This window comes from Aeromonas sp. R5-1, assembly GCF_040908265.1.
GTDB lineage: Bacteria > Pseudomonadota > Gammaproteobacteria > Enterobacterales > Aeromonadaceae > Aeromonas > Aeromonas caviae.
Genome location: NZ_JBFODJ010000048.1, coordinates 54,754 through 102,227, shown reverse-complemented (window position 1 = coordinate 102,227; position 47,474 = coordinate 54,754). Strand labels below are relative to the sequence as shown.

General features: G+C 62.0%; 52 protein-coding genes (1 of these 52 running past the window's edge). 33 read left to right on the top strand and 19 right to left on the bottom strand.

From position 1 onward, the window contains the following. Positions 1-13 precede the first annotated feature (13 nt). Positions 14-1,342: an IS4 family transposase gene (locus AB5Y64_RS06895; RefSeq protein WP_053288733.1), complete on the bottom strand. Its 1,329-nt coding sequence runs from the start codon at positions 1,340-1,342 to the stop codon at positions 14-16. Positions 1,343-1,491: 149 nt separating this feature from the next. On the opposite strand from AB5Y64_RS06895, the gene AB5Y64_RS06890 reads away from it, so the two are divergent. Both AB5Y64_RS06890 and AB5Y64_RS06885 read left to right on the top strand, forming a co-directional pair. Continuing rightward, positions 1,492-2,001 carry an N-acetyltransferase family protein gene (locus tag AB5Y64_RS06890; RefSeq protein ID WP_368203546.1) on the top strand — a complete coding sequence of 170 codons (510 nt, stop codon included), beginning with the start codon at positions 1,492-1,494 and terminating at the stop codon, positions 1,999-2,001. Between the two features lie 81 nt (positions 2,002-2,082). Beyond that, a complete protein-coding gene (locus AB5Y64_RS06885) occupies positions 2,083-2,253 on the top strand; it encodes a DUF5363 family protein (RefSeq protein WP_171864938.1) in 171 nt (56 codons plus the stop codon). Here the strand turns inward: AB5Y64_RS06885 and tppF are convergent. Then, positions 2,222-2,836 carry a type IVa pilus pseudopilin TppF gene (tppF, locus tag AB5Y64_RS06880; RefSeq protein ID WP_029313748.1) on the bottom strand — a complete coding sequence of 205 codons (615 nt, stop codon included), beginning with the start codon at positions 2,834-2,836 and terminating at the stop codon, positions 2,222-2,224. The genes AB5Y64_RS06885 and tppF overlap by 32 nt on opposite strands. 40 nt (positions 2,837-2,876) lie before the next feature. Here tppF and AB5Y64_RS06875 point away from each other — a divergent pair, with 40 nt between their 5' ends. The 7 genes from AB5Y64_RS06875 to deoD all read left to right on the top strand — a co-directional run bounded on the left by AB5Y64_RS06875 (position 2,877) and on the right by deoD (position 10,095). Continuing rightward, the gene (locus AB5Y64_RS06875) at positions 2,877-3,665 is read left to right on the top strand and encodes a TatD family hydrolase (protein ID WP_052816277.1); all 789 of its coding nucleotides are present in this window, start codon (positions 2,877-2,879) and stop codon (positions 3,663-3,665) included. A gap of 213 nt (positions 3,666-3,878) precedes the next feature. Next, positions 3,879-5,153, top strand: coding sequence for a NupC/NupG family nucleoside CNT transporter (locus AB5Y64_RS06870; RefSeq protein ID WP_010673026.1), 1,275 nt, complete (start codon positions 3,879-3,881; stop codon positions 5,151-5,153). 123 nt (positions 5,154-5,276) lie between these two features. Beyond that, on the top strand, positions 5,277-5,447 hold the full coding sequence (locus AB5Y64_RS06865) for a XapX domain-containing protein (protein WP_010673027.1): 171 nt from the start codon (positions 5,277-5,279) through the stop codon (positions 5,445-5,447). A gap of 387 nt (positions 5,448-5,834) precedes the next feature. Continuing rightward, positions 5,835-6,608 carry a deoxyribose-phosphate aldolase gene (gene deoC / locus AB5Y64_RS06860; RefSeq protein ID WP_039039946.1) on the top strand — a complete coding sequence of 258 codons (774 nt, stop codon included), beginning with the start codon at positions 5,835-5,837 and terminating at the stop codon, positions 6,606-6,608. Positions 6,609-6,690: 82 nt separating this feature from the next. Beyond that, a complete protein-coding gene (gene deoA, locus AB5Y64_RS06855) occupies positions 6,691-8,022 on the top strand; it encodes a thymidine phosphorylase (RefSeq protein ID WP_043153005.1) in 1,332 nt (443 codons plus the stop codon). A 14-nt stretch (positions 8,023-8,036) separates the two neighbouring features. Next, complete coding sequence (locus tag AB5Y64_RS06850; RefSeq protein WP_039039948.1) at positions 8,037-9,245, top strand: phosphopentomutase; 1,209 nt, start codon at positions 8,037-8,039, stop codon at positions 9,243-9,245. 133 nt (positions 9,246-9,378) lie between these two features. Beyond that, positions 9,379-10,095 (top strand): purine-nucleoside phosphorylase, encoded by a 717-nt coding sequence (deoD, locus tag AB5Y64_RS06845; RefSeq protein WP_005341325.1) that lies wholly within the window; start codon positions 9,379-9,381, stop codon positions 10,093-10,095. Positions 10,096-10,156: 61 nt separating this feature from the next. Here the strand turns inward: deoD and AB5Y64_RS06840 are convergent, their stop codons facing one another. Next, positions 10,157-12,382 carry a PAS domain S-box protein gene (locus AB5Y64_RS06840; RefSeq protein WP_368203544.1) on the bottom strand — a complete coding sequence of 742 codons (2,226 nt, stop codon included), beginning with the start codon at positions 12,380-12,382 and terminating at the stop codon, positions 10,157-10,159. An 85-nt stretch (positions 12,383-12,467) separates the two neighbouring features. After that, positions 12,468-13,076 (bottom strand): AhpA/YtjB family protein, encoded by a 609-nt coding sequence (locus AB5Y64_RS06835; protein ID WP_010673032.1) that lies wholly within the window; start codon positions 13,074-13,076, stop codon positions 12,468-12,470. A gap of 193 nt (positions 13,077-13,269) precedes the next feature. On the opposite strand from AB5Y64_RS06835, the gene serB reads away from it, so the two are divergent. Together serB and AB5Y64_RS06825 are read left to right on the top strand one after the other, a co-directional pair. Beyond that, positions 13,270-14,274 (top strand): phosphoserine phosphatase SerB, encoded by a 1,005-nt coding sequence (gene serB / locus AB5Y64_RS06830; protein ID WP_202043095.1) that lies wholly within the window; start codon positions 13,270-13,272, stop codon positions 14,272-14,274. A 28-nt stretch (positions 14,275-14,302) separates the two neighbouring features. After that, positions 14,303-15,208 carry an alpha/beta fold hydrolase gene (locus tag AB5Y64_RS06825; RefSeq protein WP_042864464.1) on the top strand — a complete coding sequence of 302 codons (906 nt, stop codon included), beginning with the start codon at positions 14,303-14,305 and terminating at the stop codon, positions 15,206-15,208. Positions 15,209-15,264: 56 nt separating this feature from the next. Here the strand turns inward: AB5Y64_RS06825 and AB5Y64_RS06820 are convergent, their stop codons facing one another. Further along, complete coding sequence (locus tag AB5Y64_RS06820; protein WP_368203537.1) at positions 15,265-17,640, bottom strand: PilZ domain-containing protein; 2,376 nt, start codon at positions 17,638-17,640, stop codon at positions 15,265-15,267. 100 nt (positions 17,641-17,740) lie between these two features. On the opposite strand from AB5Y64_RS06820, the gene radA reads away from it, so the two are divergent. Continuing rightward, positions 17,741-19,105, top strand: a complete 1,365-nt coding sequence (gene radA, locus AB5Y64_RS06815; RefSeq protein WP_010673036.1) for a DNA repair protein RadA — start codon at positions 17,741-17,743, stop codon at positions 19,103-19,105. Between the two features lie 53 nt (positions 19,106-19,158). Here radA and AB5Y64_RS06810 read toward each other — a convergent pair whose 3' ends face one another. Together AB5Y64_RS06810 and AB5Y64_RS06805 are read right to left on the bottom strand one after the other, a co-directional pair. Continuing rightward, positions 19,159-19,545 carry a PilZ domain-containing protein gene (locus AB5Y64_RS06810; protein ID WP_029313755.1) on the bottom strand — a complete coding sequence of 129 codons (387 nt, stop codon included), beginning with the start codon at positions 19,543-19,545 and terminating at the stop codon, positions 19,159-19,161. A 102-nt stretch (positions 19,546-19,647) separates the two neighbouring features. Beyond that, complete coding sequence (locus AB5Y64_RS06805) at positions 19,648-20,130, bottom strand: Rsd/AlgQ family anti-sigma factor (protein WP_029313757.1); 483 nt, start codon at positions 20,128-20,130, stop codon at positions 19,648-19,650. A gap of 338 nt (positions 20,131-20,468) precedes the next feature. Between AB5Y64_RS06805 and hupA the strand changes: the two genes are divergently transcribed. Both hupA and AB5Y64_RS06795 read left to right on the top strand, forming a co-directional pair. Then, the gene (gene hupA, locus AB5Y64_RS06800; protein ID WP_005305063.1) at positions 20,469-20,741 is read left to right on the top strand and encodes a nucleoid-associated protein HU-alpha; all 273 of its coding nucleotides are present in this window, start codon (positions 20,469-20,471) and stop codon (positions 20,739-20,741) included. A 113-nt stretch (positions 20,742-20,854) separates the two neighbouring features. After that, positions 20,855-21,280, top strand: a complete 426-nt coding sequence (locus AB5Y64_RS06795; protein ID WP_029313758.1) for a hypothetical protein — start codon at positions 20,855-20,857, stop codon at positions 21,278-21,280. Between the two features lie 83 nt (positions 21,281-21,363). On the opposite strand, the gene AB5Y64_RS06790 is transcribed toward AB5Y64_RS06795, so the two are convergent. Together AB5Y64_RS06790 and dusA are read right to left on the bottom strand one after the other, a co-directional pair. Beyond that, on the bottom strand, positions 21,364-21,513 hold the full coding sequence (locus AB5Y64_RS06790; RefSeq protein WP_080944170.1) for a hypothetical protein: 150 nt from the start codon (positions 21,511-21,513) through the stop codon (positions 21,364-21,366). A gap of 2 nt (positions 21,514-21,515) precedes the next feature. After that, on the bottom strand, positions 21,516-22,502 hold the full coding sequence (gene dusA, locus AB5Y64_RS06785) for a tRNA dihydrouridine(20/20a) synthase DusA (RefSeq protein WP_368203536.1): 987 nt from the start codon (positions 22,500-22,502) through the stop codon (positions 21,516-21,518). Between the two features lie 136 nt (positions 22,503-22,638). On the opposite strand from dusA, the gene zur reads away from it, so the two are divergent. From zur to AB5Y64_RS06770, 3 genes are read left to right on the top strand one after another with little or no spacing between them, the layout of a single operon-like run. Further along, positions 22,639-23,097, top strand: a complete 459-nt coding sequence (gene zur, locus AB5Y64_RS06780; RefSeq protein ID WP_042882157.1) for a zinc uptake transcriptional repressor Zur — start codon at positions 22,639-22,641, stop codon at positions 23,095-23,097. Next, entirely contained in the window at positions 23,087-23,548 is a 462-nt protein-coding gene (locus AB5Y64_RS06775) for a chemotaxis protein CheX (RefSeq protein WP_010673043.1), read from the top strand. Before zur ends, AB5Y64_RS06775 begins: the two co-directional genes overlap by 11 nt. Positions 23,549-23,553: 5 nt before the next feature. Beyond that, positions 23,554-23,781 carry a hypothetical protein gene (locus tag AB5Y64_RS06770; RefSeq protein WP_049636474.1) on the top strand — a complete coding sequence of 76 codons (228 nt, stop codon included), beginning with the start codon at positions 23,554-23,556 and terminating at the stop codon, positions 23,779-23,781. A gap of 90 nt (positions 23,782-23,871) precedes the next feature. Here AB5Y64_RS06770 and brnQ read toward each other — a convergent pair whose 3' ends face one another. Both brnQ and AB5Y64_RS06760 read right to left on the bottom strand, forming a co-directional pair. Beyond that, complete coding sequence (gene brnQ / locus AB5Y64_RS06765; protein WP_045523295.1) at positions 23,872-25,134, bottom strand: branched-chain amino acid transport system II carrier protein; 1,263 nt, start codon at positions 25,132-25,134, stop codon at positions 23,872-23,874. Positions 25,135-25,369: 235 nt separating this feature from the next. Then, positions 25,370-26,080 carry a tRNA1(Val) (adenine(37)-N6)-methyltransferase gene (locus AB5Y64_RS06760; RefSeq protein WP_210537974.1) on the bottom strand — a complete coding sequence of 237 codons (711 nt, stop codon included), beginning with the start codon at positions 26,078-26,080 and terminating at the stop codon, positions 25,370-25,372. 127 nt (positions 26,081-26,207) lie between these two features. On the opposite strand from AB5Y64_RS06760, the gene srmB reads away from it, so the two are divergent. After that, positions 26,208-27,428: an ATP-dependent RNA helicase SrmB gene (gene srmB, locus AB5Y64_RS06755; protein WP_041210934.1), complete on the top strand. Its 1,221-nt coding sequence runs from the start codon at positions 26,208-26,210 to the stop codon at positions 27,426-27,428. A gap of 187 nt (positions 27,429-27,615) precedes the next feature. On the opposite strand, the gene yaaA is transcribed toward srmB, so the two are convergent. From yaaA to tapT, 3 genes are read right to left on the bottom strand one after another with little or no spacing between them, the layout of a single operon-like run. Then, positions 27,616-28,389, bottom strand: coding sequence for a peroxide stress protein YaaA (gene yaaA / locus AB5Y64_RS06750; protein WP_041214460.1), 774 nt, complete (start codon positions 28,387-28,389; stop codon positions 27,616-27,618). A 32-nt stretch (positions 28,390-28,421) separates the two neighbouring features. Further along, complete coding sequence (locus AB5Y64_RS06745; RefSeq protein ID WP_319858192.1) at positions 28,422-29,531, bottom strand: PilT/PilU family type 4a pilus ATPase; 1,110 nt, start codon at positions 29,529-29,531, stop codon at positions 28,422-28,424. Positions 29,532-29,554: 23 nt separating this feature from the next. Further along, positions 29,555-30,589, bottom strand: a complete 1,035-nt coding sequence (gene tapT, locus AB5Y64_RS06740) for a type IVa pilus ATPase TapT (protein WP_010673050.1) — start codon at positions 30,587-30,589, stop codon at positions 29,555-29,557. Between the two features lie 39 nt (positions 30,590-30,628). Between tapT and AB5Y64_RS06735 the strand changes: the two genes are divergently transcribed. The 5 genes from AB5Y64_RS06735 (at position 30,629) to AB5Y64_RS06715 (ending at position 33,590) form a co-directional block, all read left to right on the top strand. Next, positions 30,629-31,330, top strand: a complete 702-nt coding sequence (locus tag AB5Y64_RS06735; protein WP_042864460.1) for a YggS family pyridoxal phosphate-dependent enzyme — start codon at positions 30,629-30,631, stop codon at positions 31,328-31,330. Between the two features lie 123 nt (positions 31,331-31,453). Further along, positions 31,454-32,278 carry a pyrroline-5-carboxylate reductase gene (proC, locus tag AB5Y64_RS06730; RefSeq protein WP_368203533.1) on the top strand — a complete coding sequence of 275 codons (825 nt, stop codon included), beginning with the start codon at positions 31,454-31,456 and terminating at the stop codon, positions 32,276-32,278. A gap of 23 nt (positions 32,279-32,301) precedes the next feature. Then, positions 32,302-32,853 carry a YggT family protein gene (locus AB5Y64_RS06725; protein ID WP_010673053.1) on the top strand — a complete coding sequence of 184 codons (552 nt, stop codon included), beginning with the start codon at positions 32,302-32,304 and terminating at the stop codon, positions 32,851-32,853. Further along, entirely contained in the window at positions 32,853-33,152 is a 300-nt protein-coding gene (gene yggU / locus AB5Y64_RS06720) for a DUF167 family protein YggU (RefSeq protein ID WP_041210939.1), read from the top strand. The genes AB5Y64_RS06725 and yggU overlap by 1 nt, the downstream gene beginning before the upstream one ends. A gap of 18 nt (positions 33,153-33,170) precedes the next feature. Next, on the top strand, positions 33,171-33,590 hold the full coding sequence (locus AB5Y64_RS06715) for a DUF4426 domain-containing protein (RefSeq protein ID WP_049636470.1): 420 nt from the start codon (positions 33,171-33,173) through the stop codon (positions 33,588-33,590). 75 nt (positions 33,591-33,665) lie between these two features. Here AB5Y64_RS06715 and AB5Y64_RS06710 read toward each other — a convergent pair whose 3' ends face one another. From AB5Y64_RS06710 to AB5Y64_RS06700, 3 genes are all read right to left on the bottom strand, one after another. After that, positions 33,666-34,496: a CPBP family intramembrane glutamic endopeptidase gene (locus tag AB5Y64_RS06710; RefSeq protein ID WP_161470416.1), complete on the bottom strand. Its 831-nt coding sequence runs from the start codon at positions 34,494-34,496 to the stop codon at positions 33,666-33,668. A 161-nt stretch (positions 34,497-34,657) separates the two neighbouring features. Continuing rightward, on the bottom strand, positions 34,658-34,948 hold the full coding sequence (locus AB5Y64_RS06705; protein ID WP_039039963.1) for a hypothetical protein: 291 nt from the start codon (positions 34,946-34,948) through the stop codon (positions 34,658-34,660). A 49-nt stretch (positions 34,949-34,997) separates the two neighbouring features. Further along, positions 34,998-35,372 carry a YacL family protein gene (locus tag AB5Y64_RS06700; RefSeq protein WP_039039964.1) on the bottom strand — a complete coding sequence of 125 codons (375 nt, stop codon included), beginning with the start codon at positions 35,370-35,372 and terminating at the stop codon, positions 34,998-35,000. 206 nt (positions 35,373-35,578) lie between these two features. On the opposite strand from AB5Y64_RS06700, the gene AB5Y64_RS06695 reads away from it, so the two are divergent. The 7 genes from AB5Y64_RS06695 to AB5Y64_RS06665 all read left to right on the top strand — a co-directional run bounded on the left by AB5Y64_RS06695 (position 35,579) and on the right by AB5Y64_RS06665 (position 43,037). Then, on the top strand, positions 35,579-36,694 hold the full coding sequence (locus AB5Y64_RS06695; protein ID WP_161470415.1) for a sugar diacid recognition domain-containing protein: 1,116 nt from the start codon (positions 35,579-35,581) through the stop codon (positions 36,692-36,694). Positions 36,695-36,813: 119 nt separating this feature from the next. Further along, a complete protein-coding gene (locus tag AB5Y64_RS06690) occupies positions 36,814-38,076 on the top strand; it encodes a GntP family permease (protein ID WP_161470414.1) in 1,263 nt (420 codons plus the stop codon). Between the two features lie 9 nt (positions 38,077-38,085). After that, complete coding sequence (locus AB5Y64_RS06685) at positions 38,086-39,219, top strand: glycerate kinase (protein ID WP_041210943.1); 1,134 nt, start codon at positions 38,086-38,088, stop codon at positions 39,217-39,219. A 261-nt stretch (positions 39,220-39,480) separates the two neighbouring features. Further along, a complete protein-coding gene (locus AB5Y64_RS06680) occupies positions 39,481-40,044 on the top strand; it encodes an NnrU family protein (RefSeq protein ID WP_254231758.1) in 564 nt (187 codons plus the stop codon). 59 nt (positions 40,045-40,103) lie between these two features. Beyond that, positions 40,104-40,640 (top strand): glutathione peroxidase, encoded by a 537-nt coding sequence (locus AB5Y64_RS06675; protein WP_103857976.1) that lies wholly within the window; start codon positions 40,104-40,106, stop codon positions 40,638-40,640. An 82-nt stretch (positions 40,641-40,722) separates the two neighbouring features. Further along, positions 40,723-41,658 carry a LysR family transcriptional regulator gene (locus AB5Y64_RS06670; RefSeq protein ID WP_010673064.1) on the top strand — a complete coding sequence of 312 codons (936 nt, stop codon included), beginning with the start codon at positions 40,723-40,725 and terminating at the stop codon, positions 41,656-41,658. Positions 41,659-41,840: 182 nt separating this feature from the next. After that, positions 41,841-43,037 (top strand): NupC/NupG family nucleoside CNT transporter, encoded by a 1,197-nt coding sequence (locus AB5Y64_RS06665; RefSeq protein WP_041214468.1) that lies wholly within the window; start codon positions 41,841-41,843, stop codon positions 43,035-43,037. A gap of 607 nt (positions 43,038-43,644) precedes the next feature. Here AB5Y64_RS06665 and AB5Y64_RS06660 read toward each other — a convergent pair. Both AB5Y64_RS06660 and arfB read right to left on the bottom strand, forming a co-directional pair. Continuing rightward, positions 43,645-44,139 carry a methylated-DNA--[protein]-cysteine S-methyltransferase gene (locus AB5Y64_RS06660; protein WP_368203529.1) on the bottom strand — a complete coding sequence of 165 codons (495 nt, stop codon included), beginning with the start codon at positions 44,137-44,139 and terminating at the stop codon, positions 43,645-43,647. A gap of 26 nt (positions 44,140-44,165) precedes the next feature. Further along, entirely contained in the window at positions 44,166-44,582 is a 417-nt protein-coding gene (gene arfB, locus AB5Y64_RS06655) for an alternative ribosome rescue aminoacyl-tRNA hydrolase ArfB (protein WP_010673067.1), read from the bottom strand. 201 nt (positions 44,583-44,783) lie between these two features. Here arfB and glnK point away from each other — a divergent pair, with 201 nt between their 5' ends. The 3 genes from glnK to AB5Y64_RS06640 form a co-directional block, all read left to right on the top strand. After that, positions 44,784-45,122: a P-II family nitrogen regulator gene (glnK, locus tag AB5Y64_RS06650; protein ID WP_005332325.1), complete on the top strand. Its 339-nt coding sequence runs from the start codon at positions 44,784-44,786 to the stop codon at positions 45,120-45,122. Between the two features lie 228 nt (positions 45,123-45,350). Beyond that, entirely contained in the window at positions 45,351-46,358 is a 1,008-nt protein-coding gene (locus AB5Y64_RS06645) for a Fe(3+) ABC transporter substrate-binding protein (protein ID WP_039039971.1), read from the top strand. 39 nt (positions 46,359-46,397) lie between these two features. Beyond that, positions 46,398-47,474, top strand: partial view of an iron ABC transporter permease gene (locus AB5Y64_RS06640; RefSeq protein WP_103857974.1) — the 5' portion only. It continues 549 nt past the right edge of the window; 1,077 of the gene's 1,626 nt are visible here — the first part of the coding sequence; its start codon is at positions 46,398-46,400; its stop codon lies beyond the right edge, outside the window.

Genomic DNA, 47,474 nt, shown 5'->3' with positions numbered 1-47,474 from the left:
TAATGCCAGTCAGTTAAGCCTGACTGGCATTGTTTTTACTAGGTTTTCTCGTCGCATACTTCTGTGGTTTGGCTTTGATGCACCTTGGGTAACTTCGTTCTCGGCGGGCGGGTAACTTGAACTGCTCTGCCTGTTTGTCCAACTCAGCGACACGCCCTGGAACCATGCCCGGTGACACAAACGGCAGGCAACTGAGTTCATGCAGCAGATACACCGATGCCATGTGAAAGCTCAACTGGCTGGCCGTATAGCCCTTTAAGCTCGCCGCCATCCTAACCATCTGATATCTCAGTAGGTTATAGGCCAATACCAAGCCCCATAGCTCCTGCCTTACTCCATCGGGTTTCTTGCTGCGCAGCGTCAGCCGGTGCTGTTGCAGGCTATGTTTCATCTCCCGATAGCCCAGCTCGATTTCCCAGCGATTCTGGTATAGCTCCATCAACTCGCTGGCCGGGAAGCGCAGCGGGTCGGTGAGCGAGGTCAGCACCTGCCGCTCCTTGCCGTTTACCGTCCGGGTCAGCAGCCGGGCTTCGAACTGCTCCGGCAACTCGCTCCACTTCTTCTTGGCCTGCGGACTGGCACTGAGGCGTACCAGCACATCCTGCCGCCCCAGCTTGCGGATGACCTCGTATTGAGCCCCCTTTTTCAGCGGAATAAGCCAGTGACGCGCTACGCCCTGGCGTTGCCAGGCATGGAGTAACCCCAGTGAGTAGAAGCCCTTATCGAACAGGGTCAGGCTATTATCGGGTGTTTTTTCAATCAGTTGCTCTGCCAACACCATCTCGTTTACCGCACAGGAGTCCATCACTGTCTGGGTCAGCAGATGACTGGTCAGCTCCATCTGACACAACATGCGGACCTGGGGATATTGCGTCTCCCCCTGGACGGTTTTCGACTTGGCAAAGGCGCCGGCATTGTCCGGAGTATCGGGCGTGCGCCAGACCACCCCGTCCACGGCCAGCAGCTGCAAGCCGGCCCAGGTGGGGTGCTGACACTGCTGATGCCAGAGTGTGGCGGTCTGCTGGAACACCTGTCGAACGGCTTGGTCAGCCAGTTTTTGGCGCGCCTGGATGAAGGCGCTGGGGACGACAAACGGCCGGTCGCCGGGTAACAGGATATCGAGCTGGTTGGCCAGCTGGGCCATAGGGACATGACGAAACAAGGACATCCCGATAATGGCCCATAGCACCCGCTCCATGGGCATGCGCCGTCGGCGCAAGGAGACGGAGCCCGTCTCGGCCAAGCAAGCCTGCACCAGTTCAGGTGACAGCAGGTCAGACAGGGACTCAAACTTTCCGGGAGGACAGGCGTGAATGAAGTCGAGAGCTTGGTCGATACGCATAAAAAAATCCGAAACCCAACAAGGAGTTTCGGATTCTTACACAGCCTGAGGATCGGTCAATGGATCCTTAACTGATCGGCATTACTCCTGAGGGAGTCGTTTTTTTATGGTCGTGGTCGGCAGGACCACCAGGCAGGGAGGTCGGCGTGATGATTCGTATGGCAGGGGTGGAGGATGCGGCGGCGCTGGACCGCTTCTTCGGGCAACTGGACAGGGAGACCCGCTTCATGCTGTATGAAGCGGGAGAGCGCCCCTCGGACATCGAGGGGCAGCGCAGGCGGCTCGAGGCCATGGCCGCAGCCCCCAATCAGGCCATGTGGCTGCTGGAGCTGGCGGGGGAGGTGCAAGGGTTTGCCGCGCTCCTTGGTGGCGGCCTGGCACGCAACCGCCACTGTGCCCTGGTGGTGATGGGGCTGTGTTCGAGGGCGCGCGGGCAGGGATGGGGGGAACGGTTGCTGCGTACCCTGATCGCGACCGCGAGGGATCTCGGTATCCACCGGCTGGAGCTGGGAGTGATGGCCCACAACGAGGTGGCCCACGCCTTGTATCGCAAGTGCGGGTTCGTGGAGGAAGGGGTGAGACGGCAGGCCTATCGGCTGGACGAGGGCTATGTGGACGAGATTTCCATGGGGCTGCTGCTGCCGCTGGACAGGCCATGACGCCGCTGGCCCCGAGATGCTGGTCTGGGGAGTTGGATTGGGGCAAGCTTGTGGGGAAACCATCGAGACAAGGAGGCGCCCATGAAGGGGATATTGCTGCGTTGGCTGGCTCGCTACGATGCCTGGTGCCAGGAGTGGGGACTCACACCGGAGAACCGGCGCTGCTGCGCGCCGGTACGCCATGATGAAGAGGAGAAGCGCCCGGACAAGGGCGACGACCTCACTGGAACTGGCGGGTCACGGCGCCAGTGACGCTGTTGTAGTCGAACGAGAGCCCGTCGGGGTATGCCGGGAAGCGGCCCACGGAGCTGCGCAGGGTATAGCGGCAGTTGTCGTGACGAAGGGCGCCGTCAGCCTGAGCGTCTGCCGGGATGAGCCGGGAGATGTAGTCACTGTCTGAATCCTGGTGCAACTCATCGGCCACCGTCAGATCGGTATCGAGCAGGGCGCCAAACAGGCTCTCGCAGTCGTCCCGGCTGCTGACGGAGATCTGATCGCTGTCGCCACCGGGGAAGACGGTATCGGGCCCCTGACCTCCCTGGTCCTCCTTGGTGCCCACCGGCCAGCCATGGCTGTTGATGTCGAGATCCTGCCTGCCCATGCCGCTAAAGTTGTAGAGTGCCAGGGGCTCCCCCTTAACCTTGACCGCCCAGCCGGCGTGGGCGAGCCGGGCGGCACTGGCAAAGCTGCCCGCCGTGGCCGAGACGCTGCTCTTGAGCCCGTCGTCCTGGATGTTGATGAAGCGGGGCAGGGCGGTCACGGCCAGGATCCCCAGCACGATGATGACCAGCACCAGTTCTATCAGGGTAAAGCCTCGGGAAACGTGTGTTGGCATGGAATGAACCCATTGAGTACGACAGACAGGTAAGCGCGACATGGAATTGATAGACACCCACTGCCACCTCGATTTTCCGGTCTTTGACGCCGATCGGGAGGCGCTGCTGACCCGGTGGCGCCAGCTGGGGGTGGGCGAGTATATCATCCCCGCCGTGGGAGAGGAAAACTGGGGGCGGGTGATGGCGCTGGCCGAGCGCCACGACGACATCCGTTATGGCCTGGGGATCCATCCCTGGTATGTGGGCAAGCAGCCCCGGGATGTACTGACCCGGCTGGAGACCCTGCTGGCGAGTCGGCCCCGTGGGCTGGTGGCCGTGGGGGAGTGCGGGCTGGATCTGCGCTCCCATGTGCCGCAGGAGGGGCAGGTCGAGATGTTCGAGGCGCAGGTGCGGCTGGCCATGGCGCATGCGCTGCCCCTCATCGTCCACTCGGTGCGTGCCAACGACACGGTCGCCAAGATCCTGCGGCGCTTCACTCCGCCACAAGGGGGCGTCATTCACGCCTTCAGCGGCTCCCTGCATCAGGCGGAGGTGTTCTGGCAACTGGGTTTCAGGCTGGGGATCGGGGGGGTCATCAGCTATGAGCGGGCCAACAAGACCCGGGAGGCGATACGCCAGATGCCGCTGGAGGCCTTGCTGCTGGAAACCGACGCTCCCGACATGCCGCTGCAAGGCCAGCAGGGGGAGGTGAACACGCCGGCCAGCCTGCCGACCATAGCCCGCTTGTTGGCACAATTGCGGCAGCAACCGCTGGAGGATGTTATTTCGGTGTTACATGACTCCACCCGGCGGCTGTTCCCCCCGGGAAATCATGAAATTAACATTTGATTATCAAATGATGACCGAGTGATAAAAAACAGGGCCCATAAAAATCGTTTGCGGTCTAATTAAACGATGTTCAGGCCGTTTGTGGCTTATAAAATGTGACCAGTATTCTATTTTGTCGCACCGTAATTAGTATAATGCGCACCCTTGATTAGCGGCTTCAATACACAAATCGTTAACAAGCTGGCAGGTGCTACTAAAGAGGAAGTGTTAATAATGAATCTGATAATGGGTCTGGTAGGGATGGCGACGCTCATCCTGATTGCGGTGCTGTTCTCCAGCAACCGCAAGGCAATCAAAATTCGTACCGTAGGTGGCGCCTTTGCCATCCAGGCCGGTCTGGGGGCCTTCGTGCTCTACGTGCCGGTCGGTCGTGACATCCTGGTGGGCGTGTCCGACGCCGTCTCCAGCGTCATCGGTTATGGCCAGAACGGCATCGAATTCCTGTTCGGTGGTCTGGTTGGCAACAAGATGTTCGAAGTGTTCGGTGGCGGTGGCTTCGTCTTCGCCTTCCGCGTCCTGCCCGTCATCATCTTCTTCTCTTCCCTGATCGCGGTACTCTACTACCTCGGCATCATGCAGTGGGTGATCAAGCTGCTGGGCGGCGGTCTGCAGAAGGTGCTGGGCACCTCCCGTACCGAATCCCTCTCCGCCACTGCCAACATCTTCGTCGGTCAGACCGAAGCCCCGCTGGTGGTACGTCCCTTCATCTCCAAGATGACTGACTCCGAGCTGTTCGCCGTCATGTGTGGTGGTCTGGCTTCCGTTGCCGGCTCCGTGCTGGCCGGTTACGCCTCCATGGGCGTCAAGATGGAATACCTGATCGCCGCCTCCTTCATGGCTGCCCCGGGTGGTCTGCTGTTCGCCAAGCTGCTGGTACCGGAAACCGAGACCCCGAGCTACGACGAGAACACCGCAGAAGGTGAGCTGGACGACAAGCCGGCCAACGTGATCGACGCTGCCGCCGCCGGTGCCTCCGCCGGTCTGCAACTGGCCCTGAACGTGGGTGCCATGCTGCTGGCCTTCATCGGCCTCATCGCCATGATCAACGGCATCTTCTCCGGTGTGGGCGGCTGGTTCGGTTACCCGCAACTCTCCCTGGAGCTGCTGCTGGGCTGGCTGTTCTCCCCGCTGGCCTTCCTGATCGGCGTGCCCTGGAGCGAAGCGGTCGTGGCCGGTTCCTTCATCGGTCAGAAGCTGGTGGTCAACGAGTTCGTGGCTTACCTGAACTTTGCCCCCTACCTGAAGGATGAAGTGCTGATCAACGGTGTGGCCATGTCCGAGCACACCAAGGCGATCATCTCCTTCGCCCTGTGCGGCTTCGCCAACCTGTCCTCCGTCGCCATCCTGCTGGGTGGTCTGGGCTCCATGGCACCGAACCGTCGCGGCACCATCGCCAAGTTCGGTCTGAAGGCCGTGCTGGCAGGTTCCCTGTCCAACCTGATGTCTGCGACCATCGCAGGCTTCTTCCTGGCGCTGTCCGGCATGTAACATCGCCTGACTGACAGGATAAAGACGAACGCCACAGCGATTTGCTGTGGCGTTCTCGTTTGGGGTGGTGACAACCGTTTTCCTGTCAAGACTAATAATAAAGTGAGTCAAATCGGAGGTTCTATGAATGAAGTGCTACTGGCTATGGCGGCCGGCTTTATCGTTGGGGTGTTGTTTTCTTTCCTCAAGTTGCCGATACCGGCGCCGCCCGTCCTCTCCGGCGTCATGGGGATCGTGGGGGTCTATCTGGGGGGCATTGCCTACTCCTGGATCCTGACCCGCTTCTTCTCTTAAGCGCCTTCCAGCGCTGGATTTGCCGGGTGTGAGGTACCTCTGAAATTGGCAAATCCGGCTTGCAAACACGGGGTATCTCGGCTGAAATAGGCGATGCCAGCAGGGTGCTGGCATTGACTAATGCCCGGTGAATCCGGGTGTTGGCGGTCAAATGGAATTGATTGGGAAGTCGGGTCTGCGTAGTCGGCCTTTCTCAAGTCTTCATGGAACCAAGTCCGCACTTTTGTAAGAAAGTGACAGGGCTCTTGCCTTATTTGCAGCCGTATTGCCTGTGCATTTGCGCTGCAATTCCATATCCCGTTGCTCCGGGAACGTCTCTGCCGACCCTTGGTGTTCGGTGAAGCCGATCGCGGGTGATGGGGCTTAACAAGACTTTGGAGACATAGCATGACTGATCTGAAAGTGGCCGCCCAACGTGCCCTGAACCTGATGGACCTGACCACCCTGAACGATGACGACACCGATCAGAAGGTGATCGACCTGTGCCACAAGGCCAAGTCTCCGGCCGGCCTGACCGCCGCCGTCTGCATCTACCCCCGTTTCATCCCCATCGCACGCAAGACCCTGCGTGACATCGGCGCCGCCGACGTGCGCATCGCGACCGTGACCAACTTCCCCCACGGCAACGACGACATCGAGATCGCCGTGGCCGAGACCCGCGCCGCCGTGGCCTACGGTGCCGACGAGGTGGACGTGGTCTTCCCGTACCGCGCCTTCATGGCCGGCAATGAACAGGTCGGCTTCGATCTGGTCAAAGCATGTAAGGAAGCCTGCGGCGCCAAGGTACTGCTGAAAGTGATCATCGAGACCGGCGAGTTGAAGGAAGAGGCGCTGATCCGTCGCGCCTCCGAGATCTCCATCGACGCCGGTGCCGATTTCATCAAGACCTCCACCGGCAAGGTGCCGGTCAATGCGACCCCGGAAGCTGCCCGCATCATGATGGAAGTGATCAAGGCCAAGAACCCGAAAGTGGGCTTCAAGCCGGCCGGTGGCGTGAAAGACGCCGCCGTGGCGGGTCAGTACCTGGCCATGGCCGAAGAGATCCTGGGCAAGGACTGGGTATCCGCCCGCACCTTCCGCTTCGGCGCCTCCAGCCTGCTGGCCAGCCTGCTGGCGACCCTGGGGCATGGCGACAAGCCTGCCAATACCAGCGGTTACTAAGCGGTGGCAGGGGGCGGTGCGCCGCCCCCTTCCGGATCTGGTTCGGTCTGTGTTCGTGCGTGATGCACGGAGGGAATGAAAGATGTTTTTGCCTCAAGAAATTATTCGCAAGAAGCGCAACGGTGAAGCGCTCAGTACCCAAGAGATTCAATTCTTCGTCCAAGGCATAACCAACAACACCATCGGTGAGGGGCAGATCGCGGCCCTGGCGATGGCGGTCTACTTCAAGGACATGACCATGGATGAGCGGGTTGCCCTGACCTGCGCCATGCGCGACTCCGGCATGGTATTGACCTGGGATCACCTCAACCTGGGCGGCCCCATCGTCGACAAGCACTCCACCGGCGGTGTGGGTGACGTCGTGTCCCTGATGCTGGGCCCCATGGTCGCTGCGTGCGGCGGTTTCGTGCCCATGATCTCCGGCCGTGGTCTCGGCCACACCGGCGGTACCCTGGACAAGCTGGATGCCATCCCCGGCTACCAGACCTCGGTCGACAACGACCGCTTCCTGAAAGTGGTGAAAGAGGCGGGTGTCGCCATCATCGGCCAGACCGGCGATCTCGCCCCGGCGGACAAGCGTATCTATGCGGTACGGGATATCACCGCCACCGTCGAGTCCATTGCCATGATCACCGGCTCCATCCTCTCCAAGAAGCTTGCCTCCGGGCTCGAAGCGCTGGTGATGGACGTGAAGGTGGGCTCCGGCGCCTTCATGCCGACCTTTGAAGCCTCCGAGGAACTGGCCAAGAGCATCGTCGCCGTGGCCAACGGGGCCGGCTGCCGCACCTCTGCACTCCTGACCGACATGAACCAGGTGCTGGCCTCCAGCGCCGGCAACGCCGTGGAAGTGCGCGAAGCGGTGCGCTACCTGACCGGTGAGTATCGCAACCCGCGCATCCACGAAGTGACCATGGCCCTGTGCGCCGAGATGCTGATCTCCGCCGGTCTTGCCAGCGATGACGGCGATGCCCGCACCAAGCTGCAGGCGGTGCTGGACAATGGCAAGGCAGCCGAGATCTTCGGGCGCATGGTGACCGGCCTCGGTGGTCCCGCCGACTTCATGGAGCGCTACGACGCCTACCTGCCCAAAGCCGCCATCGTGCGCCCCGTCTACGCGGCCCACAGCGGATTCGTCACCGCCATGGACACCCGTGAACTGGGCCTGGCGGTGGTCGCCATGGGCGGTGGTCGCCGCGCCGCCGCCGACAAACTCGATTATGCGGTCGGTCTGACCGACTTTATCCGCCTGGGTCAGAGCGTCGATGCTGACAAGCCGCTCGCCCTGATCCACGCTCAGACAGAAGCTCAATTTGCCGAGGCTGCCCGCATGGTGCAGGCTGCCGTGAAGATCGGCGACACCCGACCAGAGGCGCTGCCCGAGGTTTACCGTCGCATCGGTCTGGCTGATTTGTAACAAGGGGAAGTCCCATGAAACGTACCTTTATTCTGATGATGGACTCTTTCGGTATTGGTGCTGCCGCCGATGCCGACAAGTTCGGCGACGTGGGTGCCAATACCCTTGGCCATATCGCCAAGGCGTGCGCCGCCGGTGAGATCGAGGGCCGTGGCGCTCTCAACCTGCCAAACCTCAGCAAGCTGGGTCTGGGCCACGCGGGCGAACTCGCCAGCGGCACCTTCCCGGCCGGACTGAACAAGGATGTCGAGGTGATCGGTGCCTACGGCTTTGCCCAGGAGCTCTCCTCCGGCAAGGACACCCCGTCCGGTCACTGGGAGATTGCCGGCGTGCCCGTCTTGTTCGAGTGGGGTTATTTCCACGACCATCACAACAGCTTCCCGCAGGAGCTGCTGGATGCCATCGTCGAGAAGGCCGGTCTGCCCGGGTATCTGGGCAACTGCCACGCCTCCGGCACCCAGGTGCTGGACGATCTGGGCGAAGAGCACATGCGCACCGGCAAGCCGATCCTCTACACCTCCGCCGACTCCGTGTTCCAGATCGCCTGCCACGAAGAGACCTATGGCCTCGAGAAGCTCTATGAGCTGTGCCACATCGTGCGCGAGCTGCTGGAGCCCTACAACATCGGCCGCGTCATCGCGCGTCCGTTCGTGGGCAGCGGCAAGGGCAACTTCAAGCGCACCGGCAACCGCCACGACTACTCCGTGCTGCCGCCGGCGCCGACCGTGCTGGACTACATGAAGGAAGCGGGTGGCCAGGTGGTCTCCATCGGCAAGATCGCCGACATCTATGCCCAGCAGGGCATCACCAAGCAGGTGAAGGGGACCGGTCTGACCGAGCTGTGGGACAGGACTCTGGAAGAGGTGAAAGCGGCCGGTGACCAGACCATCGTCTTCACCAACTTCGTGGACTTCGACTCCTCCTACGGTCACCGCCGTGACGTCAAGGGCTACGCCGATGCGCTGGAGTACTTCGACTCCCGCCTGCCGGAGCTGTTCGACCTGCTGCAGGATGGCGACGTGGTGGTGCTGACCGCCGACCACGGCTGTGACCCGACCTGGAGCGGTACCGACCACACCCGCGAATACATTCCGGTACTGTTCTACGGCAAGCCGGTCAAGGCGGGCTCCGTCGGTCGTCGCGAGACCTTCGCCGACATCGGCCAGAGCATCGCGGCCTACCACGGCCTGCCCAAGCTGCAATACGGTACCAGCTTCCTGTGATGGTGACCCCGGGCCGGTTCGCCTGCCCGGGGTGCCACAGGGCCCCGGTTTCCTGTAATGTACCGCCGCCGCGCAGGCAGCGGACAATCCATAAAGACAATAAAACTCAACCTAGTGTGAAGGAATAAAGAGAATGGCAACTCCTCATATCAATGCGAAAGATGGCGCCTTTGCTGATACCGTGCTGATGCCGGGCGACCCCCTGCGTGCCAAGTACATCGCCGAAACCTTCCTGGAGAACGTCGAGCAGGTGTGCGACGTGCGCAACATGTTCGGTTTCACCGGCACCTACAAGGGTCGTCGCATCTCCGTCATGGGTCACGGCATGGGCATCCCGTCCTGCTCCATCTACGCAAAAGAGCTGATCACCGACTACGGCGTGAAGACCCTGATCCGCGTGGGCTCCTGCGGTGCCGTGCGTGAAGACGTGAAACTGCGTGACGTGGTGATCGGCATGGGTGCCTGCACCGACTCCAAAGTGAACCGTCTGCGCTTCAAGGACCACGACTTCGCCGCCATCGCCGACTTCGACCTGGTGGCCAATGCCGTTCAGGCCGCCAAGAACAAGGGTGTGGCCGTGCGCGTGGGCAACATCTTCTCCGCCGATCTGTTCTACACTCCGGACCCCTCCATGTTCGACGTCATGGAAAAATACGGCATCCTGGGTGTCGAGATGGAAGCTGCTGGTATCTATGGCGTGGCCGCCGAGTACGGTGCCAAGGCGCTGACCATCTGCACCGTCTCCGACCATATCCGTACTGGTGAGCAGACCACCTCCGAAGAGCGTCAGCTGACCTTCAACGACATGATCGAAATCGCGCTGGACTCCGTCCTGCTGGGTGACAACTGATCCCCCTCGCGCATAAAAAAACGGCGGCCCTCGGGCCGCCGTTTTTTTATGCGAAGCACGGTCAGAGATCGAGGGCGAAGCGCCCCTTGCCCGACTGCTTGGCCTGGTACATGGCGGCATCGGCCCGGTGCAGCAGATCATCGATGTGACAATACTGGCCCGATTGGCAGAGGGCGCCTCCTATGCTGCCGGCAAGGGGCAGCCGGTGACCGGCCACGTCCCCAGGAACCGCCATGGCCGCCAGCAGCCGCTCGCACAGGGCGGGCAGCTCCAGTTCCGGCTGGCGCAGGGCGGGCAGTATGATGGTGAACTCGTCGCCGGCCAGGCGCGCCACCATGTCCCCCGGGCGCACCTCGGCACTCAGCACCTGGGCGAAGCGTTGCAACAGGGCATCGCCGACGTGGTGTCCCAGCCTGTCGTTGATCCCCTTGAAGCCGTCGAGATCGAGGAACAGCAGGCCCAGGGGTTCGGCATTCTGGCGCACCCGCTCCAGCTCCCGGGAGAGGCGCAGGGTGAAGGCGCGCCGGTTGGGCAGGCCGGTGAGGGGGTCGTGAGCCGCCTCGTGTTCCAGCTGGCTTTGCAGCGCCTTGAACTCGGTGATGTCGCTGCCGAGGATGTAGACCCCGGGCTCGTCGCCCCGGCTCGGGATCATGGTGATCCTGAGGTCGCGTCGGCCTATGGGGAGATCGAAACGGTGCTCGAAACTCACCTGCTCACCGGCGAGGGCCTTTGCCACATAGGCCATGGCCCTGCCGTGGGCCTCCTCGCCGATGACGTCCCGCACGCTCATTTCCCGCATCTGTTCGGTATCGAGCCCGAAGTAGCGGCAATAGGCCTGGTTGGCGAACAGGTAACGCCCCTCGGGCGACACCATGCTGATGGTGACCGGCAGGCCATCGGTGATGGCCCGCAGTCGGGCACGGCCACGCTCGATCTCCGCGAGCACCTGGCGGCGGGCCGTGATGTCGTGCAAAAACAGGGCGATGCGCACCTTGCCGTCGAACTGGTAACGCTCGGCAATCACCTCGACCGGGATGTGCCGGCCTGTGCGGGTGATGATGTCGCACTCCAGCCGCCGTGGCGGACTCTGCGGGTTGCCTGACAGGCTCAGCAGGGGATGCTCGGCGCCGAGCAGCCCGAAGAGGGGACGGCCCAGCATCTCGTCGGCGTGCCAGCCGAGCAGGGTGGTGGAGGCCGGGTTCCAGCCTGTGATGATGAAATCGGCATCGAGCTCGAGGAAGGCATTGCTGGTGTGCTCCAGCATGTGCTGCAAGCGGCGCTGCTCCTGCCACAGCTGCTGCTGCATGGCGCCGCGCTCGCGCATCTCCTGATGCAGCTGTTCCACCGTGCGGGAAAGCTCCCGGGTCCGTGACTGCACCTGCTGCTCGAGCCCTTGCTGCAGCCGCACGAGTTCGGCCTCGGCCTGTTTGCGCTCGGTGAGGTCGGCAAACACGGCGATCATGTGGGGGGCCATGGTGCGGCTCTGGCAGAGGGTCACGCTGAGCTGGACCCAGCACTGGGTGCCATCGGCCCGGATCATCCGCTTCTCCAGCCGGTAATCCTGCCGTTGCCCCGCGATCAGGGCATCGAACAGGGGCTGCTCCCGTTGCAGATCTTCGGGATGGGTCATGGCGAGCCAGGTCCGGCTCAGCATCTCATGCTCGCTGTAACCGAGCAGCCGCTCCAGCCCCGGGTTGGCCCGCAGCCACTTGCCTTCGAGGGAGGAGAGGGCCATGCCCACCGACGACTGGTTGAAGGTGAGGGTGAAGAGATGCTCCTTGTCTTCCAGAACCTGATTGAGGGTGCGCACCTGGTGGCGCCGCTCCAGATCGTGCAGGGTGTTCTCCACCAGGCGGCCGAAGTCGTCGAGATCCCGGCAGGCATCTTCGTCGAGATGGCGCGGCACATGGTCCACCAGGCAGAGGGTGCCGAGCACCACGCCATCGAGGGCGCGCAGGGGTCGGCCGGCGTAGAAGACCACACCGGGATCATCGGTCACCAGCGGATTGTCGGCAAAGCGGAGATCCCGTCTGGCATCCGGTACCTGCATGATGTCGGGGCGCAAAATGGCATGACCGCAGAAGGAGTGCTCCCGGTTGATCTCGCACATATCGACCCCGGTGCGGGCGAGAAACCACTGCCTGTTCACGTCGGTCAGGGAGACCATGGCGATGGGGAGTGCGAAATGCCGGGTGATGAGCCGGGTGAGGCGATCAAGCTGATCGATGGGCTCGTGGTCGAGCAGGCCGAGGATGCGCAGTCGTTCCAGTCGACTGTGTTCATCCAGCGGCAAGGGGGGGCAATCATGTGGCTCTCCTGCCAGTGATCTTGCCAGTGTTATATACAAGCCGGAGGATGTGATCCACTCCCGCTTATTGCGGAGCGGCGGGTTTGCTCTGTTTCTTGTGCTTGCGCACCCGCATGTAGTTGCGACGCACCCCGTAGGAGATGAGCAGGCCGGCCAGCAGCATCACCAGCAGCATCAGGCGCTGTTTCTCCTGGTTGACCTTGAGATGGGTATCTTGTGCGGCCAGCAGTTTCTGCTCTTCCAGGGTGATCCTCAGATAGCCCAGGGTCAGGTTTCCGTCCTGGATCTCCTGGACGAACTGGATGCGCCCCTTGCCCTGCTCCGGCAGGGATTTGTTGTCGCTGCCGATGGGCAGCAGACTGTCCAGCGGCAGGGCGTTGTCCGACTGGGCGAGGGGAATGCCGCGGGCGTCATAGAGGGTGACATCCAGAATGTCAGGCTCGGCGGCCAGATCCTGCGCCAGTCTCTCCAGTTCGCTCTCCTTGTCCTCCTTGATCCAGCGGCGCATGTCCCGGGCGGCATAGGCGACCAGCGCCTGTGCCCTGTCCCGTGCCGCCGCGTGCAGGGCGGCCTGGCTCTCTCCCTGCATGTGGATGAGCAGCACCAGCACCCAGAGACCGAGCAGGACTCCCGCCGCCAGGCTGACAACACGTTTGATGGGAAGATGACGCACAGAACCGGGCCTCTGGTAATGGATGAGCGGGGCTGGCTGGTGCCCCGGTGCCGCGAAGCGGGAAACAGGGTGGTCTGTTTCCATGTCTGCCCGCACCGCAGGCGGGATCTTGGCGCTTGCCTGTACAAAAAGCAATACGCTACTCTGGGCCCGCATGATGAACCCCATGATTTCCAAGGAAGGCGTCTCTCTTATGTTGTTGTCCCAACTTCCCCGCTCCCTGCACGACTGGTCCGGGGCCCTGAGCTGTGCCCCCTGCTGGCAGCTCACCAACGAAGCCCTGCTGCCCGCGGCCAACGCCCACGACAGCGCCTGGATTGTCCTGTTTGGCAAGGGGCTGGAGGCCGGTCATCTGGCCCGCCTGGCCCAGCAGCTGGATGCCCTGGGGCTTGAGTCAAGTCTCTATCCCGCAGGGGAGCAGGCCGGTATTCCGCTGCTGCTGCTTGGCACCAACCGCTTTTCCCCCGAGCTGGTGCAGGCGCTCAAAGCCCAGGAGTGGGACATCGACCTGTGTCATCTGGCCGCCCTGCCTACCCTGAGTGAGCCCGGTCTGCTGGTGATGGACATGGATTCCACCGCGATCAGGATAGAGTGCATCGACGAAATCGCGCGGCTGGCCGGGGTCGGTGAGCAGGTGGCGGCCGTTACCGCGGCGGCCATGCAGGGCAAGCTGGAGTTTGCCGACAGTCTGCGTGCCCGGGTGGCGCTGCTGGAAGGGGCGCCGGTCACCATCCTCGACGAGGTGGCGGCCGACATGCCCTGGATGCCGGGCCTGCCACTCATGGTCGATGCCCTCAAGCAGGCTGGCTGGAAGGTGGCGATCGCCTCCGGTGGCTTCACCCGCTTTGCCGGCGAGTTGCAGCGTGCTCTGGGTCTGGATGCCATTTTCGCCAACGAGCTGGCGGTGGAAGGGGGCCTGCTGACCGGCAAGGTGAGCGGTCCCATCGTCGATGCCGCCGCCAAGGCCGAAGCACTGCAACAGCTGGCCTCGGAGTACGGGGTGGTTGCATCCCAGACGGTCGCGGTCGGCGATGGGGCCAACGATCTCAAGATGATGGGGGTGGCGGGGCTTGGCATTGCCATTCATGCCAAACCCCTGGTTCGTGCCCAGGCGGCGGCGACCCTCAATCACCACGATCTGGAAGGGGTGCTCTGCCTGCTCGGCGCCCTGGCTTGTCGCGACCGACGCTGGTGCTGATCCCGCTCAAGGAGGAGCCGATCACGAAATGGAACTGTTACAGCAATCCCTGTTTGTCCCCTGCGGTGAGCATCGACTCCATGTGCGCCATATCCAGCCCGGTGTCGCGGTACATGCCGACCCCATCCTGATGGTGCACGGGGCCATCGAGAACGGCCGCATCTTCTACACCGAATCGGGCAAGGGGCTTGCCTGCTTTCTGGCTCGCCACGGGTATCAGGTCTATGTGGCGGATCTGCGTGGTCGGGGTCTGAGCACACCGACCATCGCCGAGCGGGCCGGCCACGGCCAGCATGAGCTGATCACCGAGGATCTGCCCGCCCTGCAGCGCTGGGTATCGGCCCGCCATGCCGGTGCCCGGGTGCACTGGATGGCCCACTCCTGGGGCGGCGTCATCATGGCCTCGACCCTGGTGCGCTTTCCCGAGCTGGCGGAGCAGGTTGCCAGCCTGGTGTTCTTCGGCACCAAGCGGGGGGTCTCGGTGCAGAACCCGGAGCGCTGGTTGAAGGTGGATCTGATTTGGAACAGGCTCGCCCCCTGGCTGGCGCGCCGCCAGGGGTTTCTGGCCGCCCGCCGGTTGAAGATAGGGGCCGATGATGAGCCCCTGCGCTACCTGCAGGAGACCATCCCCTGGGTCAAGTGCGGGCCCTGGTTGGACCCCTTTGACGGTTTCGCCTATGACGAGGCGGCGAGCCGGGTCAACTGGCCCCCGCTCTGGATGATCTCCGCCAAGGCGGACAAGGTACTTGGCCACCCCGTCGACGTGCGCCGCTTCAGCGACGAGATGGGCTCGGCCGCCCGCCACACCCGCCTTGGGCGGGACAACGGCAACCGCCTCGATTACGACCACATCAACATGCTGACGGCCCCCCAGGCACAGGAGGATCACTTCCCCGACATCCTCGCCTGGCTGCGCAACCCCCAAGCTGCCTGATAGACAAAAAACGGGCACTTGCGTGCCCGTTTTTTGTTGTCTCCCGGCCCTGCTGGCTAGCGGGGCCCGGATGGTATGCCAAGGCGGAACAGGGTCGCCTCGGTGGTATCGGTCAGTTCACCCACGCCCACGACACTCCAGAGCTCCTCTTCCAGCTTCTTGGCCTTGTGAATGGCGAACTTGGCGATGTAGTCCAGTTCACCCGCGATGAAGCTGGTGTCCGGGCGGCCGGTGCGCGAAATACCCACCAGTACCGAATAGAACTCTCCCTGTTGCCGGGCCAGCTCGATGAAGCGGCGCTTTTGATCCGGTGAGCTGAAGCTGCTGGCCAGGTGGCTGCGAAACAGGGGGGTTCCCCCCTGGGAGTGGAGGGCGGCGATGTAGACCTCCTCCTCTTCCGGCTTGTCTTCCCGCTCGATGGCGCGCAGGGGATTGAGCAGCAGGGCCTTGAGCAGTGCCCCCTGGAACAGGGGATACAGGTTCAACTGCTGATCCTGCTCGGCACAGATGCGCAGCAGACGGGAAAGGCTGCGTGGCTGTGGCGAGAGGCCGGCCGCGGCCAGTTTCGGGGCGGCCTTGAGCTTGTTCACATAGACGGGGGTGTTGAACAGGTGGTGGGTGTAGAGGTTGCGCAGCGCCCTGGCCATGCCGCGATAGCGATTGAACTCCCGGGTGGTCTTGAGCTTGTTCTGGTTGCTTTCGATAAGCAGGCTGAAGAACTGGTGGCCGGTATGGCGCTCGGCCGTCCCCTCGATGCACAGATGCAGCACGGTTCTGCTCAGGTTGAGGCTGACCAGCCGATAGGGCAGGCGTTGCAGGTCCATGTTCCTGGCGAGCTCCTGCAAGCGGGGCAGAGCCACAGTGATGATGTCTCCCTTCTCCCCGTCGAACGGCTCCTCCAGCTCGATTTGCATGCCGTGGGCCGAGATGTCTCGGGTCCAGCCGACCCAGGATCGCTCCTTGTGATGCAAGACGATGGCCGTCTTGTGCATGTAGCGCGCCTCCTTGCGCAGTTGCACATAGTGCAGCGTCTCTATCTCGAAGGGGGCGGCATGGATGTCATGGCCAAAGCGCTGCAAGGCGTTGGCGTTGAGCGGATCCTGACCCGTCTCTCGCTGGAACTCGTCGCGCTGGTTGTCCAGGTTTATCTCCTGCAGCATGCCCACGTATCCGAGCTGGGCCAGGCGCTCGCGCAGCAGCCTGTCCTGCAACTGGCTCGCCCCGCCCTGGGGGTTGTCGAGGTCGGCCTCCCGCAGGGTGCAGGCTTCCATGCTGAACTTGTATACCCGCCAGCTGGGGCGGCGGGCGCCGATCTGGAAGAAGAGCGCGGTCAGTCCGCTCTGTTCCAGCTCCTCCCGGGTCGCGGAGAAGAAGTAGAGGTGGCTGCGTACCGCATGGGTAAAGCTGTAGATCAGCGTCTCGCGCATGCCCTCTTTGCCTGGGAGCAACGAGGGCATGCGGGCCGCAGTGAAGAGGCTGGCGAGCATGTCGCGGTTCTTGGCGTCGCGCCAGTATTCGAGAATGTGCTGGTTGTTCTCGGTGCGCAGGGCGATCTCGAGGGCGGGGACGCTGCCCTTGCCGAAATAGAGGGGCATGCCGGTCATGCGCGGCAGATAGAACTGCTCATACCCCTTGATGACGGCGGCGGAGAGCAGGTAGTCGACGCTGACGCGATAGCGGCTGCGGTTGCGCTCGATGAAGTCGCGCAGGAACTCGTCGAACACCGGATGCTCGCCGTTCTTGAGCAGCCTGAGCCAGAATTTGTCCTCTTTTCTCTCCTCCCCCAGGATCTGGTAGCTGACCGGGTCACGCAGCAGGGGATGGGGATGATCGCGTTCCAGTCCGGTGAAGAAGACGGCTATCAGGTCGCCTGTCTGGTAGTCGGGCAGATAGGGCACGGATACCCGGATGCCGCCGAGGGAGATGTCGGAGCTCTTGGCGAGGATCTTCTCGCCGTTGGCGAGCTGGAGCACCATGGGAGAGCTGAAGTGCATGCGCTCTTCCTGTCGCCCGTAATGGCTGGCGAAGGGGATGGCGCTGACATCGAACGGACGAAACGGGCTGATGGGCAGTGCCAGATTGTCGCTGCGCCCCTGGTTGAGTTTGTACCAGGCTTGCAGCGCCTCGTAGACCCCCAGGGTGTAGCTGTCCCGGTAGAGGTAGCACTGGGATTGAAACAGCTCGATGGCCTCGGCGGGCATGAAGTGGGTCACCCCGTCGAACTCATGCACCTGACAGAGGGTGCCCAGCTCGTTGCGCATGTCGATGACGCGCCGACAGGGGGTGCACTTGCGTTTGAGTTCCATCTTCAGCAGGAACCGGCTGTTGGTATTTTCGTTCTGGGTCAGACGGTTGAAGATTTCGTCGAAGTCCTTTTCCCGGAGCAGGGGGACAAGTTGTTCTATCAGATGTAGTGGTTGTTCTGAATCCATGTATTCCTGCCGCGGAAAGTCACTTTTCCGATTCTGGGTTTGATCTGCCGGTCGCAAACAAGTATATCAAGCAGGAATTCATCCTGTCCCCGAGTTATCCATGGCCAAAAACAAAACCGCCTATGTTTGTTCCGAATGTGGAGCCGACTTCACCCGCTGGCAAGGCCAGTGCAGCGAGTGCAAGGAGTGGAACACCATCACCGAGGTGCGACTGGGGGTGACGACACCCGGCAAGAGCGCTCGTTATACCGGTTATGCGGGCGCCGTCGGCAGCCAGGTGCAGACCCTGGCGGAGATCGCCACCACGGAGATCCCCCGTTTCAGCTCGGGCTTCAAGGAGCTGGACCGCGTACTCGGTGGCGGCGTGGTCCCCGGTTCGGCCATTCTCATCGGCGGCAACCCCGGGGCCGGCAAGTCGACCCTGTTGCTGCAGACCATGTGCGGCCTGGCGCAGCGCATGAAGACCCTCTATGTGACCGGTGAGGAGTCACTGCAACAGGTGGCGATGCGGGCTGGTCGGCTGGGTCTGCCCACGGACAAGCTGCGCATGTTGTCCGAGACCAGTGTCGAGCAGATCTGCCTCATCGCCCAGCAGGAGCAACCTCAGATCATGGTCATCGACTCCATCCAGGTGATGCACGTGGCGGATGTGCAGTCCGCGCCGGGGTCCGTCTCCCAGGTGCGGGAGTCGGCGGCGCTGCTGACACGCTATGCCAAGCAGAATCATGTGGCCATCTTCATGGTGGGCCACGTCACCAAGGACGGCACCCTGGCGGGTCCCAAGGTGCTGGAGCACTGCATCGACTGCTCCGTGCTGCTGGATGGCGGGCACGACTCGCGTTTTCGCACCCTGCGCTCCCACAAGAACCGCTTCGGTGCGGTCAACGAACTGGGGGTCTTCGCCATGACCGGGCAGGGAATGAAGGAGGTGAGCAACCCTTCCGCGATTTTCCTCAGCCGCGGGGAGGAGCAGGCTCCGGGCTCCATCGTCATGGTGATCTGGGAAGGCACGCGCCCCCTGCTGGTGGAGTTGCAGGCGCTGGTGGATTACTCCCAGCTCTCCAATCCGCGCCGGGTGGCGGTGGGGATGGACCACAACCGTCTCGCCATGCTGCTGGCGGTGCTGCATCGTCACGGCGGGTTGCAGATGGCGGATCAGGATGTGTTCATCAACGTGGTGGGTGGCGTCAAAGTCGAGGAGACCAGCGCGGATCTGGCGCTGCTGCTGGCCATGGTGTCGAGCTTCCGGGATCAGGCCCTGCCCAAGGATCTGGTGGTCTTTGGCGAGGTGGGGCTCTCTGGTGAGATACGGCCCGTGCCCTCGGGTCAGGAGCGACTGCAGGAGGCGGCCAAGCACGGTTTCCGCCGAGCCATCGTCCCGCATGCCAATGCGCCCAAACATCCCATCGAGGGGATGGAGGTGGTGCCGGTGAAGAAACTCTCCGATGCCCTCGAGGCCCTGTAATCGACCATGAAAAAGGAGCGTATGGACGCTCCTTTGTTTTTCTGCCCGCCCGCTCAGGATTCGGGGGGGACGTGGTCTCGGTGCTCTTGCAGCAACTGCTCCAGCTCGCGATGGAGCAGTTGTTCCTCTCCGATGTTCAGCTCGATCATCCGCTTGAGGTGAGTGGCGCTGTCGATGTCGATGTGGTGGCAGTAAAACCCCAGCTTCTTGCTGGCTTCGTGGGTCAGCTCGACCTGCATCTTGATCTCGATGTCGCTGCCCCCGAGCACGAAGCAGATTTCGTACTCCTTGTCCTCGCTGGCGACCCAATCCTCGGGTCTGAGCAGCAGGGCTCCCTGCAGGGAGACATCGACCAGCTGGGTGCGCCACTGGTGTTCACCCTGGGTGAGCTTGGCGGCGGTCAAATAGAAAATCCGAGTAAAGTGGCGGCGCTCGGCCATGGTCGTCTCCGGTCTGCGTGCGAGCAAGATGCTCATCCTTCATGTTGCAGAGTGTAATCCAGCTGGCACGCCAGGATATTGAACTGGCTCCGATATTGAATATCAGACCTGCTGATGGCTGAGGGATTCCACCACCTGCAGCGCCTTGACCAGCCGATCCTCCTGTTTGAACCTGTCCTCCAGCACGGGGCCGAGCTGGTTCAGATCCTCGTCCAGTTGCAACAACTGGGCTTCGTCGGCGTTGCTGTACTTGTCGTTGAACTCCAGCGCGAATTCGGTACAGGCACGGATATGGGGGTAGATGCGCTTGGCCAGCTCCAGTTTGTCCCCGCTGGCTTGCTCAAAGGCGGTGACGACATGGTTGTAGATCTCGAAATGGCCTGCGCTGACGTAATCGACCAGTTGTTCGCAAAAACGTTGCAGTTCGACGTGACCTGGGAGGGTGCGTTGCTTGCACTTGGCGGGCATGAGGCCTGCCAGTCGCATGTACTCGACCAGCAACGCCTGTCTGGCATCCAGCCAGTCATCTATTGCTCTGTGCTTGCCTGCCAGTGCGCGCTTGGTTTTTTCCAGTTCAGTTAACATAGTCCCTCCATGGGCATGACATGCTGCTCTCGGGTCGCATGCCTTCGGTCATTCTCATCGACTGACGACACTCCTATAACTAGGGAAAATCCAGTTGACCGTCAATAGGAGTGTAGGGATATTGTTACATCAGGCGGGGATTTGCATACCTCTCCCCACCGGTACTTCGCATCCTGTCGCCCATCCAGGGGACAAGGGGGCGATATATGTGACTATTTCCGCAGATCTTGATGAAAACCCCAGCATTCAAGCCAATCCGGCTGATAAAGCCTTTGCCTGAGTGTTTTTTTTTGAATAGAGTGGCCCGGTGCTAAATGCCCGATCATAAAGGAAATGTTATGAACAAAGCTCAACTTGTCGATGCAATTGCCGCCAAAGCAGACCTGAGCAAAGCTCAGGCCAAAGTCGCTCTGGAAGAGATCATCAATGGTATTACCCAGAGCCTGAAAGAGGGCGATGCCGTTCAGTTGGTGGGTTTTGGTACCTTCAAGGTCAACCATCGCGCGGGCCGTACCGGTCGCAACCCGCAAACCGGTAAAGAGATCCAGATTGCAGCTGCCAATGTGCCGTCCTTCGTGGCTGGCAAGGCGCTGAAAGACGCCGTCAAATAAGGTCGTCTTGTAATCAAATGAAACCCGGCTTGTGCCGGGTTTTTTCTTGCCATCTTCGTCAAAATTTGTTTCAGATACACTCAGGATATGGCATGCGCTGTAGCGAGGTGGATATGGAACAGAAAAATGCCATTCGGCAGGTAGCCGTCCCCTGGGCTCCCTCTCGTCAACTCCCTCCCGGCCTGGTCGTGGCCGAACTGCACCAGGATATCTGGAGCGACACCCTGACCGTCATGTTGGGGCGTGCTCGCAGCATCGATCTGCCTCCGTTGCCCCTGTGCCGGGTGAGTTTTCGCCACATCTTCGCGGTGCGGGTGATGGAGGATTGCGATCTGGCGGAGGGGCGTGACAGCCACGTCATCGAGGAGCAGATCCAGCTCATCACCCCGTCCCGTTTCGCCAGCTGGTTCCATCAGGAATCCGATGGACTGCACCTGGATGAAGATTTGCAGCACTACCGCATCTCGACCTGGGATTACTGCGCCGATGTGCTGACCTCTTCTCCCCCTGAACTCCAGTTCATGGTTCAGGAAGAGTAAGCCAGACTGTCGGGTCACCTCCGTGGTGACAAAAAAGCCGGCGCAGGGGCGCCGGCTTTTTCTTGTTCGGGAGCGTGGGGCGCTTAGCCCAGGATCTGGTCCCGGTGCAGCCCCAGCACGATCAGCAGCCCGATGAAATAGAAGGCGCTGAGCTTGATGCCGAGAATGGTGAGCAGGCCGGCGCACAGACGCACCAGGGCCTTGTGCAGCCAGGATCCGGTGAAGCGGTACATGATCACTCCACCGCGTCGGCCGGCGCGAACTCCGGCACCTTGGCCATGGCATCCAGCACCACTTGGATGTCGGCCCCCGGCTTGCAGGCATTCTCGCTCAGATGGCGACGCCAGGCGCGCGCCCCCTGCATGTTCTGGAACAACCCCAGCATGTGGCGGGTCATGTGGGAGAGGTAGTTGCCCTTGGCCAGCTCCTGTTCGATGTAGGGCTGCATCATCCGCACCACCTCGTGGCGGCTTGGCACGGCATGGTTCTCGCCGAACACCAGATTGTCCACTTGGGCCAGAATGTAGGGATTCTGGTAAGCTTCGCGGCCCATCATGACCCCGTCGAGGTGCTGCAGATGTTCAAGAGTCTGTTCCAGACTGGTCACCCCGCCGTTGATGGCAATGGTCAGTTCCGGGTAATCCTGCTTGACCTGGTAGACGCGAGGATAATCGAGGGGTGGGATCTCGCGGTTCTCTTTCGGACTCAGGCCGCTCAGCCAGGCCTTGCGGGCGTGGACGATGAAGGTATCGCAACCGGCGTCCCGTACCTGCTCGATGAAGGCCTGCAAGAACTCGTAGGAGTCTTGCTCGTCGATGCCGATACGGGTCTTCACGGTGACCGGAATGTCGACTACGTCGCGCATTGCCTTGACGCAATCAGCCACCAGCGCGGGTTCGCCCATGAGGCAGGCGCCGAAGCGGCCGTTTTGCACCCGATCGGAAGGGCAGCCGACGTTGAGGTTGACCTCGTCATAGCCGCGCTCCTCGGCGAGCCTGGCGCAGCGGGCCAGGTCTGCCGGGTTGCTGCCACCCAGTTGCAGGGCGAGAGGGTGTTCCTGCTCGCTGTAGCCCAGATAGTCGCCCTTGCCGTGGATGATGGCGCCCGTGGTCACCATCTCGGTATAGAGCAGGGTCTGGCGGGTCATCAGACGGTGGAAATAACGGCAATGCCGATCGGTCCAGTCCAGCATGGGGGCGATGGAAAAGCGCTGCGCCTGCATAAAAATCATCCGGGTTGGCCAAACAAGGGGCGGGATTCTATCACAACGTGAGACAGCCCCAGAAAATGAATTTTGTCGCCGCGCACTGGGGGCCCTGTGATAGTATCCGGCTAATTGACAGGGTATCTGCGTGAACATGAATCAAGACCAACTTCTACAACGAGCGGAACGCCTTTGCGAGCAGCGCGGGATCCGTTTCACCCCGACACGGCGCCAGGTGCTCCGGCTGCTTGCCGCCCACGGCAATGCCATCAGTGCCTATGATTTGCTGGCCCAGTTGCAGCAGACCGAGGCTCATGCCAAACCGCCTACCGTCTATCGGGCGCTCGACTTCCTGCTCGAACAGGGCTTTGCCCACAAGGTGGAGTCGCTCAACGCCTTCATCTTCTGCTGCCACTTCGACCATGCCCACCCGATGCAACTGCTGATCTGCGATCGTTGCGGTGAGGTAGTGGAGCTGCACGATCCCGCCATCGACGGCGCCTTTTCCGAGCAGGCTCATCAGCATGGTTTTACTATTACCAACAAGACCATAGAAGCCCATGGTCAATGTGCCCGCTGTTCCGTTACCGTAGGAAGTCAAGATGAAGGCTGATTTTGTAAACCCGTTCCTGCTCTCCCTGCTCAACGTGCTCTCCACCATGGCACAGCTGGAACTCAAACCGGGCGCGCCCAAGCGCAAGACGGACGAGCTGGCTCGGGGAGATGTCTCCGGCCTGATTGGCATGGTGGGTCCGCAGACCCGGGGCTCCCTCTCCATCAGTTTCGAGAAGGGGCTGGCATTGGAGATCATGCGTCGCATGCTGGGGGAGGCGCCGGCCACCATCAACGAGGAAGTGACCGACATGGTGGGCGAGATCACCAACATGGTGACGGGCGGCGCCAAACGCATGCTGGGGGAGAAGGGCTATGAGTTCGACATGGCGACCCCGGTCATCGTCTCCGGTCCCAATCACACCATCACTCACCGGGCAGACGGCGCCAAGATCATGATGCCGTTCGAATCGGAGTATGGCCGTGCCACCATCGAGATCTGCTTCGAGTAATCGCCATGTGGAAGATGCTGAAATGGAGTGTCATCGGTGGGGTGGTGCTGCTTATCCTGTCGGATATCGAGATCAGCACCTCTCTCTACAAGTACGAAGACAACCGCGTGGAGATCAACTTCCCGCGCTGGCAGGCTGACCAGCCCTGGTGCACCCTGCGCTGGCATGAGGGCCGGTTTGAGCATCACTGGTACGGTCTTGCAGGCAAACCCAAGCCAGCAACCGTCCTCTGAAGAGCGCTCTCCACAACGGATGAACCAGATTGCACCAACAAAAAAGAGGCCAGCAAATGCTGGCCTCTTTCATTTGGTCAAGATCTGTTATCAGGCCGCTTCTGCAGCCAGCTTGCCATTGCCACGCACCATGACACCGAGGCCACAGGCCAGCAGGGTCGGCAGCAACCAGGCCAGGCCTTTGTCAAACAGCGGCAGGAAGGCGAAAGCATCCATCTTCATGCCGGCGGCGCCCAGGCCGTCCAGGCAGCCGAACAGGAAGGCGACCAGCAGCACGGAGCGGAACACCAGGCGGGGGCGACCGAAGTAACCCTTCAGGAAGGTGACCAGTACCAGCGCCACGGCAACCGGGTAGATGGCGACCAGCACCGGAATGGAGAGGCTGATGAGCTGGCTCAGGCCCACGTTGGCCACGATGCCGCAGATGACACCCAGCAGCACGACCAGCTTCTTGTAGCTCATGCCGGTCAGGTTGTGGAAGAAGTCGGAGCAGGCGGAGATGAGGCCGACGGCCGTGGTGAAACAGGCCAGGGTGATGATGGCTGCCAGGATGAACTGACCCGGTTGGCCGAACAGACTCAGCACGTAGGCGTTGACGATAGCACCGCCGTTGCTCACGTCGGTGGCGACGCCGGCAGCGGTGTTGCCCAGCTGGAACAGGGAGACATAGACCACGGAGAGACCGATGGCGGAGATGATGCCAGCGATGGCCAGGTACTTGAACTGGCTCTGGTAGTCATGGATGCCTTTCTGGCGCAGCAGGTCGACGATCAGGGCGCCGAACATCAGGGACGCCAGGGTGTCCATGGTGTTGTAGCCTTCCAGAATGCCTTTCACGAAGGGGGTGCTCTGGTAGTCACCGGATGCGGCAGGCATGCTTCCTTGCGGTGCGACGAAGACACCGATGGCCAGGGTCAGCAGCAGCAGCATCAGCAGCGGGGTCAGGTACTTGCCGATGGCATCCATCAGCTTGCCCTGGTTGAGGGAGACCAGGATGGCTACGCCGAAGAACAGTACTGTATAGGCAGCCAGACCGGATGGTCCCATGTCGCCAAGGAAGGGCTTGAGGCCCATCTCGTAGGCCACCAGGCCGGTACGGGGGGCGGCGAAGGCCGGGCCGATGATGATGTAGATGGCGACGGCCAGTGCGGTGGCCACGCCGGCCGGCAGCAGCTTGGTCATGCCGGCCCAGCCGTTGCCAGCCTTGGCGACGGCGATGATGGTGATGAGGGGCAGGCCCACGGCGGTGACCAGGAAGCCCAGCATGGCCAGGGAGAGGTGCTCACCCGCCATGAAGCCGGCCAGGGGCGGGAAGATGATGTTGCCTGCGCCCAGATAGAACGCAAAGGTCATGAAGCCCAATCCGAGTACATCGGACAATGTGAGTGATTTCGTCAAGTTCAACCTCGTCTGTCTTGTAAACTATTGCTTGTTATAGTTTTTTATTTGTCAGTGACCGGCACTTTCCGGGGGTAAAAAAAAGAGCCCCGCTGGTTTTTTCATCGCGACCAGTGGTTTGAACTGGTCTTGAGCGGGCGCTCATTTAGCAGTCAGCATAATGATGTGAAAAAATAGTTCAAGGCAAAATTTACATCTTCAAATAGAAGGGGCTGGTTAGTTGGATATATCTGTCGGAATAGCCTCCCGTGGCAGAATGGATCACAATTTCCCCCCTCTCACACTTGTTTAATCCTCTGCCAAGCAGCAATAAAACACGATTTGCCTCTTTCCCCTCTCTGGTAGTAACAGCCAGATAACAACGCTCATACAGATCATAACTCGACGAAATGCATAAAATTTCATCCGCCATCGCCGTGGGCAGCACCAGGGCCAGTTGCCCGGTACGGCTCAGCAGGCGATCGCTGGCGGCCAGCAATCCCCTTGGGTCGAGCCCCCCGGTATGACGGGCCAGAGCCCTGGCCGGATCGCGAAGTGTCTGGCCTGCCGGGAAATAGGGCGGGTTGGAGACGATGAGATCGTAAGGGGGGGCGAGGTGATCCTGAATGGCGCTCTCTATGATGGTGACCCGCTCACGCCAGGGGGAGGCCGTCACATTCTCATGGGCCTGCATGGCTGCATCCTTATCCAGCTCCACCCCGTCTATGTGGCAGTCGTTCGTGCTGCGCTGGGCCACCATCAGGGCGATGAGGCCGCTGCCGGTGCCGATGTCCAGCACCCGGCGGGCGCTGTCGACTGGCGCCCAGGCTCCCAGCAGAATGCCGTCCGTACCGACCTTCATGGCGCAGCGGTCGTGATCGATGTGAAATTGCTTGAACGTGAAACCGTTGTTGCGCCCCATTCGGCCCTCCTCCTGTGCCTGCCCGCGGAAAATGGCCGGCGATTATAGCGGCTAAGCCACAGTCACCATAGGAGCCGGCGGCATAATCGCCTATAATCTGCCGCTTCCTTAATGACCGAGTATTGCCATGAGCCAGTCCTTTGATGATTTCGACCTGAATCCAGCCCTCAGTCGGGCCTTGGCCGAGATGGGATTCACCCGCCCCACCACCATCCAGCAGATGGTGCTGGAGCCAGCCCTGGACGGCCGCGATATTCTGGCTTCTGCGCCGACCGGAACCGGCAAGACCGCCGCCTTCCTGCTGCCCGCGATGCAGCACCTGCTGGACTTCCCGCGTCGCAAGCCGGGTCCGTGCCGCATGCTGATCCTGACTCCGACCCGCGAGCTCGCGCTGCAGGTGAGTGCTCACGCCAAGGCCCTGGCGGTGCACACCCATCTCAGCATCGAGACCATCATCGGTGGTGTCAGCCATGAAGAGCAGCTGCCTGCCCTGACCAAGACCACCGACATCGTGGTGGCCACCCCGGGCCGTCTGCTCGAGTACATCGAGAAAGAGGAGTTCGAGAGCCACGACATCGAGGTGCTGGTGCTGGATGAAGCGGACCGGATGCTGGACATGGGCTTCATCAAGGACGTGAACCGCATCGTGGAAGAGGCGCGCTACCGCAAGCACACCATGCTCTTCTCCGCCACCCTGGAAGGGGCCGGCCTCGAGAAGTTTGCGAGCGAGATCCTCAAAGACCCGGTTGAGCTGCACGCCGAGCCGCCCCGCAGCGAGCGCCGCCCCATCACCCAGTGGATCCACCTGGCCGATGATGCCGCCCACAAGCTGGCTCTGCTGGTGCACATCCTGAAAAACCCGGAAACCCAGAAGGCCATCATCTTCGTCAAGACCCGTGAGCGACTGGCGGAGCTTTCCGGCCAGTTGCAGGCGGCAGGCGTGCCCTGCGCCTGGATCCGTGGCGAGATGGAGCAGGCCAAGCGCATTGAGTCTATCCGCAAGTTCCACGAAGGGGAGGTGCCCTTCCTCATCGCCACCGACGTGGCCGCCCGCGGCATCGATCTGCCGAACGTCAGCCATGTCATCAACTACGACATGCCCTACGGCGCGGATGTCTATGTGCACCGCATCGGTCGTACCGGTCGTGCCGGCAACCGTGGCTGCGCCATCAGCCTGGTGGAAGCTCACGACATGGCCATGGTCGCCAAGATCGAACGCTACACCGAGGAGCGCCTCAAGCGCCGGGTGATCGATGAGCTGCGCCCCAGACACAAGGAAGCGCGGGTGCCGGTGAAGAAGAAAAAGCCGAAGGATGCCAAGAAGTCGGCAAAGAAGAAAAAGAAGTAATGCCCCCGAGCACAGTTGAAACGGCCATCCCAGGATGGCCGTTTTGCTGTCTGCTGCCTGGGGAGTGGCCTGAGAGAGGCGCAGAAAAAAGCCGACGCAAGGACGTCGGCCAACAAAAAGTGCTTACAACAGAGGATTCACAGAGTCAGACCCGAGGATCTCCGACTTGGTTCCCTTGAATGTGTAATTAATTTTCAGCGCGCTTGAACATCAGGGTATTGGCGTCGGACTCTTCCGGTACAAAGTAGTAGCCGTCGGCATTGAAACCGGTCAGCTGTTCCACCCGGGTGAGCCGATGCTTGATGATGTGGCGTGCCATCATGCCGCGGGCCTTCTTGGCGTAGAAGCTGATGATCTTGAACTGGCCGTTCTTCTCGTCCTTGAAGACCGGGGTGATGATGCGCCCCTGCAGGGCTTTCGGGCGCACCGACTTGAAATACTCGTCGGAGGCGAGGTTGATCAGCACGTCGTCCCCCTGGGCCGCCAGCGCCTTGTTCAGGTGCTCAGTGATGATGTCGCCCCAGAACTGGTAGAGGTCCTTGCCGCGCGGGTTCTCCAGCCTAATCCCCATCTCCAGGCGGTAGGGCATCATGAGGTCAAGCGGCCGCAGTACGCCATAAAGGCCGGAGAGCATGCGCAGGTGGGCCTGGGCGAAGTCGAGGTCGGCCTCGCTGAAATCTTCTACGGCCAGACCGGTGTAGACGTCCCCCTTGAAGGCCAGCAGCGCCTGGCGGGCGTTGGCCAGCGTGAAGTCAGGCTGCCACTCGGCAAAGCGGGCGGCGTTGAGGCCGGCGAGCTTGTCGCTGATCTTCATCAGGCTGGCGATCTGGTCCGGGCTCAGTTGACGAGCCCGGGTGATCAGTGCTGCGGAGTGGTCCAGCAGTTCGGGTTGGGTGAAACGGGAGGTCACCAGGGGTGACTCGTAGTCCAGCGTCTTGGCCGGGGAAACCACAATCAGCATAACGGTCCTTTACTAGCGGTGACGCACGCCCCTCATTCATCCAGGGTCACGTTGTCGAGAGTGCCTGCACCCAGCTGCTCGCGACCCGACAGCTTGATGAGCAGTCGCAGGTCGTTGGCGGAGTCGGCATGGGCAAGGGCCTCACTGTAGCCAATTTGGCCGGCGCAGAACAGGGTGAACAGCGCCTGATCGAAGGTCTGCATGCCGAGCTCGCCGGATTTGGTCATCACCTCCTTGAGTCTGTGCATCTCTCCCTTGCGGATGATGTCGGTGACGAGCGGGGTGTTGAGCAGGATCTCGAAGGCGGCGACCCGGCGCAGCCCATGAGCGGAGGGGAGCAGCTGCTGGGCGACGATGGCGCGCAGGTTGAAGGAGAGATCGAACAGGAACTGGCGGTGCTTCTCCTGGGGAACCAGGTGGAGGATGCGATCCAGCGCCTGGTTGGCATTGTTGGCGTGCAGGGTGGCGAGGCAGAGGTGGCCAGTCTCGGCAAACTGGATGGCGAACTCCATGGTCTCCTGAGAGCGGATTTCACCGATGAGGATGACATCCGGTGCCTGGCGCAGGGAGTTTCTGAGCGCCACGTCGAAGGAGCCGGTGTCGATGCCGACCTCCCGTTGGGTCACCAGGCAGCGGCCGTGCTGGTGGACGAACTCCACCGGATCCTCCACCGTCAGGATGTGGCCGTCACCGTGCTGGTTGCGAAAGCCGATCATGGCCGCCTGGGTGGTGGACTTGCCGGCGCCAGTGGCCCCGACGAAGAGCACCAGCCCGCGTTTGGCCATGGCGACCTCCTGCAGGATGGGAGGCAGCACCAGCTCGTCAAAGGTGGGGATGCGGGTCTCGATGCGGCGCAGCACCATGCCCGGCATATCCTGTTGCCAGAAGGCGCTGACCCGAAAGCGCCCCAGCGAGCCTCGCTGGATGGCGTAGTTGGCCTCGCGGGTGTGCAGGAAGCGCTCGAAGTGGGTCTCGTCCAGGCTTTCTCTGATCAACGCCAGCGCCGTCGTCTTGTCGAGGGGAGCCGGCCCGAGCGACACCAGACGCCCGTTGACCTTGAGGGTCGGGGGGGCATCGACCGTGATGAAGAGATCCGAGCCCTTTTGTTCAACCAGTGCGGCGAGCAGAACATCCATGTTCATGGCGACTCCTTGGGTGTGCGAGCTTAAATGGTATTGGGATCGACCGCCTTGGCCTTGGCATCAAGGGAGGCGACGACCCCCCGGTTGACCAACTGCTTGAGGCTCTGGTCCATGGTCTGCATGCCGTGGGTCATCCCGGTCTGGATGACGGAATAGAGCTGGGCCACCTTGTCTTCCCGGATGAGGTTTCGCACCGCCGGGATCCCCAGCATGATCTCGTGGGCCGCCACCCGGCCGCCACCGATACGCTTGAGCAGGGTCTGGGAGATGACCGCCCGCAGGGATTCGGAGAGCATGGATCGCACCATGTCCTTCTCCGAGCCGGGGAAGACGTCGATGATACGGTCGATGGTCTTGGCAGCCGAGGAGGTGTGCAGGGTACCAAATACCAGGTGACCGGTTTCGGCGGCGGTCATGGCGAGGCGGATGGTTTCGAGGTCCCGCATTTCACCTACCAGGATGATATCCGGGTCTTCCCGCAGGGCCGAGCGCAGGGCGTTGCTGAAGCTCTTGGTGTCGCGGTGTACTTCCCGCTGGTTCACCAGGCAGCGCTTGTTCTCGTGCACGAATTCGATGGGATCCTCGATGGTGAGGATGTGGTGGTGGAAGTTGTCATTGATGTAATCGACCATGGCGGCCAGGGTGGTGGATTTGCCCGAGCCGGTGGGCCCAGTCACCAGCACCAGGCCGCGAGGGTACTCCGCTATCTTGCGAAATATCTCCGGCGCCCCCAGATCGTCCAGGGTCAGAACGGTGCTCGGGATGGTACGAAACACGGCGCCCGAGCCGCGCGCCTGCTGGAAGGCGTTGACCCGAAAGCGTGCCATGCCGGGCACTTCGAAGGAGAAGTCCACCTCGAAGTTCTCCTCCAACTCCTTGCGCTGGTGGTCATTCATGATGTCGTAAATGAGGGCATGGACTTCCCGGTGATCCAGGGCGGGTAAATTGATCTTGCGAACCTCCCCATCAACCCTGATCATCGGGGGGACTCCGGCCGAGAGGTGTAGATCCGAGGCCTTATGCTTTACACTGAATGCCAATAACTCTGTGATATCCATAGATTTGTTATTCTCCCATCACAAGATTACGAACGAAATATGAGCCAGATTGCCCAGCACCTGCTTCAGGTAAAGGAACGTATTGTAGAGGCTGCCCGGCGTGTTGGCCGCAGCCCAGATCACATCCAGTTGCTTGCTGTCAGCAAAACCAAGCCGCTGGGGGACATTCAGGCTGCCTACGCCGCCGGTCAGCGGCGCTTTGGCGAATCCTACGCCCAGGAGGCCGCGCTCAAGATTGATGCCTTGCGCGAGCAGAACGCCTGTACAGACATAGAGTGGCACTTTATCGGCCCGCTGCAATCGAACAAGTCCAAGCTGGTGGCGGAGCGGTTCGACTGGGTTCAAAGTGTCGATCGTGACAAGCTCATCGAACGCCTCAACAACCAGAGACCGAGTGGGCTCGCGCCGCTAAATATCTGTCTGCAAATCAATATTAGCGGAGAGAGCAGCAAATCCGGTACGTCGGAGCAAGAGATTTTCCGCCTGGCCTCCCTGGTGGCCCAAAGCGAGCGGCTGCGGTTGCGCGGCCTGATGGCCATCCCCGAGCATACCCGCGACGAGGGGGTGCTGGCGGCCCAGATGGCGCGCATGCAGGCTCTGTTCACCGAGCTTGCGCAACAATACCCGAGCGTCGACACCCTTTCGATGGGGATGACCGAGGATCTCGAGCCGGCCATTGCCCATGGCAGCACCATGGTGCGGGTCGGGACCGCCATCTTCGGGGCCCGTGACTATTCATGAGCAAGAGCCGGGGCGAGAAACACCCCGGTCGTGCTTTTTTTCAGGTAAACAGGCGCGTGTGATGCTGTCAGCCCGCACAGGCTGGGTCGGCATCCGCTGCGATGTCAGTAACAGGAGTGTTTGATGCAGCAGAGAACCCTCGCCTTCATCGGGGCAGGCAACATGAGCCGCAGTATCATTGCCGGCCTCATCCAGGCGGGTTACCCGGCAGAGCGTATCATCGCCGCCAATCCGAGCCGCCCCAAGCTGGACGAACTGGCCAGCCAGTTCGGCATCCGTATCACCCAGGACAACGCCGAGGCGGCCCGTGAGGCCGAGGTGATCGTGCTGGCGGTCAAGCCCCAGCTGATGGCGGGCATGCTGACGGCGCTGGTGGCCGAGCTTGGCTCGCTGGATGGCAAGTTGCTCATCTCCATCGCTGCCGGCATTCGCGTCGCGCGCTTGCAGGAGATGGCGGGTGGTCACGATCGCATCATTCGCACCATGCCCAACACCCCCTCCTTGCTGGGGCTGGGGATGACCGGGCTCTATGCACCGCCCGCCATCGGGCAGGCCGATCGGGCGGTGGCCGAACAGATGATGCAATCCGTGGGCAAGACCCTCTGGGTGGATCAGGAGGCCGGCATCAACGGCGTCATTGCGGCGGCGGGCAGTGCCCCGGCCTACTTCTTCCTGTTCATGCAGGCGATTGCCGAGGAGGCCGAGGCCATGGGCTTTACGCCGGAGCAGGCCCGCCTGCTGGTGCAGCAAACCGCCCTGGGAGCGGCCGCCATGGTGGAGCAGAATCCCGATCTGTCGCTGCAGACCCTGCGCGAGCAGGTGACCAGCAAGGGCGGGACCACGGCCGAGGCCGTCAAGACATTCCAGGAGCAGGGGCTGATGTCGCTGACCGCAAGAGCCATGCAGGCGGCCGTTACCCGGGCCGGCGAAATGGAAACCCTTTTCTGAATCCCTTTTAGCAAGGAGCCCGGATGAACACGGCTTACTTTTTGATTAACACTGTCTTTGATCTCTACCTCATGGTGGTGCTGCTGCGGGTCTGGCTGCAGTGGGCGCGGGCCGACTTCTACAACCCCATGAGCCAGATGGTGGTCAAGCTGACCAACCCGCTGGTGGTGCCCCTGCGCCGCGTCATCCCGGGTTTTGGCGGGCTGGACATGGCCTCTGTGCTGCTGGCGCTGCTGATCGCCTTTGGCAAATTGGTCCTGCTCAAGAGCATGAATGTGCTGCAGGCGGACTGGCTCACTCTCTGTCTGTTTGCGACGCTCACCGTGTTGAAGAAGGCGGGTTCCATGATCTTCTGGATCCTGCTTATCCGCGCCATCCTGAGCTGGGTCAGCCAGGGTCGCAACCCCATTGAATACGTGATGCACCAGCTCACTGAACCCTTCCTGGCCCCCATTCGCCGCATCCTGCCTGCATTGGGCGGGCTGGATCTCTCCGTGCTGGTCGCCTTCATCGCGCTGCAGGCCATCAACTACCTGATGGGGGATCTGTTCGGCCAGTTGTGGTGGATGATCTGATGCCCGCCGTCCTGCTGGAAGGGGACGAGCTGGTGTTGCATCTGATGATCCAGCCCAAGGCGAGCCGGGATCAGATCATCGGATTGCACGGTGACGAGTTGAAAGTGGCCATCACGGCGCCGCCGGTGGATGGTCAGGCCAACAGTCACCTGATCAAGTACCTGGCCAAGCAGTGCAAGGTGGCCAAGGGGCAGGTTCGCATCCTGCGGGGAGAGCTGGGTCGGCACAAGACGGTCGCCATCGACGCGCCAAAGCAGATCCCCGCCGAGATTGCCGCTCTGCTCGATAATCAGGATTGATACGAGAGGGATGACATCATGAAAACTGCCTGGATGAGTTGCCTGCTGGCACTCCTGATGACGCTGCCGCTGCGGGCTGAGCAGATGCAGGAGCTGGGCCCCTGGAAAGTGCACTACAGCGCGTTCAACTCCAGCTTCCTCACCCCCGAGGTAGCCAGGACCTATGGCCTGGAGCGCAGCCGCTATAACGGCATCGTCAATATCGCGGTGCAGAACAAGCAGGGGGTGGCACAGGCGGTGGGGATCAGCGGCGAAGCCCGCAATCTGACCGGCACCCTTCGCCCCCTGAATTTTCAGGAGGTGAAAGAGGGGAATGCCATCTATTACCTGGCAGTGCTGCCCTATCGAAATGAGGACACCTACCAGTTCACCCTGAAGATCATGGGGGAGGGGCAGCAGCAGACGCTGACCTTCCAGCAGACCTTCTACGTCGACTAGATTGCAGGGTGAATGCAGATGCCCTGCCCCCACGGGGGCGGGGCATTTTTTTGCCCGGTGAACCTGTGCTCGACGTCAGTGGCTGGCCAGGGGATAGGTAAACAGGGCCAGGTGGGCGAAGTTGAACAGGAAGTGGAGCAGGATGGCGACACTGAGGCGCCCGCTCAGCTGGAACGCCAGGCCATAGCAGGCCCCCGCCAGCGCGGCGAACAACACCAGCAACGGGCCACCGGCAAGATGGGCTGCGCCGAACAGCAGGCTGGCGACCAGGAGACCTGCCCAGGGCGTGCTTCGGCTTGCCACCCCTTGCTGGATGCATCCCCGGAACAGCGCTTCTTCCGCCACGCAGGTGAACAACAGGTTGTTGAACGCGAACAGCCACCACCAGTGGGGCAGTCCCGCTTCGGGTTTGAGGGCGCCCAGTTGCCAGGCGGTGATGAGCAGGGCCGCGAGCGGCAGGATGAGTAGGGCCAGCGGCCGCCAGCGCATCGTTCCACCCGGGCCGAGCAGGCCGGGGATGGCCAGCAGCAGGGCGAAGAAAATGAGCGGCTTGTCCAGATTGAGGTAGAGGGTGAAGGGCACGCTGGCCGGGCCCGCCTGTACCTTGTCGAGCACCCTGAGATTGTCAAAGCCGGGCACCAGATGCAGCGTCAGGGCGAGGAACCACAGCAGGATCAGCGTCAGTGCGACGCCACGCCAGGGTGGGGGCAGGGTGGGGGTACGCCAGGCCAGCAGCAGACCGGCGAGGCTGACAAGAGCGGCGAGGGGCGCGAGTCGCTCAAGCCAGAGGGCGGTAAGCAGGGCAAGTCCCAGCAGGAGCATGCCGGGTCTGGTTCGGCGGGCGAGGCAGCAGAGTACGGCCAGCCCCAGGACGAGCCAGATGAGGATATCGGGGAGTGGTAACATCGAGTCTCCTTGTATGAATGAAGGGCGCACCTTAACGATCCCCATGGACTGGTTCAAGGAAAAGGGACTGGCCGGCAGAAGACGCGCAATGAAAAGCCGGAGCTGGGCTCCGGCTTGGGCGGCGGCAAGATGTCACCGAGAGAGGCGATGGCCTTCCCGTATCAGCGACCGGACTCGGCGATGACCCGGGCGATGATGTCGGCGCGTTTGCTGGCTTCCAGCTCGCCCAGGGCGATGAGACCGGCCTTGAAGATGACGTTCTTCGGCAGACTGACGTCATCCAGGGTGGTGATGGCCTCGACGTGCATGCCGTTCAGGCGGCTGGCATCGCGCGGGCTCAGGTTGACCTGGGTGTTCAGCACCTGCTTGCCCTTCTTCTTGGGCTGTGCGGGTTTCTTCGGTTGATCCAGCTCGTCTTCCGGCAGTTCGTCATCAAAATCGTAAATGGACATAGTCAATCCTGTTGGGTTGCAAGGGGCATGCTCGCCCGAATGGGGGTAATCAGCCCATATCCTCGTTGCGGATAAAGGCGCGCCAGGAGCCGAGTACCTGGGCAAAATCTTCCAGCCCGCACATGGCCAGCTGTTCATCATCGTAGTAGGCGAGATCGTCGAGATCCTCGTCCTGCTCGATATTGAGGACATTGGCCTTCACCTCGGCTTCCTCGTGGGTCAGCAGCAGGGAGTAGTCGCCCCCCAGCAGCCGGTATTCGGTGCGGGCCCGGCTGGAGAGCTGGTCGATGATGGCGAACAGCTCGTCGAGCTTCTCCTCGTCCTTGCCCACCTCGTCGATCAACCACTGGCCGATGGCTTCATGGCCCATGGAGAACCGGGCGCGATAGCCACCGAACGGGTCGCGGCGAAATTCATAATCCATAGCGGAGTCCATATCGGAGGGTGAAACCACCACGGCGCAAAGCGGCATGATGCCGGATCCTTGATCCATGGTGGGGCACTGATAGCGTAAAGTGGCCTATTCTAGCGATCCCCCCCGCGCTTGTCTTGATGATGTGGGATCTTTAACGGGTGATCCCGGTGATGGCGCACGCCGGGGACCCTGTCAACGAATGGTATGGAGAGGCAATGCAGCTCAACGACGCGCTCGCGCATCAGATAGTCAGCCGGGCGATGAAGATCCTCTCGTTCTCGGTCAACGTCATGGATGAGCGGGGACTCATCATTGCGTCCGGCAATCCGGAGCGGCTGCACCAGCGCCACGAGGGGGCCGTGCTGGCCCTGACCGAGAACCGTGTGGTGGAGATAAGCGAGGCCACCGCCCGGGAGCTCAAGGGGGTGAGGCCCGGCATCAACCTGCCCATCGCCTATCAGGGGGAGCTGCTCGGGGTCATCGGCATCTCGGGTGATCCGGACGAAGTGCGTGCTTACGCCGAGCTGGTGCGCATGACCGCCGAGCTCATCCTGGAACAGGCGGCGCTCACCGAGCAGTTGCAGTGGGACAAGCGCCACAAGGAGGAGCTGGTGTTGCAGCTCATTCGCGGCGAAGGGCGGGCCGATCAATTGCAACAGGTGGCCCGCTTCCTCGAGCTGGATCTCGCCCAGCCCCGGGTGGTGGCCGTGCTGGCGCTGGAGGAGGCCGAGCCCGCCCAGGTGAGGGAGCTGGTTCACCTGCTGGAAAACCCGGAGCGGGACAACCTGGTGGCCATCAACGGCCTGGACGAGATAGTGGTGCTCAAACCCGCCCAGCTCAGCGACGGCGTCTGGCAGTCGGCGCAGGAGCGCAGCCGGATCCGGCAGCTGCTCTCCCGTATTCCCCATTTCAAGGTTCGTATCGGGGTGGGTGATTACTTCCCCGGCATCCCCGGGCTGGCGCTCTCCTACCAGACGGCGCGAGACACCTTGCGCCGTGGCATGCGCCAGTCGCCCCGCAAGCAGGTCTATTTCTTCGAGGATTACCGGCTCTCAGTGCTGCTCGGCACCCTGGCGGACTCTTGGCAGGCGGATCAGCTGCGGGCTCCGCTGCAAAAGCTGGCGCAGGAGGACACAAAGGGAACGCTGCAAAAGACGCTGCGCCAATATTTCTTGCAGGATTGTGATCTGCATCCCTGTGCCGAAGCCCTGTTCATTCACCCCAACACCCTGCGTTATCGACTGACCCGGATAGAGCAGATAACCGGTTTGAATTTCAACAAGTTAGATGACAAGTTTCTGCTCTATCTCGGGCTCAGTCTCGATAGCTGATTTGTCTTTTCCAACAAAAATACAAGGCCGGTAAATGCTTTTTTTGGTTTTATGGCCAAAGCATTCCAGGCGGGGATCCCCATAATGGCGCCACTCATTACAACAACAAGGTGCCCGTCATGATCCCAGTCTCCGCGCTCGGCGCGCTCGCCGCGCTTTCCATCGCCATCTTCCTCATCCTGAAGAAGGTGCCGCCTGCTTACGGCATGATTGTCGGTGCCCTGGCCGGTGGCCTGATCGGTGGCGCCGACCTGACCCAGACCGTCGCCCTGATGATCGGCGGCGCCCAGGGGATCACCACGGGGGTGATGCGGATCCTGGCGGCGGGTGTGCTGGCCGGGGTGCTCATCGAATCGGGCGCCGCCACCACCATCGCCGAGACCATCGTCAAGAAACTCGGCGAAACCCGCGCCCTGCTGGCCCTGGCGCTGGCCACCCTGATCCTGACCGCGGTCGGCGTCTTCGTGGACGTGGCCGTCATCACGGTCGCCCCCATTGCGCTGGCCATCGCCCGCCGCGCCGATCTCTCCAAGGCGGCCATCCTGCTGGCGATGATCGGCGGTGGCAAGGCGGGCAACGTCATGTCTCCCAATCCCAACGCCATCGCGGCAGCCGATGCCTTCCACCTGCCTCTCACCTCGGTGATGGCGGCGGGCATCATTCCCGGCCTGTTCGGTCTGGTGATGGCCTACTGGCTGGCCAAGCGCCTCAACAACCGGGGCAGCAAGGTGGCCGCCGACGAGGTGGTGAGCTTTGACGGTGCCAAGTTGCCCGGCTTTGCCGCCGCCATCAGTGCGCCCCTGGTCGCCATCCTGCTGCTGGCCCTGCGCCCCATCGCCGGCATCGTGGTGGACCCGCTCATTGCGCTGCCTCTCGGCGGCCTGGTCGGTGCCCTGATGATGGGCAAGTTCACCAAGGTGAACCAGTTTGCCGTCTCGGGCCTGGCCCGCATGGCGCCGGTGGCCATCATGCTGCTGGGTACCGGTACCCTGGCGGGCATCATCGCCAACTCCGGTCTCAAGGATGTGCTCATCAGCGGCCTGACCGCCTCCGGTCTGCCCTCCTACCTGCTGGCCCCCATCTCCGGTGCCCTGATGTCGCTGGCGACCGCCTCGACCACGGCCGGGACCGTGGTGGCCTCCAACGTGTTCAGCGCCACTCTGATTGAACTGGGGATCAGCAGCCTGGCAGGGGCCGCCATGATCCACGCCGGCGCCACCGTGTTTGACCACATGCCCCACGGCTCCTTCTTCCATGCCACCGGCGGCAGCGTCCACATGGGCGTCGGCGAGCGACTCAAGCTCATCCCCTATGAAACCGCGGTCGGTCTGACCATCGCCGTTGTCTCCACCCTGATGTTTGGCGTGTTTGGCCTCGCCTAAGGAACTGATATGAAAATTGTGATCGCCCCCGATTCATTCAAGGAGAGCCTGAGCGCCATGGCGGTGGCCGATGCCATCGAGGCCGGTTTCAAGCAGGTGCTGCCGGATGCCACCTACGTCAAGCTGCCCATGGCCGATGGCGGCGAGGGGACGGTGCAGTCTCTGGTGGATGCCACCGGTGGTCGCATCCTGCCGGTCGAGGTGACCGCCCCCCTCGGCAACAGGGTGCAGGGCTTCGTGGGCCTGCTGGGGGATGGCAAGCGCGCCGTCATCGAGATGGCGGCGGCCTCCGGCCTTCATCTGGTGGCGCCCGAGCTGCGCAATCCGCGGCTCACCTCCAGTGTCGGCACCGGGGAGCTGATCCTGGCCGCATTGGAGATGGGGGTGAACCACCTCATCCTCGGCATCGGCGGCAGCGCCACCAATGACGGCGGTGCCGGCATGATCCAGGCACTCGGCGGCAAGCTCCTGAAAGCAGATGGTACCCCCATCGCGCCGGGCGGTGCCGGTCTGGCCGAGCTGGCCACCATCGACCTGAGCGGGCTGGATCCCCGTCTGACCGGACTCACCATCGAGGTGGCCTGCGACGTGGACAATCCGCTGTGCGGCCCGAAAGGGGCGTCCGCCGTGTTCGGTCCGCAGAAGGGGGCAACTCCCGAGATGGTGGCCGAACTGGATGCCAATCTGGCCCGTTACGCGGACTGCATCGAGCAGGCGCTTGGCAAGCAGGTGAAGGAGATCCCGGGAACGGGGGCCGCAGGCGGCATGGGGGCAGCCCTGGTGGGGCTGCTCGGCGCCGAGCTCAAACCCGGCATCCGGATCGTCATCGAGGCGCTGAACCTGGCCGAGGCGGTGGCCGATGCGGATCTGGTCATCACCGGCGAGGGCCGCATCGACAGCCAGACCATCCATGGCAAGACGCCCATCGGGGTAGCTCGCTGTGCCAAGCAGTTCGGCAAGCCGGTGATCGGCATCGCCGGATGCCTCACCGATGACTGCGGCGTGGTGCACGAGCACGGACTGGATGCGGTGTTCGCCGTGGTCAATCGGGCCATGTCCCTGCCGGAGGCGCTGGCCACCGCCACCACCAACCTGCAGCTCACGGCCCGCAACGTGGCGGCTCTCTACCTGCTGCGCAAATGACCCTCTCTCCTGGCCGATGCGGTGCATCGGCCTGACCCTGCCCCGTGCAGCAGAGTGAGCGGCCCGGCGTGGCACCTCTGACGCACTTGCCGATCCTTGGGTCGGCTTTTTTTATTATCCTGCTGTCTTTCATATGGTTTTTGTATTCTGAGAAGGGGCTTTGCGGCATAGTGATCTCCCGACAGTGAGGGAGCCACGAGAAACAAGGCCCGCCTGAGGGAGGGCTTCCCATTCCGGGGGGCAATATGCGAGGTGCGAGCCATGATCCTGCTGACCCTGGGGGTGGTGTTGTTCACCCTGACTCATCTTTACCCCTGTTTCGCGGCACAGCACCGCGCCCGTCTGCGGGATCGGCTGGGGGAGAACCGCTACAAGGGGCTCTTCTCGCTGCTGGTGTTCGTCGCCATCGGCTGCATCCTCGCAGGCTGGCGCAGTGCCAGTCCCATGCCCCTCTATTTTCTGCCTGTCTGGGGCCCCACCCTGGTGATGGGGATCATGCCGATCGCCCTTGTCCTGCTGTGTGCGGGGCAGGGGGCGAACCATTTCCGCCGTTGGCTGGTGCATCCCCAGCTGCTCGGGGTGCTGCTCTGGTCGGGGGCCCATCTGGCGGTGAACAGCGAGGCGCGTTCTCTGGTGCTGTTTGGCGGGATCGGTCTCTGGGCTCTCATCAGCATCGTCTGGATTTCGATGCGGGAGTGGGGTCGTCACCCCCGTGCCGCCGCCACCTGGCAGGGGACGGGGATCAGTCTGGGGGCGGGGCTGGCCCTCACGGCTCTGCTTATCTTCTGGGGACACGGCTGGCTGACCGGGATCCCCCTGCACTGATCCCTGAACCAGATTCCGGGGTCTTGCGTATGATGGACAAAACAATGGGAGTCACGTCGATGAAATGGTTCACCCTGCTGCTGATGCTCGGCTCGGGTGCGGTCTCTGCCGCCTGCCCCGATTACTTCAACGTGGAGATGCGGGAGCTCAACAGCACCCAGCGCCACAACCTCTGCCAGTTGACCGAGGGCAAGGTGGTGCTGGTGGTCAACACCGCCTCCTACTGCGGTTACAGCGGTCAGTTCCGGGATCTGGAAGCCCTCTATCAGGGCTACAAGGAGAAGGGACTGATGGTGCTGGGCTTCCCTTCCAACGATTTCTGGCAGGAGGCGGGCAACGAGAACAAAACCGCCGAGGTGTGCCGCCGGGACTACGGGGTGACCTTCCCCATGTTCAACCGGGTGGCGGTGCGGGGTTCGGATGCGGTGCCGCTGTTCAAGGGGCTGACCGCTGCTGCCGACGGTGATGCGCCCAACTGGAACTTCCACAAGTACCTGGTCGGGCGGGACGGCAAGCTGATTGCGAGCTATGGCGCCAACCAGAATCCGTCGGATGATCCTCTCAAACAGCAGATCATCGATGCCCTGGGGCACTGACCCTACCCCATGGCGGGCCGCTCTGGAATAATGCGGCCCCGCCATCCACTCCGGTGACACCGTGCTGCAACGTCTTCCCCAAATGGTGATCTTCGATGCCCTGGTTCGTGAACAGGGCATCTCGGCGGCTGCGCGCCGCCTCGGGGTTTCCAAATCCCACATCAGCAAGCAGCTCGCCCTGCTGGAAACCGCGCTCGGCGCCCAGCTGGTACAGCGCACTACCCGCCGTTTCGGGCTCACCGAACTGGGTCAGGAGTATGCCCGCCACTGCCGCGCTCTGGTGGCGGTGGCACTGGAGGCGGAATCCATGGTGGCGGAGCGCCGTGGCAAGGTGAGCGGCGTGCTCCATCTGGGGGTGGGTCAATCCTTCGGGCGGTTGCACGTGATCCCGCGCCTCAAGGCGTTTCAGGCACGTTATCCGGATCTGGAGCTGGAGGTGTCCCTGTTCGATCACCGCACCAATCTGGTGGATGAGGGGCTGGATCTCTGGATCACCACCTACGAGGACAAACCCGAGTCTCTGGTAGGGCAGCGACTGGCAGACATCGGCTTCGTGCTGGTGGCCTCGCCGGATTATCTGCTGAGTCACGGCACGCCACTGCACCCCAGGGATCTGGCCCATCACAATTGCATCACCTACCAGAGCCGGGAGCGGCGCTACCACGAGTGGTCATTTCGCCAGGGCAAGGAGCGCCAGACGGTGCAGGTGGCGGGCAACTACCGGGTGGATCTGGCGGAAGCGGTGCGGGACGCCGCCCTGGCCGGGCTCGGCATCGCCTACGTGGCCAACTACCTGCTGGACAAGGAGCTGCAATCTGGTCAGCTCATCCCTCTGCTGCCCCAGTGGCAACCGAACCAGAAGATGGCGGTGCACGCCGTCTATGCCAGGCGAGAGCATCTGGATCCCAAGATCCGCCTCTTCATCGACTTCCTCAAGGAGAGCTTCGGACCCGGGCCCTACTGGGCGCAGCGACTCGCACCCTGGCTCGGGGGGAAATTGTCCGGCACCGAGGAATAATCGTTTCCATACAAGGACACTGGCGTGAGTGCGGTTTCAAAGTTGTGTCAAATCAGTCAGTTGGCGCAACCGATATCGTGCAAACGTTTTTGCTAACAGGGTTGTAACCCGGCAGGGTTGCGGCGGTGAGGGGAGGGGAGCAGAATCCGCGCCCATCTTCAGCCTCACTGGATGGAATCCCCATGATTGCCCTGCTTGGTATCCTGAGCATCCTGGCCCTGGCCGCACTCTGCTCTGATAATCGTCGTCGTATCCCGTTGCGAACAGTGGGCTTTGCCCTCTGCCTGCAAGTGCTCTTCGCCGCCCTGGTGCTCTGGCTGCCCGCCGGTCAGCAGGTATTGAACGGTGTCAGCGAGAGCGTCAGCAGCGTCATCGGCTACGGCCAGGAGGGGATTGCCTTCCTGTTCGGGGATCTGGCCAAGTTCAAGCTGGGCTTCATCTTCGCCTTCAACGTGCTGCCGGTGATCATCTTCTTCTCCGCGCTGATCGCCATCCTCTATCACATCGGCCTGATGCCCAAAGTGATCGCCCTGCTCGGCGGCGGCCTGCAGAAATTGCTGGGCACCGGCCGCGCCGAGAGCCTCTCTGCCACCGCCAACATCTTCGTCGGCATGGTGGAAGCGCCGCTGGTGGTCAAACCCTATCTCTCCAGGATGTCCGATTCCCAGTTCTTTGCGGTGATGAGCTGCGGGCTGGCCTCGGTAGCTGGCGGCACCCTGGTGGGCTACGCCAGCATCGGGGTCGAGCTGAAATACCTGATTGCGGCGGCCTTCATGTCCGCCCCTGCCGGGCTTGCCATGGCCAAGATCCTGGTGCCGCCCGCCGCGCAAGAGGAAGATCACCACGAAGACGTGGAGATCCCCCGCGCCACCAACGTCATTGAAGCGGCCGCCGATGGCGCCATGGCGGGTCTCAACATCGCCGTCGCCGTGGGGGCGACCCTGCTGGCCTTCGTCGGCGTGATCGCCCTGCTCAACGGCCTGCTGGGCTGGGCCGGCGACCTGGTGGGGCTGGAGCTGAGCTTCCAGATCATCCTGGGCTGGCTGTTTGCCCCCGTCTCCTGGCTCATCGGCGTACCCTGGGATCAGGCCCAGGCGGCCGGTGCCCTGATCGGCACCAAGATCGTCATCAACGAGTTCGTCGCCTTCATCGCCCTGGTGCAGGATCAGACCCTGAACGAGTCGAGCAAGGCCATCGTCACCTTCGCCCTGTGCGGTTTCGCCAATATCTCTTCCATGGCGATCCTCATCGGCGGCCTGGGGGCCATGGTGCCGGAGCGCAAGTCCTTCATCGCCCGCTACGGCATGCGCGCCATCCTGGCGGGGGTGTTGGCAAACCTGATGAGCGCCTCCCTGGCAGGCTTGTTCCTCGCCCTCTGATAGACCCTGGAAGTCAGCACCTTCCGGTCATTGCCCGCTTCGGCGGGCTTTTTTGCACCCGCTTGCAGGCAAAAAAAAGCGCCTCTGGGGAGGCGCGGGGAAAAGACAGATTGGAAGCGTCACATGGGTGCCACCTGAATGAGGGATGAGCCGTCCCATCCAAGTGTGAAGCCATGATGCCTGATGCTCTCTGAAGCGCTTCTGAGGCGATTCTTCATACTGTGTTCATTTTCAAAATGCTGCCGTAATGTGGTTTTTAAATAATTGATGCTGAAATAAAATAAATAATCAGTGATTTATTTTGTTATGCGGCTCAAAGGAAAGGTGAATCGGGGCGGTGGGCATGCTCCTGCCATGGGGCGGATCCGTCGGAATATTATCCCGATGTCTGCTCAACGAATCACGCAACCATGCTGCCAGATGGCAAGCAACCAGCATGTGATGGGGGGGTTGCCCGTCATGGGCAGTGCAACGCCGCCTGCGGTCTGCTGTTGGGACCAGCAACTCGTATGTGATGAAGATGCCGCTCGTCAGAGGATCCGCGCGAGTGGCCTGCGGTCTGTGGTGCCTGCACCCGCAACCCGCATTTGACAGGAGGCGCACCCTTTCATGGGGTCAGCGCGAAGTGGTCTGCGCTCTCCTGCTCCAGTGCCAGCAACCAGCGCTTGATGGGGATGCCTCCCCCGTAGCCGGTCAGTTCACCGCTGCGCCCTATGACCCTGTGGCAGGGCACTATGATGCTGAGGGGATTGCGGCCGTTGGCGGCGCCCACCGCCCGCACGGCCCTGGGGTTGCCGATGGCCTCTGCAATCTGGAGGTAGCTGACGGTCTCGCCGTAGGGGATGTCGCACAACGCCTGCCACACGGCCTGCTGGAATGGTGTGCCCGTGGCGGCCAGGGGGAGATCGAAGCGCCGCAGGCGGCCGGCAAAGTAGGCGGAAAACTGCTCGACGAAGGGGGCCAGGGCGGCATCATCCCGCTGCCACTCCGGTTGCGGCAGGACGGGGCGCTCCCCTTGCATGAATTCCACGTGGCGCAGCCCGGCCCCATCGATGGCGATGAGCAGGGGCCCCTTGGCACATTCACAAAAGCTGTACTGCATTCTCTTGTCCTCGGGGTTGTGGCAGGTCACTCCAGCACGGGCTTGCCGCGGGTGGATTTGATCTCTCCCTTGCGTTTCTTGGCATCGACCCGCTTGCGTTGGGAGCTGCGGGTCGGCTTGGTGGCGTGGCGGGCCTTGGGGCGCCACGCGGCTTTTTTCAGCAGCTCGGTCAGGCGGCTCATGGCCTCCTTGCGATTCATGTCCTGGCTGCGATGGGTCTCGACCCTGATCTGGATGAAGCCGTCGTGAACCCGGCTGTCGCTGAGCCGCTCCAGTCCCTCCTTGTAGAGCGGCGGCAGGCTGGGGGAGTCGCGATAATCGAAGCGCAGCCAGACGGCGGAGTCGGTCTTGTTGACGTGCTGGCCGCCATTGCCCTGGGCCCGCATGGTCTGGAATTGCAGTTCATGCCAGGGGATGATCACGCTGTTGGAGATGACTAACATGGGGTGATGCTCTCATTTGGTGCATCAAGGGAGTCTGGTGCAGCTTGGTGCCTCATTATGGGGCGAGATGCGCTTCCTTGGTGATCCTGAGCCTTTCTGGCTCAGAGTGTCATGTCTATCTATATGAAAATAAACGATAAAAATACTTGGCACAAGAATTGATGACCCATTCGTGACATACCATGGATTGGGAGCAACCAGATGAAGCTGATTACTGCGATTATCAAACCTTTCAAGTTGGACGACGTGCGCGAGGCCATCGCCAACCTGGGGGTGGAAGGCCTGACCGTCTCCGAAGTGAAGGGTTTTGGTCGCCAGAAGGGGCACACCGAATTATACCGGGGAGCCGAGTACCAGGTCGACTTTCTGCCGAAGGTGAAGCTGGAGATCGCTACCGCAGACGAGAACGTCGAAGGGGTGATCGAGGCCATCTGCAAGGCGGCCTATACCGGCAAGATCGGTGACGGCAAGATTTTCGTCTATGACCTGCTGCAAGCGGTGCGTATTCGTACTGGTGAGAGCGACGACGAGGCGCTCTGAGTACGCTCCTTTGCCCGGCCGGGTCGGGCAAAGGTCCGGGCAGGTTCTGCCGACAGTGTGAAGGGGTGGTCGTCGAAAGACCGGATGGGATTCCATCCGGTCTTTTTGTTTGGCCGCTGATTAAATAGATCGTTCCAACCCTGCAAACCGCCTTGATCCTCTCCTCCCGATTCATGCAGAATGCAAACGAAAATGGTTATCACTCTTTACGCAGACAAGGAACGGATGATGAAAATGAAGATGTTGGCACTGGCTTTCTCCACGCTTGTCGCCCAGTCGGCGTTCGCCGCCCAGGAGGTAAACGTCTATTCGAACCGTCAGGATGAGCTGATCAAGCCCATCATCCAGCAGTTCGAGAAGGAGACCGGGATCAAGGTCAATGTGGTGTTTGCCAAAGAGGGGCTGAACGAGCGTCTGGAACGGGAAGGCAAGCTCTCTCCGGCCGATCTGATGCTGACCGTGGACATCAGCCGTCTGACCGAGCTGGTGGACAAGGACCTGGTGCAGCCGGTGGACAGCAAGACGCTGCAGGAGAACATCCCCTCCATCTATCGCGATCCGGACAACCGCTGGTTCGCCCTGACCACCCGGGTGCGTGCCATCTACTCCAGCAAGGAGCGTCTTGGCAAGCTCGACACCATCCGCTACGAAGATCTGGTCAAGCCTGAATTCAAAGGAAAAATTTGTACCCGTAGCGGCAAGCACGAGTACAATGTGGCGCTGGTTTCGTCCATGATTGCCCATCACGGCATGGCGGACACCAAGACCTGGCTGGAAGGGGTCAAGGCCAACCTGGCGCGCAAGCCCCAGGGCAACGACCGTGATCAGGTCAAGGCGATCAAGGACGGCATCTGTGATGTCTCCCTGGGCAACAGCTACTACCTGGGTGCCATGTTGAAGGACCCGGCGCAGAAGTCCTGGGCCGACGCGGTGGAAATCAACTTCCCGAACCAGGGTGATCGCGGTGCCCACGTCAACGTGAGCGGCGTGGCCATGACCAAGTATGCCAAGAACAAGGACGCAGCACAGAAGCTGATGGAGTTCCTCTCCGGGGATACCGCCCAGCACATGTATGCGGATGTGAATGCCGAGTACCCGGTCAAGGCGGGGGTCGAGCCTTCTGCCATGGTCAAGTCCTGGGGCACGTTCAAGTCTGACCCCATGCCGGTCAGCGATTATGCCAAGCACCGCAAGGACGCCTTGCAACTGCTGGATGAAGTGAAATTCGACTTGTAATCAGATGGGGCCAACGGCCCCATCAACTTCTGTGGACTCATGAAACATTTTGGATGGATTGCCGGCAGCTGGGCCACCGCCCTGCTGCTGGGTTTGCCGGTACTCGCCCTGGTCTTCTCCGCCTTCTCGGCTGATGGGGAACTGTTTGCCCACCTCGCCGATACCGTACTGCCCGACTATCTGCGAAACACGTCCGGCCTGGTGCTGGGGGTGGTCTGCTTCAGCCTGCTGTTCGGAGTGCCCACCGCCTGGCTGGTGGCCATGTGCGAGGTGCCGGGGCGCCGCGCCCTGCAATGGGCGCTGATGCTGCCCATGGCGATGCCCTCCTATATCGTTGCCTACGTCTATACCGACCTGCTCGACTACTCGGGCCCGCTGCAGGCGGGGCTGCGTGCCCTGTTTGGCTGGCAGGGACCGACCGACTACTGGTTCCCGGCCATTCGCTCCCTCGGGGGCGCCGCCTGGGTGCTGGCGCTGGTGCTCTTCCCCTATGTCTATCTGCTGGCACGGGCCTCCTTCCTGGAGCAGTCGGTCAGCCTCATTCACTCCAGCCGTCTGCTCGGCTGCACCCCCTGGCAGAGCTTTCGCCGCCTGAGCCTCCCCCTGGCCCGCCCGGCCATCATGGTGGGGGCATCTCTGGTCGCGATGGAAACTCTGGCGGACTTTGCCACCGTCCACTTCTTTGCCATCAACACCCTGACCACCGCCATCTACGACACCTGGCTCGGCTACGGCAGCCTGGCGACCGCCGCCAAGCTCTCCTGTCTGATGCTGCTGGCGGTGGTGCTGCTCATCGCGCTGGAGCGCCGCTCCCGCCAGCGCCAGCAGGTGTTCCAGAAGTCGATGGGCTTCGAGCAGCCCCTGCGTTACCCCCTCGGGGGCCTGAGGGGCGTGCTGGCCGGGCTCTGGTGCTGGGGCCTGGTGCTGGCGGGGTTTGCCCTGCCGTTCGTCATCCTGCTCGATTACGGGGTGCGTTACTTCGCGCTGTCGTGGACGCCCGAATTCGTGCGCTTTGCGGGCAACAGCCTCGCCATCTCGGCCCTGACCGCCCTGCTGGCCATGGCCATTGCCCTGCTGCTCGGCTTCTTCCGTCGCCTCGATGGGGGGACTCGCAGC

Excerpts from the sequence above, each read along its gene's own strand:
- AB5Y64_RS06895 (WP_053288733.1), bottom strand. The coding sequence starts at position 1,342 with ATGCGTATCGACCAAGCTCTCGACTTCATTCACGCCTGTCCTCCCGGA.
- AB5Y64_RS06890 (WP_368203546.1), top strand. The coding sequence starts at position 1,492 with ATGATTCGTATGGCAGGGGTGGAGGATGCGGCGGCGCTGGACCGCTTC.
- AB5Y64_RS06885 (WP_171864938.1), top strand. The coding sequence starts at position 2,083 with ATGAAGGGGATATTGCTGCGTTGGCTGGCTCGCTACGATGCCTGGTGC.
- tppF (WP_029313748.1), bottom strand. The coding sequence starts at position 2,836 with ATGCCAACACACGTTTCCCGAGGCTTTACCCTGATAGAACTGGTGCTG.
- AB5Y64_RS06875 (WP_052816277.1), top strand. The coding sequence starts at position 2,877 with ATGGAATTGATAGACACCCACTGCCACCTCGATTTTCCGGTCTTTGAC.
- AB5Y64_RS06870 (WP_010673026.1), top strand. The coding sequence starts at position 3,879 with ATGAATCTGATAATGGGTCTGGTAGGGATGGCGACGCTCATCCTGATT.
- AB5Y64_RS06865 (WP_010673027.1), top strand. The coding sequence starts at position 5,277 with ATGAATGAAGTGCTACTGGCTATGGCGGCCGGCTTTATCGTTGGGGTG.
- deoC (WP_039039946.1), top strand. The coding sequence starts at position 5,835 with ATGACTGATCTGAAAGTGGCCGCCCAACGTGCCCTGAACCTGATGGAC.
- deoA (WP_043153005.1), top strand. The coding sequence starts at position 6,691 with ATGTTTTTGCCTCAAGAAATTATTCGCAAGAAGCGCAACGGTGAAGCG.
- AB5Y64_RS06850 (WP_039039948.1), top strand. The coding sequence starts at position 8,037 with ATGAAACGTACCTTTATTCTGATGATGGACTCTTTCGGTATTGGTGCT.
- deoD (WP_005341325.1), top strand. The coding sequence starts at position 9,379 with ATGGCAACTCCTCATATCAATGCGAAAGATGGCGCCTTTGCTGATACC.
- serB (WP_202043095.1), top strand. The coding sequence starts at position 13,270 with ATGTTGTTGTCCCAACTTCCCCGCTCCCTGCACGACTGGTCCGGGGCC.
- AB5Y64_RS06825 (WP_042864464.1), top strand. The coding sequence starts at position 14,303 with ATGGAACTGTTACAGCAATCCCTGTTTGTCCCCTGCGGTGAGCATCGA.
- AB5Y64_RS06820 (WP_368203537.1), bottom strand. The coding sequence starts at position 17,640 with ATGGATTCAGAACAACCACTACATCTGATAGAACAACTTGTCCCCCTG.
- radA (WP_010673036.1), top strand. The coding sequence starts at position 17,741 with ATGGCCAAAAACAAAACCGCCTATGTTTGTTCCGAATGTGGAGCCGAC.
- AB5Y64_RS06810 (WP_029313755.1), bottom strand. The coding sequence starts at position 19,545 with ATGGCCGAGCGCCGCCACTTTACTCGGATTTTCTATTTGACCGCCGCC.
- AB5Y64_RS06805 (WP_029313757.1), bottom strand. The coding sequence starts at position 20,130 with ATGTTAACTGAACTGGAAAAAACCAAGCGCGCACTGGCAGGCAAGCAC.
- hupA (WP_005305063.1), top strand. The coding sequence starts at position 20,469 with ATGAACAAAGCTCAACTTGTCGATGCAATTGCCGCCAAAGCAGACCTG.
- AB5Y64_RS06795 (WP_029313758.1), top strand. The coding sequence starts at position 20,855 with ATGGAACAGAAAAATGCCATTCGGCAGGTAGCCGTCCCCTGGGCTCCC.
- AB5Y64_RS06790 (WP_080944170.1), bottom strand. The coding sequence starts at position 21,513 with ATGTACCGCTTCACCGGATCCTGGCTGCACAAGGCCCTGGTGCGTCTG.
- dusA (WP_368203536.1), bottom strand. The coding sequence starts at position 22,502 with ATGCAGGCGCAGCGCTTTTCCATCGCCCCCATGCTGGACTGGACCGAT.
- zur (WP_042882157.1), top strand. The coding sequence starts at position 22,639 with ATGAATCAAGACCAACTTCTACAACGAGCGGAACGCCTTTGCGAGCAG.
- AB5Y64_RS06775 (WP_010673043.1), top strand. The coding sequence starts at position 23,087 with ATGAAGGCTGATTTTGTAAACCCGTTCCTGCTCTCCCTGCTCAACGTG.
- AB5Y64_RS06770 (WP_049636474.1), top strand. The coding sequence starts at position 23,554 with ATGTGGAAGATGCTGAAATGGAGTGTCATCGGTGGGGTGGTGCTGCTT.
- brnQ (WP_045523295.1), bottom strand. The coding sequence starts at position 25,134 with ATGACCTTTGCGTTCTATCTGGGCGCAGGCAACATCATCTTCCCGCCC.
- AB5Y64_RS06760 (WP_210537974.1), bottom strand. The coding sequence starts at position 26,080 with ATGGGGCGCAACAACGGTTTCACGTTCAAGCAATTTCACATCGATCAC.
- srmB (WP_041210934.1), top strand. The coding sequence starts at position 26,208 with ATGAGCCAGTCCTTTGATGATTTCGACCTGAATCCAGCCCTCAGTCGG.
- yaaA (WP_041214460.1), bottom strand. The coding sequence starts at position 28,389 with ATGCTGATTGTGGTTTCCCCGGCCAAGACGCTGGACTACGAGTCACCC.
- AB5Y64_RS06745 (WP_319858192.1), bottom strand. The coding sequence starts at position 29,531 with ATGAACATGGATGTTCTGCTCGCCGCACTGGTTGAACAAAAGGGCTCG.
- tapT (WP_010673050.1), bottom strand. The coding sequence starts at position 30,589 with ATGGATATCACAGAGTTATTGGCATTCAGTGTAAAGCATAAGGCCTCG.
- AB5Y64_RS06735 (WP_042864460.1), top strand. The coding sequence starts at position 30,629 with ATGAGCCAGATTGCCCAGCACCTGCTTCAGGTAAAGGAACGTATTGTA.
- proC (WP_368203533.1), top strand. The coding sequence starts at position 31,454 with ATGCAGCAGAGAACCCTCGCCTTCATCGGGGCAGGCAACATGAGCCGC.
- AB5Y64_RS06725 (WP_010673053.1), top strand. The coding sequence starts at position 32,302 with ATGAACACGGCTTACTTTTTGATTAACACTGTCTTTGATCTCTACCTC.
- yggU (WP_041210939.1), top strand. The coding sequence starts at position 32,853 with ATGCCCGCCGTCCTGCTGGAAGGGGACGAGCTGGTGTTGCATCTGATG.
- AB5Y64_RS06715 (WP_049636470.1), top strand. The coding sequence starts at position 33,171 with ATGAAAACTGCCTGGATGAGTTGCCTGCTGGCACTCCTGATGACGCTG.
- AB5Y64_RS06710 (WP_161470416.1), bottom strand. The coding sequence starts at position 34,496 with ATGTTACCACTCCCCGATATCCTCATCTGGCTCGTCCTGGGGCTGGCC.
- AB5Y64_RS06705 (WP_039039963.1), bottom strand. The coding sequence starts at position 34,948 with ATGTCCATTTACGATTTTGATGACGAACTGCCGGAAGACGAGCTGGAT.
- AB5Y64_RS06700 (WP_039039964.1), bottom strand. The coding sequence starts at position 35,372 with ATGGATTATGAATTTCGCCGCGACCCGTTCGGTGGCTATCGCGCCCGG.
- AB5Y64_RS06695 (WP_161470415.1), top strand. The coding sequence starts at position 35,579 with ATGCAGCTCAACGACGCGCTCGCGCATCAGATAGTCAGCCGGGCGATG.
- AB5Y64_RS06690 (WP_161470414.1), top strand. The coding sequence starts at position 36,814 with ATGATCCCAGTCTCCGCGCTCGGCGCGCTCGCCGCGCTTTCCATCGCC.
- AB5Y64_RS06685 (WP_041210943.1), top strand. The coding sequence starts at position 38,086 with ATGAAAATTGTGATCGCCCCCGATTCATTCAAGGAGAGCCTGAGCGCC.
- AB5Y64_RS06680 (WP_254231758.1), top strand. The coding sequence starts at position 39,481 with ATGATCCTGCTGACCCTGGGGGTGGTGTTGTTCACCCTGACTCATCTT.
- AB5Y64_RS06675 (WP_103857976.1), top strand. The coding sequence starts at position 40,104 with ATGAAATGGTTCACCCTGCTGCTGATGCTCGGCTCGGGTGCGGTCTCT.
- AB5Y64_RS06670 (WP_010673064.1), top strand. The coding sequence starts at position 40,723 with ATGGTGATCTTCGATGCCCTGGTTCGTGAACAGGGCATCTCGGCGGCT.
- AB5Y64_RS06665 (WP_041214468.1), top strand. The coding sequence starts at position 41,841 with ATGATTGCCCTGCTTGGTATCCTGAGCATCCTGGCCCTGGCCGCACTC.
- AB5Y64_RS06660 (WP_368203529.1), bottom strand. The coding sequence starts at position 44,139 with ATGCAGTACAGCTTTTGTGAATGTGCCAAGGGGCCCCTGCTCATCGCC.
- arfB (WP_010673067.1), bottom strand. The coding sequence starts at position 44,582 with ATGTTAGTCATCTCCAACAGCGTGATCATCCCCTGGCATGAACTGCAA.
- glnK (WP_005332325.1), top strand. The coding sequence starts at position 44,784 with ATGAAGCTGATTACTGCGATTATCAAACCTTTCAAGTTGGACGACGTG.
- AB5Y64_RS06645 (WP_039039971.1), top strand. The coding sequence starts at position 45,351 with ATGAAAATGAAGATGTTGGCACTGGCTTTCTCCACGCTTGTCGCCCAG.